The 47,002-nt window shown below is 35.9% G+C and carries 37 protein-coding genes (1 of these 37 running past the window's edge); 23 read left to right on the top strand and 14 right to left on the bottom strand.

The annotated features are described in order from the left end of the window. Window positions 1-850: the 5' portion of an acyl-CoA dehydrogenase family protein gene (locus IP023_RS11020; protein ID WP_241790335.1), read on the bottom strand. Its footprint begins 302 nt before the window's first position; 850 of the gene's 1,152 nt are visible here — the first part of the coding sequence; its start codon is at window positions 848-850; its stop codon lies off the left edge, out of view. Between the two features lie 134 nt (window positions 851-984). Between IP023_RS11020 and IP023_RS11025 the strand changes: the two genes are divergently transcribed. After that, complete coding sequence (locus tag IP023_RS11025; RefSeq protein ID WP_241790336.1) at window positions 985-2,592, top strand: acyl-CoA carboxylase subunit beta; 1,608 nt, start codon at window positions 985-987, stop codon at window positions 2,590-2,592. Here IP023_RS11025 and IP023_RS11030 read toward each other — a convergent pair. The 3 genes from IP023_RS11030 to nadA form a co-directional block, all read right to left on the bottom strand. After that, entirely contained in the window at window positions 2,579-4,489 is a 1,911-nt protein-coding gene (locus IP023_RS11030; protein ID WP_241790337.1) for an acetoacetate--CoA ligase, read from the bottom strand. The genes IP023_RS11025 and IP023_RS11030 overlap by 14 nt on opposite strands. A gap of 103 nt (window positions 4,490-4,592) precedes the next feature. Beyond that, complete coding sequence (gene thiL, locus IP023_RS11035; protein ID WP_241790338.1) at window positions 4,593-5,633, bottom strand: thiamine-phosphate kinase; 1,041 nt, start codon at window positions 5,631-5,633, stop codon at window positions 4,593-4,595. 590 nt (window positions 5,634-6,223) lie between these two features. Beyond that, entirely contained in the window at window positions 6,224-7,222 is a 999-nt protein-coding gene (gene nadA / locus IP023_RS11040) for a quinolinate synthase NadA (RefSeq protein WP_241790339.1), read from the bottom strand. Between the two features lie 496 nt (window positions 7,223-7,718). On the opposite strand from nadA, the gene nadB reads away from it, so the two are divergent. Both nadB and IP023_RS11050 read left to right on the top strand, forming a co-directional pair. After that, window positions 7,719-9,311, top strand: a complete 1,593-nt coding sequence (nadB, locus tag IP023_RS11045) for an L-aspartate oxidase (RefSeq protein ID WP_241790340.1) — start codon at window positions 7,719-7,721, stop codon at window positions 9,309-9,311. A 2-nt stretch (window positions 9,312-9,313) separates the two neighbouring features. Next, window positions 9,314-9,826: a gamma carbonic anhydrase family protein gene (locus tag IP023_RS11050; RefSeq protein WP_241790341.1), complete on the top strand. Its 513-nt coding sequence runs from the start codon at window positions 9,314-9,316 to the stop codon at window positions 9,824-9,826. A 501-nt stretch (window positions 9,827-10,327) separates the two neighbouring features. Here the strand turns inward: IP023_RS11050 and IP023_RS11055 are convergent. The 9 genes from IP023_RS11055 to IP023_RS11095 all read right to left on the bottom strand — a co-directional run bounded on the left by IP023_RS11055 (window position 10,328) and on the right by IP023_RS11095 (window position 21,484). Next, a complete protein-coding gene (locus tag IP023_RS11055) occupies window positions 10,328-12,010 on the bottom strand; it encodes an Ig-like domain-containing domain (RefSeq protein WP_241790342.1) in 1,683 nt (560 codons plus the stop codon). 52 nt (window positions 12,011-12,062) lie between these two features. Further along, entirely contained in the window at window positions 12,063-13,922 is a 1,860-nt protein-coding gene (gene mnmG / locus IP023_RS11060; protein ID WP_241790343.1) for a tRNA uridine-5-carboxymethylaminomethyl(34) synthesis enzyme MnmG, read from the bottom strand. Between the two features lie 60 nt (window positions 13,923-13,982). Beyond that, window positions 13,983-15,851, bottom strand: coding sequence for an ABC-F family ATP-binding cassette domain-containing protein (locus tag IP023_RS11065; protein ID WP_317224546.1), 1,869 nt, complete (start codon window positions 15,849-15,851; stop codon window positions 13,983-13,985). After that, window positions 15,848-16,513: an NAD-dependent epimerase/dehydratase family protein gene (locus IP023_RS11070; protein WP_241790344.1), complete on the bottom strand. Its 666-nt coding sequence runs from the start codon at window positions 16,511-16,513 to the stop codon at window positions 15,848-15,850. Before IP023_RS11070 ends, IP023_RS11065 begins: the two co-directional genes overlap by 4 nt. A gap of 83 nt (window positions 16,514-16,596) precedes the next feature. Further along, entirely contained in the window at window positions 16,597-16,983 is a 387-nt protein-coding gene (apaG, locus tag IP023_RS11075) for a Co2+/Mg2+ efflux protein ApaG (protein WP_241790345.1), read from the bottom strand. A 295-nt stretch (window positions 16,984-17,278) separates the two neighbouring features. Beyond that, window positions 17,279-18,313, bottom strand: coding sequence for an LLM class flavin-dependent oxidoreductase (locus tag IP023_RS11080; RefSeq protein WP_241790346.1), 1,035 nt, complete (start codon window positions 18,311-18,313; stop codon window positions 17,279-17,281). Window positions 18,314-18,431: 118 nt separating this feature from the next. Next, window positions 18,432-19,013, bottom strand: a complete 582-nt coding sequence (miaE, locus tag IP023_RS11085; RefSeq protein WP_241790347.1) for a tRNA-(ms[2]io[6]A)-hydroxylase — start codon at window positions 19,011-19,013, stop codon at window positions 18,432-18,434. Between the two features lie 103 nt (window positions 19,014-19,116). After that, on the bottom strand, window positions 19,117-19,743 hold the full coding sequence (locus IP023_RS11090) for a gluconate 2-dehydrogenase subunit 3 family protein (RefSeq protein WP_241790348.1): 627 nt from the start codon (window positions 19,741-19,743) through the stop codon (window positions 19,117-19,119). 4 nt (window positions 19,744-19,747) lie between these two features. Then, on the bottom strand, window positions 19,748-21,484 hold the full coding sequence (locus IP023_RS11095; RefSeq protein WP_241790349.1) for a GMC oxidoreductase: 1,737 nt from the start codon (window positions 21,482-21,484) through the stop codon (window positions 19,748-19,750). A 77-nt stretch (window positions 21,485-21,561) separates the two neighbouring features. On the opposite strand from IP023_RS11095, the gene IP023_RS11100 reads away from it, so the two are divergent. Together IP023_RS11100 and IP023_RS11105 are read left to right on the top strand one after the other, a co-directional pair. Next, window positions 21,562-22,782 carry a glycosyltransferase family 4 protein gene (locus IP023_RS11100; protein ID WP_241790350.1) on the top strand — a complete coding sequence of 407 codons (1,221 nt, stop codon included), beginning with the start codon at window positions 21,562-21,564 and terminating at the stop codon, window positions 22,780-22,782. 57 nt (window positions 22,783-22,839) lie between these two features. Next, window positions 22,840-23,892: a sugar phosphate isomerase/epimerase family protein gene (locus IP023_RS11105; RefSeq protein ID WP_241790351.1), complete on the top strand. Its 1,053-nt coding sequence runs from the start codon at window positions 22,840-22,842 to the stop codon at window positions 23,890-23,892. A 34-nt stretch (window positions 23,893-23,926) separates the two neighbouring features. On the opposite strand, the gene def is transcribed toward IP023_RS11105, so the two are convergent. After that, complete coding sequence (gene def, locus IP023_RS11110) at window positions 23,927-24,514, bottom strand: peptide deformylase (protein WP_241790352.1); 588 nt, start codon at window positions 24,512-24,514, stop codon at window positions 23,927-23,929. Window positions 24,515-24,591: 77 nt separating this feature from the next. Here def and IP023_RS11115 point away from each other — a divergent pair, with 77 nt between their 5' ends. The 18 genes from IP023_RS11115 to IP023_RS11200 all read left to right on the top strand — a co-directional run bounded on the left by IP023_RS11115 (window position 24,592) and on the right by IP023_RS11200 (window position 46,464). Continuing rightward, the gene (locus IP023_RS11115) at window positions 24,592-25,335 is read left to right on the top strand and encodes a hypothetical protein (protein ID WP_241790353.1); all 744 of its coding nucleotides are present in this window, start codon (window positions 24,592-24,594) and stop codon (window positions 25,333-25,335) included. A 54-nt stretch (window positions 25,336-25,389) separates the two neighbouring features. Next, window positions 25,390-26,562: a Gfo/Idh/MocA family protein gene (locus IP023_RS11120; RefSeq protein ID WP_241790354.1), complete on the top strand. Its 1,173-nt coding sequence runs from the start codon at window positions 25,390-25,392 to the stop codon at window positions 26,560-26,562. A 282-nt stretch (window positions 26,563-26,844) separates the two neighbouring features. Next, entirely contained in the window at window positions 26,845-27,408 is a 564-nt protein-coding gene (locus IP023_RS11125; RefSeq protein ID WP_241790355.1) for an RNA polymerase sigma factor, read from the top strand. 64 nt (window positions 27,409-27,472) lie between these two features. Beyond that, a complete protein-coding gene (locus tag IP023_RS11130) occupies window positions 27,473-28,594 on the top strand; it encodes a FecR family protein (protein WP_241790356.1) in 1,122 nt (373 codons plus the stop codon). Window positions 28,595-28,753: 159 nt separating this feature from the next. Then, entirely contained in the window at window positions 28,754-31,114 is a 2,361-nt protein-coding gene (locus IP023_RS11135) for a SusC/RagA family TonB-linked outer membrane protein (RefSeq protein WP_241790357.1), read from the top strand. A 9-nt stretch (window positions 31,115-31,123) separates the two neighbouring features. Beyond that, complete coding sequence (locus IP023_RS11140) at window positions 31,124-32,227, top strand: SusC/RagA family TonB-linked outer membrane protein (RefSeq protein WP_241790358.1); 1,104 nt, start codon at window positions 31,124-31,126, stop codon at window positions 32,225-32,227. An 11-nt stretch (window positions 32,228-32,238) separates the two neighbouring features. Next, window positions 32,239-33,678, top strand: coding sequence for a RagB/SusD family nutrient uptake outer membrane protein (locus IP023_RS11145; RefSeq protein ID WP_241790359.1), 1,440 nt, complete (start codon window positions 32,239-32,241; stop codon window positions 33,676-33,678). A 12-nt stretch (window positions 33,679-33,690) separates the two neighbouring features. Continuing rightward, entirely contained in the window at window positions 33,691-34,455 is a 765-nt protein-coding gene (locus IP023_RS11150) for a DUF4843 domain-containing protein (protein WP_241790360.1), read from the top strand. A 23-nt stretch (window positions 34,456-34,478) separates the two neighbouring features. Continuing rightward, window positions 34,479-36,005 carry a PKD-like family lipoprotein gene (locus tag IP023_RS11155; protein WP_241790361.1) on the top strand — a complete coding sequence of 509 codons (1,527 nt, stop codon included), beginning with the start codon at window positions 34,479-34,481 and terminating at the stop codon, window positions 36,003-36,005. A gap of 75 nt (window positions 36,006-36,080) precedes the next feature. Further along, window positions 36,081-37,250, top strand: coding sequence for a TlpA family protein disulfide reductase (locus tag IP023_RS11160; protein ID WP_241790362.1), 1,170 nt, complete (start codon window positions 36,081-36,083; stop codon window positions 37,248-37,250). Between the two features lie 68 nt (window positions 37,251-37,318). Further along, on the top strand, window positions 37,319-38,539 hold the full coding sequence (locus IP023_RS11165) for a thioredoxin family protein (protein WP_241790363.1): 1,221 nt from the start codon (window positions 37,319-37,321) through the stop codon (window positions 38,537-38,539). Window positions 38,540-38,550: 11 nt separating this feature from the next. Then, window positions 38,551-39,897, top strand: a complete 1,347-nt coding sequence (locus tag IP023_RS11170) for a TlpA family protein disulfide reductase (protein WP_241790364.1) — start codon at window positions 38,551-38,553, stop codon at window positions 39,895-39,897. Between the two features lie 127 nt (window positions 39,898-40,024). After that, the gene (miaA, locus tag IP023_RS11175; protein ID WP_241790365.1) at window positions 40,025-40,927 is read left to right on the top strand and encodes a tRNA (adenosine(37)-N6)-dimethylallyltransferase MiaA; all 903 of its coding nucleotides are present in this window, start codon (window positions 40,025-40,027) and stop codon (window positions 40,925-40,927) included. Window positions 40,928-40,985: 58 nt separating this feature from the next. Beyond that, a complete protein-coding gene (locus IP023_RS11180) occupies window positions 40,986-41,732 on the top strand; it encodes a dienelactone hydrolase family protein (RefSeq protein WP_241790366.1) in 747 nt (248 codons plus the stop codon). A gap of 268 nt (window positions 41,733-42,000) precedes the next feature. Beyond that, window positions 42,001-42,855 (top strand): GLPGLI family protein, encoded by an 855-nt coding sequence (locus IP023_RS11185; RefSeq protein ID WP_241790367.1) that lies wholly within the window; start codon window positions 42,001-42,003, stop codon window positions 42,853-42,855. Between the two features lie 59 nt (window positions 42,856-42,914). Beyond that, the gene (locus IP023_RS11190) at window positions 42,915-43,805 is read left to right on the top strand and encodes a GLPGLI family protein (RefSeq protein WP_241790368.1); all 891 of its coding nucleotides are present in this window, start codon (window positions 42,915-42,917) and stop codon (window positions 43,803-43,805) included. Between the two features lie 39 nt (window positions 43,806-43,844). Beyond that, window positions 43,845-44,144, top strand: a complete 300-nt coding sequence (locus IP023_RS11195) for a carboxypeptidase-like regulatory domain-containing protein (protein ID WP_241790369.1) — start codon at window positions 43,845-43,847, stop codon at window positions 44,142-44,144. Next, the gene (locus IP023_RS11200; protein WP_241790370.1) at window positions 44,098-46,464 is read left to right on the top strand and encodes a hypothetical protein; all 2,367 of its coding nucleotides are present in this window, start codon (window positions 44,098-44,100) and stop codon (window positions 46,462-46,464) included. Before IP023_RS11195 ends, IP023_RS11200 begins: the two co-directional genes overlap by 47 nt. Window positions 46,465-47,002 lie beyond the last annotated feature (538 nt).

Consider the following 47,002-nt stretch of genomic DNA (forward strand, 5'->3'; position numbering starts at 1 on the left):
AACTTACATCTTGAAAATTATAAATCTTTTGATTGAATTGCTCCCTTTCATTAGCGTATTTCAAAGCACATTTATAAGCGCCACGTGCAATTCCTAAAGATAATGCAGCAATTGAAATCCTTCCACCATCGAGTAATTTTAATGCTTGCACAAAGCCATTTCCTACTTTACCTATTACTTGATCTTTATGCACGCGACAATTGTCAAAAAATAAGGATGCTGTTTCTGAAGCACGCATTCCTAACTTGTCTAATTTTTTGCCGGAAGTAAAACCAGGAGTGCCTTTTTCAATAATAAACGCTGTCATACCATGTTTATCATTTTTATCCCCTGTACGAACCATTACTACAGCCACATCTCCACTAATAGCGTGTGTTATAAATGTTTTAGAACCATTTATAATCCAATAATCCCCATCTTGAATACCAGTGGTCATCATTCCTCCAGCATCAGAACCAGAGCTTGCTTCTGTCAATCCCCAAGCGCCTATCCAATCTGCTGTTGCCAATTTAGGAAGGTATTTGTGCTTTTGTTCTTCATTAGCGAAAGAAAGAATATGATTGGTACATAACGAATTATGAGCCGCTATAGATAATCCAATAGATCCACATACTTGTGATATTTCGTCCAGAATAGTGATATACTCTTGATAGGATAATCCAGCACCACCATATTCTGTAGGCACAACTATGCCCATAAAGCCATAATCTCCTAATTTTTTAAAAAGATCTATAGGAAAAAACTGCGCCTCATCCCATTCCATTATATAGGGTTTTATATAAATCTTTGCAAATTCACGTGCACTATCACGTATCATGACCAGTTGCTCACTTTCTACGGCATTGTACATAAATAAATTTTTACTTAAGTTTATAATTACTTTATAATCGCAATATAAATATCATAATTATAAATTTAATTTCATCTTATTATAAATTAATTCAAAATATTTAACATATTAAAACACCATCAATTATATATTCTATGGAAAAATTATTGAGTTTATTACAGCAAAAAAGAAGTAATCTATACTTAGGTGGAGGAACTTCTAAGATAAAAAAACACAAAATAATGGGAAAGCTTACCGCTTGGGAGCGCATAGATTATATTTTAGATAAAAATAAACCTTATGTAGAAATAGGTTCATTTGCTGGTGATAATATGTACAAAGAGGATGGAGGATGTAACAATGCCGGAGTTGCTATTGTATTGGGATACATAAAAAACAGACTTTGTATAGTTGTTTCCAATGATGCTACTGTAAAGGCAGGCGCTTGGTTTCCTATTTCTGCGAAGAAAAACTTAAGGGCACAAGAAATTGCGATGGAAAACTATATTCCAATTATTTACTTAGTAGATTCAGCGGGAGTTTATCTTCCAATGCAAGAGGATATATTTCCTGATAAAGAACATTTTGGAAGGATATTTCGTAATAATGCAAAGCTATCGTCCATGGGAATACCCCAAATATCGGCTATAATGGGGGCTTGTGTAGCTGGGGGTGCTTACCTACCCATTATGTCAGACTATGCGTTGATAGTAGAGGGAACCGGTTCGGTATTTTTAGCAGGATCATTTTTAGTAAAATCATCTATTGGCGAAACTATTGATAACGAATCTTTAGGAGGGGCATCTACACATTCAGAAATATCCGGCGTAACAGATAATAAATATCCTAATGATGAATCATGCTTAGAAGCAATTAGAAATATAGTAGATAAATTTGGCGATACTACTAAAGCAGGATTTTCGAGAATTGATAGCGTTTTACCGGCATTGGATCCTGCAACCATCTATAAAAACCTGCCTGAAGATCGATTAAAACCTTATGATATGCGTCTTATCTTGAATGCAATCGTGGACAAAGATTCTTTGGAAGAATATAAAAAGGATTATGGAAAAACGATAATATGTGCATTAGCACGAATAGATGGATGGGCAGTAGGAATAGTAGCGAATCAACGTAAAGTCGTAAAAGCGAAAAAACCTGGAAATTCGGAGGAAATGCAGATGGGAGGGGTTATATATTCCGATTCAGCCGATAAAGCAGCACGATTTATGATGAATTGTAATCAACAGAAGATTCCCTTAGTATTTTTTCAAGATGTAACAGGATTTATGGTAGGCTCACGATCCGAACATGGAGGAATTATAAAGGACGGTGCAAAAATGGTTAATGCGATGGCAAATTCTGTCGTTCCAAAATTTACGTTTATAGTAGGTAATAGTTATGGAGCGGGCAATTATGCGATGTGTGGCAAAGCCTATGATCCGCGCCTAATATATGCATGGCCTACGGCCCAAATAGCTGTTATGAGTGGATCATCTGCAGGAAAGACATTGTTACAAATCAAAGAAGCTACATTAAAAGCTAAAGGAATAAGTTTGTCTGATGAAGATAAAAAAACATTATTAGATGAAATTGAAAATCAATACAAAGAACAATTAAATCCTTATTATGCGGCTTCGAGATTGTGGGTTGATGGTGTTATAGATCCTATAGAAACACGACAAATAATCTCCATGGGAATAGAAGCAGCAAATCAGAATCCTAATATCGCACGTTATAATGTAGGTGTTATCCAGACATAATTCTTTGGTATTCTTCTAGACATGCAGGATTGCGCATAATATCTTTGGCAACAGCCTGTTCTAAAGAAATCCCTGAGAAGATCTTTTTTACTGGTAATTCCAACTTCTTACCACTTAATGTATAGGGAATATCCTGTACTTGATAAATAATATCAGGAACATGACGGGGGCTATTTTGAGTACGCAATTTTGATTTTATTAAGCTAGAAAAATTTTCATCTAATATTTGATTATTACGTAATTGGACAAATAAAATCATGACAGCAGAACCATCTTCTTTATCTACCGCAATCACTAAACTATCCGATACATTAGGAATAATATTAACGGTATTATATAGCTCTGCAGTACCCATACGGATACCGCCACGATTCAAAGTAGCATCAGATCTACCGTATATTATTATGCCTTTGTGGGGTATTATCTTTATCCAATCACCATGTGACCATAACTGCTTAAATTTAGTAAAATAGCTTTCTTTGTACTTGATATTATCCTTATCATTCCAAAAATAAATAGGCATAGAAGGCATCGGTTTCCGTATGATCAATTCACCCACCTCATCTTCTACGACTTCCCCATGTTCATTCATAGCAACGATATCCGCTCCTAATGCCACACATTGTAACAATCCAGCATAGACAGGTAACCATTGTGATCCCGTGAGAAAGGCAGAGCATACATCGGTACCACCGCTCAAGGATATAATATGAACGTTTGGAAATTTTATTTGCAACTCTTGAAACGTGGTTGCAGATAAAGGAGATCCCGTTGAACCAATTACATGAGGCACATAATCCGTCGACACTAAATCTGCAATGCTATTAAAATAGACAGCTCCGGCTCCCAAATGATCAACTTCAGCACGTCTAAGGAAATTCCAAAATGTTTGATGATTATCATGATTGATAATACCATCAAATAAGCATAAGGTAGCCCCGCATAATAAGGAGGAGAGCGCATAATTCCACATCATCCATCCAGTTGTCGAATACCACAAAAAATTGTCGCCCACTTTAACATTCTGATGCAGTGCTAACGCTTTATAATGTTCTATTAAATTACCGCCAGTTCGGTGCGTGATGGCTTTAGGATTACCTGTAGTACCAGAAGAGTACAAAATCCATATCGGATGATCAAATTCTACTCGTTCAAAAGAAAGTGGTCTAGGGTCATAATCTTCAAATATTGATGTCCATTCGGAAGCATTTATATCCACTATATCTTGTAAAGATTCAATAGAATCCTTTAAAAAAATTGCTGATTCTTTCTTTGAAAAAATCTTACTGTTATATTGATAAGAGCTTTGATAAAAGAGTATTTTAGGATCTATTTGTAGGAATCTATCGACCATACTTTTATCGCCAAAATCAGGAGAACAGCAGGACCAAATAGCACCTAAACTATTCGCTGCTAGAAAGATAACTATTGTTTCAATAGTATTATTTAATATTCCTACTATTCTATCACCTTTGACGATTCCTTTTTTTATCAAATATTGTTGTACACAACTCACCATCTCTTCCAATTCATGCCAACTTATTTCGGTATACGTATGATTTTCATTGGCGTATTTTAAAGCTGGTCGAAGTTGAGATTTCTGCTTAAATATATGCTCGGAATAGCTTAAATAAATTCCCTCAAACCACTTTGCTGCGGTAAAATCAGGATCCGCATGATCCCATTGCAATACCTGCTTGCAAGTCCCGGAATAAGAAATTTTAAAGTAATTAATTATGCTAGTCCAAAATTTATCTATATGCGCTATTGACCACAGCTGCATTTCATGATAATTATCAAAAGATAAATTATATGATTTTTCAATATACTCTTTATAATTCCAGATGACGGAATTAATCTTAGACTGTTCTGTAGGTACCCACAATAATTCCGACATAACTTATTACAGTTGGTTTCTTTAAAGTTAAGAAAGATTATGGCAATAAAAAAGGCTAATATACTGCTATATTAACCTTTAATTATTTTTATAAAACCTAGTATTAACGCTTAAAAGCATTCCAACCTTGAGCTTTTATCTCATGTACATGACCAGATTTAGAAATCATCTCTTTACCCGCATTTTGTTCGGTTATATAACCTATTACAGAAATATCCAATTGACCTTTTATTTTATCATAATCAGATTGTGGAACGGTAAATAACAATTCATAATCTTCACCACCACTCAACGCACAAACAGTAGGATCCAATCCAAAATCACGCGCTGTTTCATATGTCATAGGGTCAATAGGAATTTTCTCCTCATACAATTTACAACCTACATTAGAAGCATTACACAAGTGTAAAATCTCCGATGCTAAGCCATCAGAAACATCAATCATAGCATTTGGCTTAATACCAAGATGTTCTAATAATTCCACTACATCTTTACGCGCTTCAGGCTTTAATTGACGTTCTACTATATAATCTTTACCTTCTAGATCAGGCTGAATATTAGGATTTTCTAAGAAAATATTTTTTTCTCTTTCTAGCAATTGTAAACCTACATAAGCACCACCCAAATCACCTGAAACGCATAATAAATCACCTTCTTTAGCGCCAGAACGGTAAGCTACCTTATCTTCGTCTGCATAACCGATACTTGTAATAGATAAAACTAATCCCTGGGCAGAAGCAGAAGTATCACCACCAATTAGATCGACACCAAACTTTTTGCAAGCTATCAAAGCGCCTTCATAGATCTCTTCAACAGCTTCTAGTGGAAATTTTGAAGACAAACCTATAGAAAAAGTTATTTGCGAAGCAATACCGTTCATGGCATAGATATCCGATAAATTTACCTGTACTGCTTTGTATCCTAAATGCTTAAGAGGAACATAGCGCAAATCAAAATGTATACCTTCTAGCAGTAAATCAGTAGATATTAAAGTTTTCTTATTCGCAAAATCCAATACTGCGGCATCATCCCCAATTCCTTTAATTGTAGAAGATTGCGTTAACTCTACAGCTTGTGTTAAATGCTGGATTAACCCAAATTCACCTAACTCATTCAAAGATGTTTTATCTGTATTTTCAAACATATTTATAATTTTTATCTATATAAAACTTGCAGATTACAATTTAATTTGCAAATTTAGGTAAAGCAAAATTGAGGCCTTAATAAACTTTGTATTTAAATTGTAATAAACAATGATCAGCAAAATAGTAGATTACCTTCAATTTTGTAATTAAATTTAGAAAAGCATCGAACCTAATTACCATCAAAAAATAATAGTATTTGAACGATTATTAGCTCTTTAATAGCTTTTCAATTTGAATTAATTATAAAAAGTGATTTTATCAATTATCCTTATAGTTAATTCCAAAAAGATATCAGACTAGAATCACATTTTCTTGACCTACCTTAATTTTGCCTAAAAACAAGGTTACAAATTTCATTATTATATTGTTAATTTTACATTGACGAAAATAAAAGTTATATTATCAAAATTGTAAAATTATTATCAATATTGTTAATTTAATAATACCATTAACAATTAGTTAACACCTAAAAAAATCCAACCTAAAACCCTATTTAATTACTAGGTAATAGTATTAAAAAGGATAAATTTTGCACGTATGACATAACGTCATGCGTGCAAATATCGTTTTAACAATTAATTAAAAAATATTATAACCCTAATTTTGCTGAAATATCCAACATTCTTTCAATAGGTTTTTGCGCCCTAGCAATTACATCTTCAGGAAGCGTAATTTCGGGCAAATCATATTTCAAACAATTATATAATTTTTCCAAAGTATTCAATCGCATATGTGGACAATCATTACATGCACAAGAATTATTTGGTGGAGCAGGAATAAATTTTTTCGACGGACTAGCTTTTTGCATTTGGTGTAAAATTCCAGATTCTGTCGCCACAATGAATGTTTCACATGAATCTTCGATCGTAAATTTCAACATCCCTGATGTAGAACCAATATAATCTGCATCTACCAAAATATGTTCCTCGCACTCCGGATGAGCAATAAATTTTGCGCCTGGATTATCCGCTTTCAATTTATCAATTTTTTCACGTGAAAAAATTTCATGAACCATGCATGCACCGTTCCAAAGTACCAAATCACGACCAGTTTTCTTTTTTACGTAATCGCCGAGATTACGATCTGGGCCAAAAATTATTTTTTGTTCCGCAGGAAGAGATTCTACAATCTGTACCGCATTGCTCGAAGTGCACACAATATCAGATAAAGCTTTCAATTCTGCCGTACAATTTACATAAGTTATAACCAAATGGTCCGGATATTGCGCTTTAAATTTTGCAAATAAATGTGCAGGGCACGAATCCGACAATGAACAACCCGCTTTTAAGTCCGGTAGAAGCACTTTTTTGGTAGGCGACAAAATTTTTGCCGTTTCAGCCATAAAATGAACTCCCGCAAAAACAATAACATCTGCATCAGTCTTAGCAGCTTGTTGAGATAGCCCTAAACTATCCCCAATATAATCCGCCAAATCCTGAATTTCTGCTTCCTGGTAGTAATGGGCTAAAATAACAGCATTTTTTTCCTTTTTTAGTTTTTTAATTTCCTCCACCAAATCAATACTTGGATCAATAGGCAAATCGATAAAGCCTTTTGCTTCTAAATCTCTTTCGAAAATTGTATTCATTCTCTGTTTTTGTATTTCGGTTAATTTTGGGAGTAATCAACATATTTCTTGAGTATTCCACATCACAAAAGTAAACAAAGAAATTCAAACGAAATTCACATTCCTTTTTTTCAATAAATAATAATTCTTTTATATAAAATAGTACTTATTGTTTATTAGTGTGTGGAAAATGTGGAGAACATAGGTGCTTTTGATTTTTTTTTTGACTTACTATACAGTTATCCACATGTTATAAACATCAAGACCTATATGATATACTGATTTTCAGTGCGCTAATGTTTCACGTTTTTTTCTTTCCATATTTTTATGTGAATTAATTGTTGTTCATAAAATGTTAATATCACGTGGCAAAGTGGGGTAAATTTTGTAGGAAAATGTTTGTATTTCACGTGGAATGTGGAATAATAAATAGTTTTCCTTTTTAATTCACCATTTGTATACACGTTTTCCACATTATTTGTTAATATTGTTGGTGTAATTAGTGAATTAAGAAAGTATGTTAGAAAAGAAGGTCGATTTTTTAGTTATTGGATCCGGCATTGCAGGGTTAACTTTTGCATTAAAAGCTGCAAATGTTGGTAAAGTGTTAATAGTTACAAAATCTAACGAGGATGAATCTAACACTAAATATGCCCAGGGAGGCGTTGCAGTGGTTACAAATGAAGCAGATAGTTTTCAAAAACATATAGATGACACATTAATTGCGGGTGACGGATTGTGTTCTCCACAAATTGTGGAAAACGTAATAAAGGAAGGACCGGACCGAATTTCCGAATTAATTGCATACGGAACTTCCTTTGATAAGGAGGATTCTGGGGAGTATAATTTAGCAAAAGAGGGTGGACATTCAGCCCATCGTATTTTACATTATAAAGATATAACGGGATATGAAATTGAGCGCGCTTTATTAGCGAAGGTTCACGAGCATCCAAATATTGAAATTTTGACACATTATTTCGCTATAGATTTGATCACCCAACATCATTTAGGTGTTCACGTGGATAAGAAATCTGAAGACATTTCGTGTTATGGTATTTACGCTTTAAATACTGTTTCTAATGTGGTAGAAAAAATTTTGGCAAAGGTGACGCTAATGGCTAGCGGTGGGGCAGGGCATATCTATTCTAGTACTACGAATCCAACGATTGCTACTGGTGATGGTATAGCGATGGTATATAGGGCTAAAGGAAAAGTACGTAATATGGAGTTTATCCAATTCCATCCAACAGCATTATATAACCCTGCAGAATACCCTGCATTTTTAATTTCTGAAGCCGTTCGAGGTTTTGGTGGTATTCTTCGCCGTGCTAATGGCGAATCTTTTATGGAGGAGTATGATTCACGTGGATCATTGGCTCCGCGCGATATTGTGGCGCGAGCAATAGATAATGAAATGAAGAAATCTGGTTTGGATTATGTTTATCTCGATATAACACATCGTTCTAAAGCAGAATTGATTTCTCATTTTCCTAATATTTACGAAAAGTGCCTTTCTATAGGACTGGATATGACAACAGATTTTATTCCTGTTACGCCAGCAGCGCATTACTTATGTGGTGGAATTATGGTGGATGAAAATGGAGCGAGTTCTATTCATAACTTATATGCTTGTGGAGAATGTTCTTCTACCGGGCTACATGGTGCCAATCGTTTAGCTTCAAATTCATTACTAGAAGCAGCAGTATATGGACATAGAATTTTCGTACAGTGTTTAATTAATTTTAAAAATTTATCCTATCAGGATAATATTCCAGATTGGGATGACTCCAATACAAAACTTCTAAATGAGGATATTTTAGTTACACATAATTTAAGAGAATTGCAAAAAGTTATGTCCGATTATGTTGGTATTGTTCGGTCTGATTTTAGATTAGAACGTGCTAAAAGACGATTAGGATTTTTGTATGAAGAAACTGAATTTTTCTATAAAAGAACAAAATTATCGGTTAAATTATGTGAGTTGCGCAATGTAATTCAAGTTGCTTATTTGGTTGTTAAATCTGCTATGCTTCGGAAAGAGAGTAGGGGATTGCATTATACAACTGATTATCCAAATCATTCTGACATTTTAAAAGATACAATTGTATAATTATGGCACTTATCTTACCTGTAAAGGATTCTTTTCCTGTTGTTGGTGAACATACATTTTTGGCTCCTAACTGTACTTTGGTGGGCGATATTAGCATAGGTCATCATTGTTCTGTGTGGTTCAATGCCGTAGTACGTGCTGATGTAAATTACATCAAAATAGGTAACTACTCCAATATACAGGATAATGTTACGATACACGGGACCTATGAAAAAAATGGTACAGACATAGGTAATTATGTTAATATTGGTCACAATGCGTTAATTCATGGCTGTAAGATTGAGGATTATACGCTTATTGGAATGGGGGCTATCATAATGGATCAAGCTTTAATTCAATCAAATGTAATTATTGCAGCTGGCACTGTAGTATTGGAAAATACGGTATGTGAATCTGGTTATTTATATGCTGGGGTTCCCGCAAAAAAAATTAAACCTTTGACGGATGAACAAAAAGCTTTATTACAAAAGTTACCTCATAATTATGTCATGTATTCTTCTTGGTTTATGGATTAGTATTTTTCCATCAATTTATAGGTATTATATAGATTGATATTATATTTTTATTTACAATACCAGGTTTCCCATAATATCTTTTGTTTGTTTTTATATTAATCAATTATTTATATTCTATTTTCAGTATAAGTTCTCTATTTCCATTCGGTAGGTATTATTTTTTCTTTATTTAAATTGAATCTATCTAGTCTATAGATTACCTTTTTTATAGGGTTGTTTTACTGATTACTCAGCATATTTTTCTACTTAATTTTCATAGATAGGATATTTTCTATTCTTATATTGTATGTAATAAATTGCATTTATGCTATTGATGTTAGATTGATTTTTTTGTACAGAGCATTAAATGATTAATAGGCATTATGAAATAGGAGGTACTGAGGGCTATTTTTTAAATTTGATGTAAGATCTGTTTTTAGCCTAAAAAAAAGGCTTTTGCTACAATTAGCAAAAGCCTTTTTTATGAAATTTCTTCTTTAAGAAATACTTTATTACTAGGTATTAATCGTTATCAAATTGTACACTGATATTTTCATTTTGTTCCCAGTTTGATCGTATGGTAAATGGTTTATCCAAATACCATATTGGTTCAGCCTGTATTTTATTATATACATCAGCTCCGTCCCAACGACCATTTTTATTAATATCTTTTATAATACGTAGTCTATATTTTCCTCCCGGAAATTTTATATAGTTTACTTCATTGGTATTATTTAGAATTTTAGAATTTATGACTTTATTATTTTTATCATCTATTAATTCTACTATATATTGTTCGTTAGAATCTAGATTGCTGATGTTGAATTTAATATCTCCATAGTTATCAGCTTCGTTGAATGTAAAGTTATATTTTTCTTCCTTATTGAATTCTTCAAATGGACCTACCAAAGCTTTCTCTTGTAATACTAATTCATAGTTTTTCTTAGGTTTCCAGTTAAAACGTAAGTGGTATAAATTAGCATCTAAGCTATCCTTTTGCAATTGGAAATTACGTCTTTCTACAGAATCCTCTTTTAAGATAAATTTATCTTTATTCGCATTATCAATAGGGTATTTTGAAGTAATTGTAATGTGTTTAATGCGGTCAACTTTATTTGTAAAGTTTGTAATAGGGACTATTACTTTCTCAAATTTTTGATTTTTAGACTTCCGTATTACTGTTGTATCTAATATTCTTAAATTATTTGCTATTTCGAATTTTATAGAGTCAAACTCTAAATTCTTTACGAATATAAAAGCTGAATCCTTTGTCGAAGAGAAGCGTACTCTTTTATCAGCATTGTAGTCACTAGGATCTATGATAGTGATAATAGGAGTGTCTATGGGTTGATTAAATATTAATAAAATCTGTCCATCTTTTTCTATTTTTTTATCGATCGTTCTAAATTTTTGTGGATTGCCTTTAGAGTATTCTAATTTTATATTCGCTATATTTTTATTAAGAACTATACTGTCTGCCAAAAAACCAATTGATTCTTCGGGGCTATTGTATATTCTATCGTTATTTTGTTCTTTTAGTGCATAGATTCTATACGTATCTTCTCTTAAATTTTTAAATGTAAAATTTCCTGAGGTATCTACTGTAGTATATATATTAGCTTTCTTTTTACCAAATATTGAATCTTGACTAGTTGGTATCAATAGTACACGCACATCTTTATCTTCCTTTTCATCAAATATTTTTGTAAAAGCATTTTTCACACTACCACTTATCATTAATGAATCTAATACGGGGCCTGTAGAAAATACGTAACTATAATTAATAAGCGCATTGCCTTCATTATAATCTACTAATCCTTTACCAAAATTTATGGTATAGGTTGTATTTTTTTCTAATGAATCAGGAAGTATAATATGAAGACTTTTCTTTTTTACCTTATATTCTGGTTGTTTGTCTACATCTGGAGATATACTAAATTCTTTATTTGGATTCGTTAATTTGATGTATTCATCAAATTGCAAAACAATCTGTTTTGAGTTGAAGTTTGTGCTAAAGTTAGGTGGTATCTCGCTTAGAATTTTTGGCGGGATTGAATCTTTCGGTCCTCCAGTAGGTCTTTGCATATTAGCACAACGAAAAAGACTTAGTGATATAAGTATCAAAAAGGGTAGGAGCATAAACTTTGGAAGACTGAATTTCCAACCCAATGTGTGATCTAAAGTATTGTTTTTAGTATTCGCCATAAATGTATTTAATTTCTTATATCACTAATATTATCTTTTTTTTTGAGCTTTATTAACTCATATGAACCATCAATACGCTAATATCCGAAGGTGTAACTCCCGAAATACGGGAAGCTTGTCCTAGCGTACGGGGTTTTACTTTAGATAATTTTTCTCTAGCTTCTATAGATAACGAAGTTAATGAAGAATAATCAAAATTTGGATTAATTTCTTTATCCTCCATTTTTTTCATCTTATTAACTATTTCCAATTCTTTTTCGAAATAGCTTTCGTACTTTACTTTTATTTCTGCTTGTTCTATAGTTTCTAAATCAAATTTACCCAGCTCATTTGCAAAGGCAGTATCTGCTTCAGCAATATTTTGTATACTTACTTGAGGTCTTACTAAGACATTAAATAAGCGTGCTTTTTGTGTAAGGACACTGGAATTTTCTCTTTCTAAAATGGGATTCATGTGTTCAGGAGAAACAGAATTGTTTTTCATAAACTCAATTAAGTGATCTGCATTTTTTACTTTGTCCTCTACTTTTTGTAATCTCTCATCCGATACTAGTCCCAGTTTATGGGCGATAGGAGTCAATCGTATATCTGCATTATCTTGACGTAATAGTAACCTGTGTTCGGCACGTGAAGTAAACATTCGGTATGGTTCTTCTGTACCTTTTGTTACTAAGTCGTCTATCAATACACCTATATATGATTCGGATCTTTTTAGAATTAACTCATGAAGATCATTTATTTTTTGATGTGCATTTACACCAGCAATGAATCCTTGTGCAGCTGCTTCTTCGTATCCTGTAGTACCATTTATTTGTCCTGCAAAGAATAGATTTTTAACGCGCAATGTCTCCAATGTAAGGTCTAATTGCATCGGTGGGAAATAGTCATATTCTATCGCATATCCTGGTCTGTACATTTTAGCATTTTCAAATCCTGGAATTAATCGTAGTGCTTTTTGCTGTACATCTTCAGGTAGGGAAGTAGAGAATCCATTGACATAAATTTCTACGGTACGGAAACCTTCAGGTTCAACAAAAATCTGATGACGATCTCTTTCTGCGAAACGGTTTATTTTATCTTCAATAGAAGGGCAGTACCTTGGTCCAAGGCCTTTAATACGTCCCGTAAACATAGGTGATTTTTCAAACCCAGTTTTTAGAATTTCATGTACTTTATCATTCGTATAAGTAATCCAGCAACAGCGTTGCTCTGTTGGCATCTCTACATCAGTATATGAAAATCTTCCTTTTTCCGTATCGCCCCATTGCTCTTCCATCAAGGAATAATTTAGACTTCTTCCATCAATGCGCGGAGGAGTACCTGTTTTCATTCTTCCTGATTCGAAGCCTAATGATACGAGTTGTTCGGTCAGACCGGTAGCTGATTTTTCTCCCGTTCTACCACCGCCAAATTTTTTCTCGCCGATATGAATTATACCGTTCAAAAAAGTACCATTCGTTAAAACGACAGCATCGGATTCTATGCGAATACCAAGAGATGTTATTACACCTTTAGCTATGCCATTTTCTACGATTACTTCTTTAACGGTGTCTTGCCAAATATCTAAGTTAGGTAATGATTCTAGTTGCCATCTCCATTCCTCAGCAAAACGCATTCTGTCATTTTGGGTTCGTGGACTCCACATAGCGGGGCCTTTAGATTTATTAAGCATTCTAAATTGTATGGTAGATTTATCTGCAATGATACCGGTATATCCACCCATCGCATCTATCTCTCTTACAATTTGTCCTTTTGCTACACCACCAATTGCAGGGTTACAGCTCATCTGAGCAATAACTCCCATGTTCATTGTAATTAGTAGGGTAGAAGATCCTAAGTTAGCAGCCGCTGCAGCAGCTTCACAACCCGCATGACCTGCACCTACGACTATTACATTATATTTATTAAACATAGCTTCAAATTAGTTTCACGTGAAACATGTGTTTTTTTTACATGTTTCACGTGAAACAGTTTACATGTATTCTGATAATTCTAACCATCTTGCAGATTTAGCATCCAGTATGGTTTGTAATTTTTTAATTTCGTCCGCCAGCTCAGATAACTTCAAGTGATCACTCTCTGTATTCAATTCAGCTGTTTTATCTTTTATTGCTACTTCAATAGTATCAATTTCCTTTTCCAAGGATTCATGTTCTAGTTGTTCTTTGTATGAAAGCTTTTTCTTTTCTTCTGCTTTTTGTATTGGAACTTCTACAGTTTCTTTTTTGTTTTTACTATTAAGTTTTTCTTCTTTTGATTTTAGTTCTTGCTCATATTTAAAATCAGCGTAGTTACCATTATATATAGTAACATGACCAGTTCCATCAAAGATGAAAAGTTGTTCTGTAAGTTTATCAATTAAATACCTATCGTGTGATACTAATATTAAAACACCAGGGTAGTTTATTAAAAATTCCTCCAGTACATTTAGGGTATCAATATCAAGATCGTTGGAAGGCTCATCGAGAATTAAGAAGTTCGGATTTGCCATTAACACACGCATCAATTGTAATCTTTTCTTTTCGCCTCCACTCAATTTGTTTATTAGGCCAAATTGTTTTTGAGGAGGGAAGAGGAATAATGTTAGCAATTGGGAGGCAGTAAGTGTATCACCATTTGCCATCTGGATATATTCAGCTACATTTTTAACGACATCCAATACTCTTTCGTTGTCGGTAAATTGTAAACCTCCCTGACGGTAGTATCCATATTTTGTGGTTTCACCAATTTCTATAGTTCCACTGTCTGGTTGAAGCTCTCCAGTAATCAAGTTTAAAAATGTACTTTTTCCAGATCCATTTTTTCCAGCTAAACCAATACGATCTCCTTTTTTGAATACATAAGAAAAGTTGTCGATTAATTTTTTAGTCGTAAAGGTTTTTGATACATTCTCTAGTTCCAATATTTTAGAGCCCTGTCTAGATACTTTTACACTTAATTGAACCTTATCTTGGCTACGTGGTCCTTGCGCTTTATCTTCTAATTCATAGAATGCATCAATACGGGCCTTGGATTTTGTACCTCTCGCTTTTGGCATACGACGCATCCATTCTAATTCTTTTGTCAGTAGGTTGCGCGCTTTATCTGCCGATAATACATCATTGTATTCACGATCTGCTTTTTTCTCTAAGAAATAGGCGTAATTTCCTTTATATGTAAATAGGGTGCCTTTGTCTAATTCTCTTATTTCTGTACATATACTGTCTAGGAAATACCTATCGTGAGAAACCAATAGCACTGTCTTTTGACCTGTTGTCAAAAGCTTTTCTAACCATTCGATTGTTTCAATATCTAAATGGTTGGTAGGCTCATCTAGTATATATACATCAGGTTCATCTATTAATAGTTTAGCTAATGAAAGGCGCTTTTTCTGTCCACCAGAAAGGCTATCTATTTTTTGGTCAAAGTTAGATATGGAAAGTCTATTGAGAATAGTTTTGATATTATACTCGTATTCCCAAGCATCTAATTCGGTTAGCTTGTCCGTAATAATAGCTAATTTGTTCTCGTCAATAGGTTCGCTTTCAATAACCTCTTCATACTCTTTTATCAGTTGTTGCTGTTCGTTGTCAGCACTGAAGATAAAATCATTGATGGTTTCAAGGCCTTCAAAGCTTGGTTCCTGCGGCAAGTAGCCAATTCTAATACCTTTTTCTTTTACGACCTTACCTGCTTGAGGAGGGAAGATTTCCGCTAATAGTTTTAACAAGGTTGATTTTCCTGTACCATTGATTCCTACCAATGCCACTCGATCACCTTTAAGTAAACCAAAATGTAAATCTTTAAATAGCCACCTATCATTGAAGGAGTGACCAATTTGTTCTGTGCTTAATATACTCACGCGTTTTCTTTAATTTCTTCTGTTTGGTATATGTGTGTACCTATTTTATTTTTAAGTGTAATATTCAGCATCGCTGAAGCTACTACACTGGCCTTTATACTTTGATAATTCTTTAGTTTTCCTATTAATAATATATTCATTAGAGGGCTCAAGCGTTGCGCTATACTTTCGAATAATCGTTTTTCGCTACGTTTGCCAATTAATAGGGAAGGGCGGAAAATATTTGTTGATTGAAAATGGAGTGCTATTACGCTTTGTTCTACTTTACCTTTAAGTTTTAAATAGAAGTTTGTAGTGTTGCTGTTCGCACCAATACTGGAAACAATGTTAATTGTATTACAGCCATTATTTTTTAAGCAATTAGCTACTATAATAGGGTAGTCGTGATCTATTTTATAGTATTCTTGCTCATTGGCTACTTTATTTTTAGTAGTTCCTATACAACAATAAAAGTGATCTACTTTAACCGTATTTATTTGAGGTAGTATATTGTCGTAGTCTGCTATAATTTGAATAAGCTTATCATCCTCAAAAGGTAGTTTTTTTCTTGATACGGTATATACACAAGCGTATTGATCATTCTCCAATAATAGTTGGAGAAGTGCTGTACCAATTAACCCATTAGCACCTAAAATTAAAGCAGTATATTTTTCCTTAGACATAATTACCCAAGTACAAAAATACGTAAATTATCTTTCTACATTGCTGAAAATGATGAGGAATAATAGTTTTTTACACTATATTGTTAATTTAATTTATACGAGGCTATAAGATTAAATTTTGGTATTTCTACTTCAAATAATTCACCATCAATTTCTCTGCGCATCGTATAATAGCCGTGCATATGCCCAAATTCACTTTTTAGGTTACATCCCGAAACATATTGATGTGATTCGCCGGGGCTTAATACCGGCTGATTACCTACCACGCCAGGGCCGTCGACTTGGCTGTATGCGCCTATAGCATCGTAAATATCCCAATGACGATTAATCAATTGTGTTGTATATGGAGAATTATTTTCGATGGTTATGCGATAGGCAAACATATAATGCATGTTAGAAGGGTTAGAGTATTCTTCTTGATAAATACATTCTACAGAAATTGTAATACCTGATGTTGTTTGCGTCACCATAATACACAAATTTAAGTACTATTCGTTATAAATCATAGTATGAAATAATAGTTAAAAGGAATTATATTTTGAATTTGTGGCTAATAAACTGCTGTTTGATGACTATATACTATCGTTTATTGCGCTAAACGTTAACGACTAGTTTAGAATATTTGATGTGTAGGTTAGCTATTGTAGAGCTTCAAATAATAGTATATTTTACCCAGTAGTATACACTTATTTTTAAAACTTAATATGATTAGTTTACAAGCATATCACATGATAAGTGCCGATAATACTATTATCGGCACTTATTCTATTTTGTGGCTTCTTTTATTTTTGGCGCTATTTTGGTTCCGAAAATTTCGATAGATTTCATCATGTCTTTATGATCAGGGCTACCGACATCCATATGTGCTGAGAACCTAGTCAATCCAAATGTTTCTTGTATTTTCAAGATCTTATCTATCGCTTCATTTGGGTCTCCAATGACTAAATGGCCTAATGGTGATCTGCCAAAATCATACTGTGTCCTTTGATATGGAGGCCACCCTCTTGAAGCGCCAATTCTATTCATCTGTGCCGAATAAGTAGGGTAGTAGCTAGCGGCTATTTGATTGCTGTCTTCCCCAAAGAATGAATGCATATGTACACCCACTTGAAAATTAGACATATCATGGCCGTTATCCTCGTATGCTTGCTTGTACATTTCAAATAAAGGTTTGAACTGTTCCCATGCACCACCTATGATTGCAAACATAACCGGTAAACCCAATTTCCCAGCACGTATTACAGAAGAGGTAGTACCGCCTACGGCAACCCATATTGGAAGACCATTTTCAGTATGTCTAGGATATATGTCTTGATTTATTAATGACTTTCTAAATTTCCCTGTCCAATTTATGGTAGGATTAGTTCTTAATTTTACTAGTAAGTCTAATTTTTCTTCAAACAATTCACTATAGTTATTCAAATCGTAACCAAATACAGGGAAAGACTCAATAAAAGAACCTCTACCAGCCATTATTTCGGCTCTACCACCTGATATTAAATCTACCGTTGCGAAGTCTTTGTATAGTTTTACAGGGTCTGTGGAGCTGATAACAGATACTGCAGAACCTAATTTTATGTTTTTTGTTACAGAAGCTGCTGCTGCTAATATTATTTCGGGAGAAGCTACAGCATAATCTTCTCTATGGTGTTCGCCCATGCCGAAGAAGTCTAAACCAACTTGATCCATTAATTTCACTTCTTCAATTATTTCTTGAAGACGTTGTTGAGCAGATTGAATTTTTCCTGTAGTTGGATCTATCTGAAGATCACCAAACATCCCTATTCCTAATTCTAACATAATAGTTCTCCTTTTTATTTATAACAAAAATAAGAGCAAATCGTTATCTATTTCTTAATATAGATTAATAAATAGATCTACAAGAGAAAGGGAAGTATTTATACCTCCCTTTTGTTATTTATCCGTGAATATATTCTTTTGTTCCGTACGACTGAATCAGCTGGCCTTCGAAATCTAACCATTCTTTCCAGCGCTTATCTACATTAATATCTGTTGCATATTTACGTGCGAAATTTAAGAATGTAGTGTAGTGATTGGCCTCGGAAACCATCAAATCATGATAAAATTTAGCTAAATCTTTGTCTTTGATATTTTGTGATAATACTCTAAATCTTTCACAACTACGTGCTTCAATCATAGCGGCAAATAATAGCCTATCTATAAATGCTTGGTTTTTTGAGCCATCCTTTTTAAGGAACTTCATTAGTTGTCCTACATAATCATCTTTGCGCTCACGGCCCAATGTATATCCTTTTTCATGGATGATATTAATAACCATTTTGAAATGTTCCATTTCTTCAATAGCTATATCCGTAAGTTCGTGCACCAAATCTTCAAATTCGGGATTTTGTGTAATCAAACTAATAGCATTTGAAGCAGCCTTCTGCTCACACCAAGCATGATCTGTCAAGATTTCTTCTAAATTTGATTCCGCTATATTAGCCCATCGAGGATCTGTTAATAATTTTAAACCTAGCATCTTATCTTTGATTTTGATTTACAAAAGTACAAAATACTTTTTAGTAGGTAAAAAAGAAGCCGGATTACATCAAGTAATCCGGCTTATCTGCTATTGATATATTTTAAGAAAGGAATCCATGTTCCTTAAGGATGTCTGGAGGAACACCAGTCCATACACCTGGTCGGTTACCGACATATCCTAAATCTGCAATTCCCTCTTTACTCGTGTAAAATCCTGAAGCAGTTAAATCGCGCATTCTATTGAAGAAATTGACACCCTGTGCCATTTCTGGTTTTGCTTTTGAAGGGTAAGCTATTTCATCCACGATTGCAATTTGTTCCTCGGGTTTCAAATTGATAAACACGTTTTTGAAGTTATTCAACGAATATACATCTAACCATTTCAGCCCGCCGCGCATAGGTAATTTGTGATCGGGAATATCTTTAACAATAAATTCGATAAACTCTGGAACACCTACTTCAGATGCTGCTGGTGATTTGTCATCTTTAGGAATGATAATATCTGCTAAAACCGTAATCGTAGCCATCTCATGTTCATTAAAGTAAGTCTCTTCATACAGCTGTTTTGTACGCTCATATTCAAACTCCTGTATGCCAGGCATCTTATCTGCAGCATCAGTTAGAGCTGGAGTTTTGTTTCCTTTGCTATCGCACGAATTGTTTGCTAATACGGCTGCAGATCCTGCAGCTAACAAACCTAATGCTTTTAAGGTATCTCTTCTGTTCATACTATTAGCTGTTTAATTTGTTTTTCTGTTCTAATATATGTTCTGCAGATCGCATAGAAAGGGCCAAAATTGTCCATGTTAAGTTTTTATCTCCTTGCTGAACAAATGGTCCTGCATCTACGACATACAAATTTTTACAATCATGTGCTTGGCCCCATTTATTCAAAACTGATGTTTTGGGATCATTTCCCATACGGGTAGTTCCCCCTTCGTGAATAATTTTCCCTGGTGTTGCTAGGCCATATAGTGTGTCTGCTCCAGGAATACCCGATGTAATTACAGCGCCCATATTATGCATGATTTCTTGAAAAGTATCAATCATATGTTTGGCTTGATTAATCTCCTCATTAGACCACTTATAATTGAATTTTAATATAGGAATACCAAATTTATCTACTTTAGTGGGATCAATTTCACAATAATTCTCTTTGCGTGCAATGGCCGTTCCTCTACCATCCATACCTACACTAGCACCATAAAATCTTCTATAATCTTGTTTTAAGGCTGCACCATATCCACCACTTTCTTGTGGCATCCCATCTGTACGAGGTACTTTGTTATTATAATTTTGAATACCATGATGTGAACCATAGGACGGCATATGCATACCACCCCAATATTCAATGTGGTAACCACGCGCAAAATCTAATTTTTTATTCCCTTGTATCCATGGAGAATATACGTGTACTGATCCAACACCATCTTCATTGTAACGCTTTCTATCCAACAACTGTGGTAGAAAACCTCCAAGACCTGCACCTGTTGAATCATGCAGATATTTTCCCACCAATCCCGTACTATTTCCTACGCCACCAGGGTGTGCTTTAGATTTAGAATTCAGCATTAAGCGAGCGCTCTCACAAGCACTAGCACCTAGGATAATCGTTTTAGCTTTTACAGAATATTCTTTTAGGTCTTTTGTATTCACGTAAGATACCCCTGTTGCTAGGCCTTCGTCGTTCGTTAATACTTCGCGCACCATAGCATTATCAATAACGGTTAAATTACCGGTTTTCATGGCAGGAATTACTAAACACGAAGAAGAAGAAAAGTCACCATATACTTTACAGGAACGGCCACATTGACCACAGTAGAAACAAGTACCACGATCTTTATTTCCAGGTAGAGCTTCTGTTAAGACAGCACCACGACCTGGGATCACTTTTACGCCAGATTTCTCTGCACCGCGCATGATATAATGTTCATTGAGTCGAGGGGCAGGAGGTTTGAGAAATATTCCGTCCGGCTCATTAGGAAGATTTTCTACTGTACCATATATACCTACTAATCGATCTACACGGTCATAAAAAGGCTTAACCTCTTCATACGAAAAAGGCCATTCATCTGTTAATCCATCTTTAGGTTTAAAATCATCAGGCCCCATTCGTAAAGAAATACGTCCCCAATGGTTTGTTCTGCCACCTAGCATACGAGCTCTGAACCAATCAAATTCTGTTCCGGTCTCTGTTGTATAAGGTTCGCCTTCTAATTGCCAACCTCCAAAAGCAGCATCAAATTCGCCAAATGGTCTTGTTGTACTAGCACCCCTTCGTGGTGATTCATAAGGCCATCTTAGTTGTAAAGCATCTTTCGCGGGGTCAAAGAAAGGTCCAGCCTCTAGCATCAACACTTTAAGGCCTGCATTTGCTAATATATAGCCTGCCATTCCACCTCCAGCTCCAGAACCTACCACTATGGCATCATAGACGGTACTATCCTCAATAATTTGTAAAGAAGTCATTATCTGGTTTAATTAATTGTTTCTTAGATTTGTAAATCTAAATATAGTTAAAAATATTATTCCCCATATATTTATACATGTTAAAAATCTTGTTTATTGGTTTAGTGTGGCCTGAGCCAACGTCCTCAGCGGCCGGGTGGCGTATTTTGCAATTGGTAAAACTTTTGTTGCAAGAGTATGAGGTGCATTTTGCATCGGCCGCATCAAAGTCCCCTTATTCTTATGATTTGAATGCTTTAGGTGTAATAGAACATGATATTAAGCTCAATGATTCTTCTTTTGATCGATTTATTACATCTTTAGATCCTTATGCCGTTATTTTTGATCGTTTTATGGTAGAAGAGCAGTATGGTTGGCGTGTTGTTGAAAATGCACCCAACGCCTTACGCATCTTAGATACCGAAGATTTACATTTTTTACGATTAGCAAGGCAAGAAGCATTTAAAAAGAATTTGCCCGTAAATATATATCATGAAACGACCAAGCGTGAGATTGCTTCTATTCTGCGCTCCGATCTGTCCTTGATTATTTCTAATCATGAGATGAATCTGTTGGCAGAGCAGTTTAAGGTGGATGCGGAGCGTCTTTTTTATTTACCATTTCAGGAAGATAGATTGGAGTATCCTATTCATAGAAAAGAAGTCGGAGAAAGAGCACATTTTGTGTTTATTGGGAACTTTATTCATGAGCCTAATTGGCGAACTGTGGAGCTCTTAAAGCGCCATATTTGGCCTAAGCTACGAAAGAGCTTACCGCAGGCAGAACTTCATATATATGGCGCCTATGCTACGGAGAAGGTCAATCAATTGCACAATCCCAAAGAGCGATTCTTCATAAAAGGAAGGGCTGAAGACGCGAGAGAAACATTAGAGCAATACCGTGTTTTATTAGCACCCATTCCATTTGGTGCTGGCGCTAAAGGAAAATTTGTCGATGCGATGTATGCCGGTACGCCATCTGTCACCACTTCCATAGGAGCCGAAAATATGATGCTCGATGATAGCTGGGGTGGGATTATTGCTGATGAAGATTCGATATTCATTAATGCAGCAATAGAATTGTATTTGAATGATGAAAAATGGAATACGCTACAACAACTAGGCTTCAGTATATATAATTCAACTATAGCAAATACGGCGCATTCGGCAGTTTTATTAAATTGGTTACGTAAAAGTAAAGAACAAATAGAGACGCTTCGAAGACAAAACTTTATCGGTCAGATTTTGCAACAACAGCAGGTAAATGCGACAAAATATATGTCCTTATGGATTGAGCAAAAGAATAATAAAGGGAATTAATTTTTTGATTGAATTAGATAGAATAATCTTATATCTTTATGAAAAGCTTAGATTATAATGAAAACAATCAAAGGACCTGGAATTTTTTTAGCACAATTTATAGCAGAGGAGGAGCCATTCAACTCTATTGAAAATATTGGTAAATGGGCACAATCATTAGGATTTAAAGGGTTACAAATCCCTACTGGCGATCCTAAATATTTTGATTTGCAACAAGCAGCGGAGAGTAAAACCTATGCTGATGAGTATAAAGGCAAATTACAAGAGATAGGATTAGAGATAACGGAGCTCTCTACACATTTGCAGGGACAATTGGTAGCATCACATCCCGTTTATGACAAGATGTTTGATGCTTTTGCACCTGTACAATACCGTAATAATCCTAAAGCACGAACAGAATGGGCTGTACAGCAATTAAAATATGCAGCTAAAGCGTCACAAAATTTAGGATTGAAAGCGCATGCTACGTTTAGTGGCTCTTTATTGTGGCAATATTTCCACCCTTGGCCACAACGCCCTGAAGGATTGGTGGATGAAGCATTTACGGAACTAGCACGTCGTTGGACACCTATTTTGAATGCTTTCGATGAAGCGGGTGTCGATGTCTGTTACGAGATACATCCTGGCGAAGACTTATTTGATGGGGTAACTTATGAGATGTTCTTAGAGAAGGTCAATAATCACCCTAGGGCTTGTTTGTTGTACGATCCATCACATTTTGTACTTCAACAATTGGATTATATACAGTATATAGATTTTTACCATGAGCGTATTAAAGCGTTCCATGTAAAGGATTCTGAATTTAATCCTACAGGAAAGCAAGGGACATTTGGGGGCTATCAATCGTGGTTGAATCGTGCCGGAAGGTACCGTTCTCCGGGGGATGGTCAAGTAGATTTTAAAAAGATTTTTAGTAAGCTGACGCAATATGGTTATGATGGTTGGGCAGTGATGGAATGGGAGTGTTGCATCAAAAATCAAATCGATGGTGCTACTGAAGGATCCAAATTTATTCAAGATCATATTATCCGCGTCACGGATAAAGCATTTGATGATTTTGCTTCTACCGGGGCAGATGCTGCTTTTAATAGAGAAATATTAGGTTTATAATAAATAAGGCGGCCATTTAGCCGCCTTATTTATGTTATCTTCCTTTTTTCTCAAAAGGGAATTTCATTTTATAGGCCACACGGACTATTCCTTTGGAAATAGCATCTAATTTGCTTTTTAGCATGGTCTTTTTCAAAGGACCTAATTTATCTACAAATAATTTTCCTTCGATATGATCGTATTCGTGCTGAACAATACGAGCAGCTAAACCTGTAAGTTCAATCTCCTGCTCTTCAAAGTTTTCATCCAAATAGTTGATCAACACATTAGCATGTCTTAATACATCTTCAGTGATATCTGGGATAGAAAGACATCCTTCATTGAATGCCCATTTATCACCATATTCTTTGACGATAATAGGGTTTATAAATACCTTTTTAAAGTCTTTAACGGTTGGGTCACCAGGGCTATCTTCTTCATCCTCGCCAAACGGAGAGCCGTCAACAACAAATAAACGAATAGGTAAGCCTACTTGAGGAGCTGCCAACCCTACACCACGCGCATTGTACATGGTTTCGAACATGTCGTCGATTAACTGTTTCAAGTTTGGGTAATCTTCGTCTATTTCTTCGGCTTTTTTCCTCAATACAGGATCGCCATATGCTACTATAGGTAATTTCATTTCTTGTAATTCTCCGACAAAGTTACCAATATAATTTGCGACAAGCAACTCCTGTATTAATTCGTAGATTTGTATAGATGGATACGTATTTAGGGAGTATAAAGAGTTTTGTGGCCGAATTGGCAAAATCTATTGAGATCGTAGAAGCTGTTCAAATGGATAATGTGCATTTGCTGATTACGCACAAATATTTTATTTATATCTATTTGCCAGGGTCTGTACGACAAGAAAATAGCGAATATCTAGCTTCTATTCATATTGACATCGATCAAGTAAGTAATGATAGCTCAAAAATAATAAAGCGTATCCGTGGGCTTCATGGTTTGGGAGAGCGTGTGTATGCACGTCAAACAGTGGTTGCACGCGTGGACAAAAGGAACGCTTTACATTTTTTAGAAGAGCATCATTTGAATATGGCTTTTCCAGGCAAATATCGGTATGGTTTATATTTAAAAGGGGAGTTGGTATCTGTTGCGGTTTTTAGTGGAGGTCGCCATATGCGTGATTTAGGTGACGCATACCGTTCTTTTGAGTTGATACGTTTTTGTCATAAAGGTGATTTATTGGTGGTCGGAGGATTGTCTAAATTGATTAAAGCTTTTGTGAAAGACTTTAATCCTCAGGATATAATGACCTATGCAGATCTGGATTGGACACAAGAATCATCCCTTGCGGCTATTGGATTTGTAGCAATAGATAAGACCATTCCGCAGCAATTTTATGTGGTCAATGGGATACGTAAATCTAATTTATTAGAAACAGATCAGAACTATTATACCATAGAAAATAGAGGGAGTTTGAAATTAAAACTCATTCTTTAAATTGAATTTATTATTTTTAGTAATTAAATCAATATTAAACACAGTTCTTACATTATGAAAAGAAAACTTCGAATGGGAATGGTAGGTGGTGGAAACGATGCTTTCATTGGAGCAGTTCACCGCATAGCAGCCTTTATGGATGGTAAAATAGAGTTAGTATGTGGTGCTTTTAGTATCAATCCTGAAATATCAAAAGAGTCTGGTCAGCAGTTATTTGTAGCAGAAGATAGAGTATATGTTGATTATCAGACAATGATTGAAAAGGAATCTCTATTACCTGAAGGGGAGAGAATGGATTTTTTAACAATTGTAACACCCAATTTCTTGCATTTTGCGCCAGCCAAAATGGCGTTGGAAGCAGGATTCGATGTCGTTGTAGAAAAACCAATGACTGTCTCTCTTGAAGAAGCGCTAGAGCTACAAGCGATTGTTGAGCGCACAGGAAGAACCCTTTGTTTGACACATACTTATTCTGGTTACCCTATGGTAAAACAGGCTAAAGCGATGATTAAAGAAGGTCATTTTGGAAAAATACGTAAGATTATTGTTGAATATCCACAAGGCTGGTTGAGCCGCTTGTCGGAGCGCGAAGGTAATGCTGGTGCTGCTTGGCGTGCTGACCCTAAGCGATCGGGCAAATCTTTAGTAATGGGCGATATCGGTACACACGTAGCACATTTAGCCGAATATATCTCTGGATTACGGATCACAGAATTATGTGCTGACTTGACAACATTTGTGGAAGGACGTGTGTTAGATGACGATGGTGCTGTATTATTACGCTTTGAAGAAGGTGCTAAAGGAGTTTTAATGGCTTCACAAGTAGCTGCCGGCGAAGAAAATGCCGTTAGAGTTCGTATTTATGGCGAAAAAGGAGGCTTAGAATGGGCTAACGAAGATCCTAACAATTTGGTTATTAAAATGTTGGATCAGCCACGTCAGATTTACCGTACAGGTAATGCATATGCAGCGCCATTTACGTTAAGTTCTTTTGCTACGCACAATACACGTATTCCGGCAGGACATCCTGAAGGTCTATTGGAATCATTCGCTAATATCTACCGCAATTTTGCGTTGACTGTTTCAGCTAAAAATGAAGGTCGTACACCAAAACCAGAGGAGTTAGATTTCCCTTCAGTATATGATGGCGTTCGTGGTATGGCATTTATTGATACTGTCGTAAAGAGTAATGAAAGCAACGAGAAATGGACTAAATTTGTTGTGTAATAAATAATGTATTTAAAGTCAATAGTTCCATCAGCGCATGGAGCTATTGACTTTATCATTCTTAAGAGAATAGGAGACTACATTTCTATAAAACATTTTTATGCTAACTATTACTTTATCAGATTAATAGCATTTATAAGTGTTTGTTGAATGATATTATTCTTTCATCTAAGATGTTGTAAATCTAATAGTTAGTATGTCTAATTCCTTCGGACAGCTATATTTGACACTTCGTTTGCGTTTATATATGTGAAATAATTGTTATTTTTAGAGAAGATAGCTATGAATAATAATGAGTTTCCGGATTTTCGTAGAATTTTAGAGCGCATTGCTAATGGCGATGAACGAGCTTTTGCTATCCTTTATGATTTTTTTGCCGAAGATTTAATAAGACATATTCTATCTAAAGTGGCCAATAAACAGGTCGCAGAGGATATATTACATGATTTGTTTCTTACCCTGTGGCGCAATCGATTACGCTTGACAGATATTGAGTCCTTGCCAGCTTATCTATATTCTTCTTGTCGTTATCTTATTTTAGCCTATTACCGTAAACAGCTCAAAGAGGGCAATTCCATTGATCTACATGAATTGGATATATTGGATGATAGTGTATCGTTGGAAGATCGTATACATTATCGTTATGTAATTGATATTGTATCCAATGAAATTGAAAATTTGCCCGTTAAGTGCAGAGAGATTTTTAAACTGAGCCGTTCAGAATACCTCAGCAATCGTGAAATAGCAGAGCGTATGAACATTTCTGTTTCTACTGTAGAGAAGCATATCAATAAGGCTATCAGTAGGTTGCGTAATGCAACGAAAAGAAATTTATTTTTTTTCTAAATATAAGTAGAAGGTCCTCTTCATTTTATACACTTAATAGAAAAGCACTTAGCTTTTACTATTTATGAAAGGTATAAAAAATTTATATCAGCATCTAACTAATTTTTTGAATGGAAAGAAGGAAGACAGGCGTGATGCTTTATTGTGGTATGATCAACTATCAGATGAAAATGTTGCTGATAGAGAAGCAATTCATGCTATCCAAGCTCGTACAAGAGATCGTATACTAAATTCTATTCAGCAGGAACGTAAGCAACCTATATTTCGTAATATTTACCGTTATGCTGCTGGCGCAGCAGCAATACTCGTATGTGGTTATTTTGTGTGGCATTATTATGATAAGACAGAGGTGATCCCTATGGCTCAACTAGCTCAGGTGGAGCCTGCTCAAGACCGTGCCATTATCGTGTTGGAAGATGGCAAAGAGCTTGATCTAAGCCAATTGGCTATAAATCAAAAATTGGTAGTCGGCAATACTGTTATTATAAAGGATGCCCAAGGTAAAGTTAGTTACCTAAGTACTATAGAAAAGGGAAAATCATCGCAGCCAAATATATTGCGTATTCCTAGAGCAGCGACCTACCAATTGACGCTAATAGATGGCACAAGAGTTACCTTAAATTCAGATTCTAAACTGACCTATCCATCTTCTTTTGGTGATGGTGATCGTATTGTTGAATTGGAAGGGGAGGCATATTTTGAAGTGGCACATACGCATCATAATCACAAGTTTGTCGTTAAGTCCAAAAATCAACTCATCACGGTATTGGGGACCAAGTTTAATGTAAATGCATACCCTGAGTATTCCGATATAAAGACAACCTTGGTACAAGGCGCTGTCCATGTACGTGCTGCAGGAAAAAGTATTGTGTTAGCCCCAAATCAGCAAGCAATTTTTAATGGTAATACCTTAGCTGTAGATGAAGTCGATAGTGATGATATATTGAGCTGGACAAAAGGCCAATTTTGCTTCGATGGTTCCAATACAAGTGCTGTATTGCAGGAGATAGCACGCTGGTATGATGTTGATGTGGAGTACGTAGAACAGCATAAAATAGAAAAATATATAGGTAAAATACCTAGAAACCTACCTTTAGATCGATTGATCGACTTATTAAATTATGCCGAACTGCGAACTAAAGCTGTCAGCGGAAATAACAAACGTATTAAACTAATAATTCAATAAACTAAACCTAAAAACTAAACCATGAAATATAACAATTCAGAATAGAAAGACATATATAGAACAAAATCGGACCCTGTTGGCGCAGGACCCGATTGATAAGTTCTAGGCTGTAGTAATCAAGTGCAAATATTTTTAATCGTTACAACCCATACTAAATTAATGAAAATTTCTGTAAATCCATTCTTGCAGAAGGAGGCAGATATATTGTCTGTGCCTGAGCTGAGCCATGCTCCGCTATATAAATCCAAGAATGGTGGTTTTCTAACAAAACCTCTAACACGATCATTGATGAGAATCAATTTAATTACCTTTTTATTAGCAATAGGGTTTTCCCAAGTGGATGCAAATACGTATGCGCAACAAATAACATTGAAGCGTAATAAGGCTGATTTAGAAACAATCTTAAAGGATTTTGAAAAACAAAGTGGCTATACTTTTTTTTATAAAAAAGAAGATATCAAGGCTATTGGTAGATTAGATGTCGATGTCAAGAATAAACCGCTCAATCAAGCCCTTAAATCCGTATTAAATGAAAATTCATTTACATATGAATATTTTGATAAGACAATAGTGATTAAAAGATCACCTTTGCCTGCAGCAGTTGTTCCTGTAGCTTTAAGTCTAGATAAATCTTTAAACGCTGCTGCTGTGCAGCAGATGGTACGTGGTAAAGTATTAGATGAAAGCGGTAACCCGTTGAAAGGCGCTACTGTTCGCGAGAGATCTAATGCCAAAAGAACGATCATGACTCAAGAAGATGGCTCTTTTATTTTGCCTATTACTTCGTTGAATGAGCTGCTCATTGTGTCGTATATGGGCTATGAAAGTAAAGAGGTAAAAGCGAGCTTGAATCCGAATCAAATGGAGATTAAGTTAAAGAAAAAAGAGCAGGAGGTAGATGAGATTGTCGTAACAGGAACAGGCATAAATAGAAATAAAGATAGCTTTACAGGTACTACGAGTAGATTTACGGGGGATGAATTGAAAGCAATAAGTAATAATAATATTATTCAAAGTTTGCGTTCTTTAGATCCTGCTTTTTTACAGTTAGAGAATAATCTTTCTGGATCTAATCCAAATGCCATGCCTGTGATTGAGGTGCGTGGCAAAAGTAGTATTCCAAGTTCTACGTTGAGGGATGAATTTGGCTCTGATCCGAATCAACCATTATTCGTATTGGATGGATTTCCTACTTCGCTACAAACGATCATGGATCTAGATATGAATAGAGTAGCTTCTGTGACGATATTAAAAGATGCTGCTTCGACAGCATTATATGGCTCACAAGCCTCTAATGGCGTCGTTGTCGTAGAAACTATAAAGCCTAAGCCTGGAGAGTTACGATTTTCGTATACGCAAGATTTCAGATTTGAAACGCCAGATTTGACGGCTTATAATATGATGAATGCAGCAGAGAAATTGGAATTTGAAGTGCTCGCGGGGCGCTATGTTCCTGCTGCTTCTGGCGATCCTTCCTTAGAGAATTTTCTCGATGATCTATACCATAAACACTTGGGTAATGTACAAAAAGGAATAGATACCTATTGGTTAGATAAGCCCGTACAATACGGTTATTCTACCAATAATTCGATCAATGCTTCAGGTGGTGATCAAGCATTCACCTACAATGTAGGGATGAACTATAGAATGGGTGAGGGAGTGATGAAAGGCTCGGGTAGAGATAGCTATAGCGGTAGTGTGAATTTGACGTATAGAAAAAATAAAATCAACTTCAATAACATAACCTATATCAGAGGCAATAAAACCAATGAATCTCCTTATGGTTCATTTTCAAACTTTGTGAATGCTAATCCCTATTATGAGGCTAGCTATGACTCTCCTTATTTAGAAGTATCTCGTGTCGCTGGCAGAGCTGGAGCATATATTAATGTGGTAAATCCATTGTATGATGCCATGCAAGCACAGTATAATAAATCGAATACCTTGGAGGTTCAGAATAATTTGAATGCCAATTACGATATCAGTTCTATGTTTCGTCTAAATGGAGGTTTGCAAATTAGCAAGGGTTCGTCGATAGCAAAGATTTACCAATCCCCAGAGATGAGTGCATTTATGGATATGCCAATTCTGAGAAAAGGTAGATATACGGATCGTCGTTCGGATAATTTCTCTTATCAAGCGAATGCCATGTTGACATTTTATAAAACCTTTGGCAATAAGCATAATGTAAATGCAAACTGGAGAAATACAATTTCTGAAAATAAAAATAGCTCTTACAGCACTGTTGCAGAGGGTTTTCCAGAGGGAAATCTAGGGAATCCCAAGTTTGCATATAGCTATCTACTAGATGGTGCACCGGGAGCCTCTAGTGCTGTGTATCGTTCTGTAAATACTACTTTAAGCACAAACTACGCCTATGACAACACGTATTTGTTTGATTTTGTATACCGTTTGGATGGCTCCACAGCTTATGGTAGCAACAAACAATTCTCTCCTTATTATGCGGTTGGTATAGGATGGAATTTGCATAGAGAAAACTTTATTAAGTCAGTTTCTTAGGTTAACTCCTTGCGTCTGACGGGTAATATTGGTATTACCGGAAATCAGAATTTTGCCAATATTAGCTCCGTATCCATATATAACTACAACTCCAATGTCAATTACAATCAATTTGGACAAGGTGTAAGTTTAAATATGCTTGGCAACCCAGATTTGGAGCCTCAAAAAACACAACAGATAAGTACATCTTTGGACTTCAATTTATTTAATAACCGTCTTACAGGATATTTCAATCTATATAAAAAGGAAACTAATCCCTTGATCGTTCCGGTAGATTTACCATCATCCACAGGAGTGTTTTCTTATCCTTATAATGTGGGTAGCTTGACCTATAAAGGCGCCGAGTCAAAGATTACTTTCTTCCCTATTTATGATTTGGCGAAAGGGTTAACTTGGAGTTTGGGCCTTACAGCATCATCTTATAAAAGTGAATATAATGGCTTTGGGGATTTGTTGGCTAGCTTAAATAAAAAACAAGAAAACGATAAGAACTTAGTACGTTATATCGATGGTAATAGTGCCGAAGCTATTTGGGCTATCAAATCATTGGGTATTGATCCTGCCACAGGTAGAGAAATGTTCTTGACTAAAGAAGGGCAATATACATTTGATTATTCTGCTGCTAATATTGCAAATGTAGGTAATACTGTAGCCAATATGGAGGGTGTTATATCTACAAATTTGCGTTATAAGCAGTTTACATTTGGATTAGGTCTTCGATATAGAATAGGAGGAGATATTTATAACTCGGCATTGTTTAATAAGGTAGAGAATATATCATACACCAATATCACGAACAATCAGGATAAAAGAGCGCTTTATGAGCGTTGGAAACAGCCGGGCGATATATCCCAATTTAAAGGGATTTCTCAAACATCGACGACACCTATTTCATCACGTTTTGTACAATCAAACAATACATTGAGTAGTGAAAGTCTTAATATAGGTTTCCTATTTAATAATGAGCCTTGGTTAAAATCGCTAGGCTTGGAGTCCCTATCAACTAATTTTATGGCAAATGACTTTTTGTATTTTTCTACGGTACGTAGAGAAAGAGGGATTGATTATCCTTATGCAAGAACTTTCGCCTTCTCTTTAAAAGCATCTTTTTAATCGTTGAAATTATGAAAACAATAATAAAATCATCGCTTTATTTATTCGCTTTAGCGACAACGATATTTAGTTCGTGTTCTGATTATTTGAATGTACAGCCTGAGGATAAAATCATGGAAACACAGCTATTTTCTACACCTCAAGGGATCAGATCCGTATTGAATGGGATGTATATTTCCTTGTCAGGAAATGCATTGTATGGGGACAATATGACATTGTCGACAATGGACATATTAGCACAACGCTATAATGTGCCTTCGACACACAATCTTAATAAGATTAGTACTTATGCATATGGTGATAGTCCTGCTTCGAGTAGGTTAGAAACGATATGGAGCAACAGTTATTCTTTAATATTAAATGTAAACTCATTTTTAGAAAATATAGACAAATATAAAGGGGTGTTGGATGCAAAGACAGAAGCTATTTATAAAGGAGAAGCTTTGGCAATTCGTGCATTTATGCATTTTGATCTCTTGCGTTTGTATGGGCCACGCTATTCTACTGTCGATTCTACCAAACAGGCTTTACCATATTATGTGAATACACAAAATACTATTAACCCTTTATTGCCGGCAAATTCTTTTCTAGATAAAGTATTGGAGGATTTGGAGCATGCCGAGCAACTGCTTGCCGCAGATGCTATTATTACAAATGGGGTTACCTCAGTAGGTGCTACTACGGCGGAGAATTTTGTTACTGCCGATAGAAACTATAGATTGAATTATTATGCTGTCTTAGGCTTGAAAGCTAGAGCCTATCTGTATAGAGGGGATAAAGTAAATGCACTAAAATATGCCAATCTTGTAATTGATGTTGCCGATAAATTTAAATGGACGACATCGGCAAATGCACTTTCAGAGAAGCAAAATCCTGATCGTGTATTCTCTACAGAAATGATTTTTGGCGTTTTAAATACGCAGTTATATAGTCGTTATAATTCATTATTCGACCCTTCGATCACAGATAAAAATATATTGGCTCCAATAGAATCAAGGTTGAATACCCTGTATGAGAATAATGAAAATGATTATCGCTTCAACCTCAACTGGGCAAAACCATCAACTGGTGCTAAGACGTATAAAGTGTTTCTTAAGTACGCTGATATTGTCGATAAAGAAAGGACTTATCGCTTTACTATTCCAGTATTAAAGATTAGCGAGATGTATTATATCGCTGCTGAGAGTGAGCCAGCTGCGGCAACAGGCATTGCTAAATTGAATATTGTACGCGCCAATAGAGGATTGCTTCCTTTGGCTGCTACGGCAAATCTAACGACAGAGTTGCAAAAGGAATATCAAAAGGAATTCTTTGGTGAAGGGCAACTTTTCTATTACTATAAACGTAGAAATGTGACTTCTGTAGCGAATGGGTCTGCAGCAAGTGGTAATGTCACAGTAAATTATAATATTCCATTGCCTCTGTCAGAGTCTCAATATAGAAACAATTAATACCATACGATTATGAAAAGCAGAATATTAAACTTTATTTATATAATACCTCTTATTATGTTTCTTTCTTGTGAGAAAGATCTTCATAGTTATGATGGGAAGTCTGTTATTTATTTTAATGAAGCAGGCAGATTACCAACTTATAGTGGCGAGGTGATTAAAGATTCTACAATTATGTCTTTTAGTCTATCCACAGTACAAGATTCAATTGTCAATATGGTCGTGAAGATTGCTGGTGCCCCACAGGATATCGATAGACCTTATATTTTGGCTGTAAACAGTAATTCTGATGCGGTGCAAGGGCTTCATTATGATATCTTGAATACCGAGTATAGTATCAAGCGCAATCAGATGGCCGATACGGTAAGGGTAAAATTTTATCGCAAGGCGGATATGCAGGAGAAATCATTCTTGTTGAGTTTTGATCTTTTGGATAATGCATACTTTTCAACGGATATGAAAAACAAAATCACCAATGTAACGACAAATGCATCCCATTCGTTTATTAATTATCGTTGGTATGTAAATGATATCATCAAAAAACCTAGTCGTTGGATTGATAGTTATTTTGGAATATTCTCGCGCAAAAAATTATTCTTATTGGTCGAAATATTAGGGGTTGATCCAGCATATATGGACACCTCTATGGCTATAGCTGAAGGGGCAGCATATGCAAAATTTATGCAGCGTTACCTTAATGACCAAAAAGCAGCTGGCAATATTATTTACGAAGAAGATGGTGTGACAGCGATGGTCATGGGCTCTGCTGCACAATAGCGCTATTATTTAAAACGAAAAAAATGAAAAACACATATTTATTAATGCTTCGTTGTATCTGTCTATTGATTGTTGTGTCCATGCTAGGATCTTGTATGAAAGACATCGGCAATTATGATTACAAAGAGCTCAACGAATTGGTGGAGGTGAGCAACCTTCCTGAGGAAATGCAAGCGCAATACGGCAAAAAATTGGAGTTTGTGCCTATTATAAAGTTTAGTAAAGACCCCGATTTTGATGCGTCAAAATATGAGTATGAGTGGACTTATATCGGTCCTAATGGAGTGGGAGGTACTGGACTTTATGTTTTGAGTGACACTAAGGATTTGGACATGCTACTTACTAAAGTTGTCGCAGGCACCTATACGGCCTATTTTGCTGTTACCGACAAAGCCTCTGGCGTAAAATACAAAAAGAGTTTTAAGCTGAAAGTAGTCAATGAGTACAACGAGGGTTGGATTATGATGAATGAGGCTAATGGAAAAGCGCGTGTTGATATGTTGTATTTAGATGCAGAGCGTAATTTCAAGCTTGTAAATGATGTTCTTGGTAGCACGGGTGCGGGATTGTCATTAGAAGGCAAGCCAGTGCTTGCCTATACGTATAGTACAGGCTTGCTTATAGGGCCAGATAAAATTAGTTACGGTGTGTATTTGGGGACCGATAAGTATACGACCAAGGTAGATCCTAATACCTTCAAATGGACGCCTACTATGGGCTTGGCTTATGAGATGTATGGTGATGTGCCTGCAGGATTTTATGCTGAGCGAATCCAAGTACGTGGTAGTGGATCGTCAGCCTATATGATTGGTGCTGGTGATGCTTATTATTATGATCGTACCATGCAGATTTACTTCTCGGCACCGATTAGTTATAATAATGAGGATCAAAAATCCTTTAAGGTAGCACCTTTTGTGGCAGCAAGCTCTAGTTATGGTATTTTCTACGACAGCACAAATCGTCGTTTTGTGAAGCATTCAGGTACATCTTCTACGATGACAGTAATCCCTGATCCAGCTATTGGCGAACGCCTATTTAGCTTTACAACAGGCATGGACTTAGTGTATATGCGTAATGTTCCATATAATGGTGGTGAGGTATTTTCAATCCTTAAAGAAGTAAATGGTAGTAAAAAATATTTAGCACGATTTAATCCTGCTAATAACGTACAATCATATTATGCCGAAATTAAAGGTACTGATATAGATAAAGCGGAGTTTTATGCTATAAATCCAGAGTTTGGTTACGTATTCTATTCGGTAGGAAGTAAAGTATATCAATATGATATGACCTATAAGACATCCAAATTGATGGCTGACTATGGATCTCATAAGATTTCATATTTAGATTTTTATGAATTTAAAGCGACAGCAAAAATTAATGCTGAAGGGAAAAGATTAATGGTTGGAACCTATGATGCGACAATAAATAATGGTACAGAAGGATCTTTACATATCTATACTGTTCCAAGCTTAAATGGGGATTTAATTGAAATTAGCACTTACTCAGGTTTTGGGAGAATCAAGAGTTTAACGTATCGTGAGCGTTAATACATGTAAGTGTTTGCGTTAGCAGCATATTATGCTGCTAACTTTTTTATCTATTATATCAATAATCAACCCCTTATGGATACCCAATTTATAGTAAAGGCTTTTTTAATTGTCGCTTTCTTTATGCCCCTGAAAGTATGGTCTCAAACAGATAGCGTGACCGTTGGCGGTAGATTGAAAAATGCTACTGCAGAGCGCATAAAAAGTATCTCCATACAGGTGATACTGGAGGATGGTAAATCTAAATATTATGGTTCTCCATTGTTGTCGGATTCTTTTGCTATCCGTATACCAAGTCAGACCAATGTTACGGAGGCGATGATACGTGTCATTCCTGAGGATCACAACAAAGTGGTCATGTATCGTCCATTGAGCTTATTTGTACAACAAGATGATATTTTCGTTGACGGTGATGGTTATCAATTGGAATCGGCACATGTGTCAGGAGGAATAGATAATGCTCTTTATAATGTTCTTCGTCAACAGACAGCTCCGTATACAAAGGAGGTACAAAAGGCATATGATTTGTTGTATTCAAAGGATATAATCCTAGATAAGCAGGCAAAAGATAGTATCATGTTACGTATTAAAGCATGGAGCCTCGAAGAGCGAAATTTGCAAAAAGTATTTATTAGCAATCATCCCACATCATATGCTAGCCTCTCTTTGTTGTCAAGGATGAAAAATGCATATAGTTCAGATGATTTTAAACTAGCCTTTGAAGGTTTGGGCGATAAATATAAGGATACACGTGTAGCAGCAGATTTGCGCGCGTTTATTCTAAAAAACTCCGTTACAACGAAGGGTACTATGGCAAAAATATTTGATCGTACTACCGTTAAAGGAGTTCCCTTTAAGCTCGATGAATTGAAAGGACGCGTTGTTTTATTGGACTTTTGGGGTAGCTGGTGTGGTCCCTGCCGTGCTAGTATGCCACATCTTATAGAGCTATATGAGCGATACAAGCAACAAGGTTTTGAAATAGTAGGCATAGCGCAGGAGAGAGGAAAGACACTAGCAGACTCTAAAAACTCTTGGGTCAAGGCAATCGATGAGCTTGGTATCCATTGGGTCCAAGTATTGAATAATGAAGGTAAGGAGCACTTTGATATAGTCAAGGAATATGCTGTAGGTTCATTTCCTACGCAAATATTATTGGATCAGGAGGGCAAAATATTAATAAGATTAACCTCTTCAGCAGCAGATGATATAGCTGTTGCGCTGAAGAAAATATACGGTTTTTAGTGTATTGGATGAATAATGGTGTAATTCTCTTACATAGCATTATTACTCTATAAAATATATATATATATATGACAAGAATAGGAATAGTCATTTACCTGATATTACTTTTGATGGTAAAGATTGGTGTAGCACAGGAGAGCTATACTTTTAGGGGTTCTTTTGAGGACTGTAAGAAGAAAGCATTACATGAAAATAAATTAATACTTGTAGATCTATATTTTGAAGGCTGTGTACCTTGTAAGATGATGGATGAGAAAGTTTTCCCCTCAACGGAGGTAGATGCAGAGCTGAAGGCAAATTTTGTGCTGTATAAAACTGATGTTTTTAAGGAAGAAGATGGCATGAAGCTATCGCGCAAATATGGCGTCAGTGGTTTTCCGACGTATTTGATAATGAACCCTTCGGGTAAGGTGATATATATAGAATCGGGGTATTTTGCTGTCGACCGTTTTATGGATTTACTGCATGAAGGGAAAAAAAGGTCTGCTGAAAATAAGCTTTTAGCTTTTGATACGGACTTAGAAAAGCATTATCCTTCTTATTTTACCTATAGATATTTTCGTAAGGGAGATAAAGGAGAGCCTTTAGATCTTAAGAATTATATTAAAGATAAGAATCTAAAAGAGGAGACCGCTTTTGTTGTTAGTAGTTTGGTAAATAATAATGATGTTGACAGCTGGACATACAACAATCTCCCTTGGCTACTGGATAATTATGGAAGTAGCTTGCTCAGAAAGAAGGTGATAAAACGAATGGACAGCAAAATGATTGCATATGGAAAAGCACAGCAATTAGATAGCCTTAATACTACATTAGCCTATATTAGGCCGGTTTTTAATGCGCAATTGTGGAAGACTTTTTTACCCCAATTTATCACAGATTATTATAAGGGTAGTCAAGATGCCGATTTATATTTATCCTATATGGATAGCTACCAGTTGTATCCTAGCTGGCCGCTACGAAGCAATGCATTGGCACAAGTAATTATCGATCAAAAAGATAACAAATCAGTATTGAAGAAGATACGCCAGCAGTATTTGGACCAAGAGAAGCAGGGGGATTTGGATATTACTGATCGCTATAAGTTGACCTTATTACACTTTTACTTAGTTGATTATGTTAATGCTGCTAAAGGTGTAGAAATACTAAAACTGTTAACAAACAATACTAAAGAACGCACTATAACACCTTCAGAACTGAATCTATTGTCTGCTGCTATTACACAAAAAAAACCCAACATTTACCTACCTCAACTCGCAGTACGCACAATAGGTTCTAGTTTTGAATAATACTATAAACGATGAAAAGATATTTTTTAATTATACTAGCTTTCTTAAGCTTTTTTAATCTTCTAGCACAAGAAGCTAGTACTATCAATGGCGTATTTCAATCGACTCCATACAAGAAGGTTACTCTTTTTAAAGTGCTTAATGGCCGATTGGTAGAGATCGCAAGCGCTGTTCCTAATGATAAGGGACAATTTGGATTCCGTTTCTACCCAGAGTATGAAGGGCTATATTCTGTAGGCATAGGAAACGCAATGTCACAAAATGGATTAAACCGCTTTTACTTTAAAGGTAAAGATGAATTGAACATCCAGTTGACAAAAGAAGGTCACTATCAACTTGTAGGAGCCAATTCTAAAGAGAATAAAGCTTTATTCGCTTGGGATAGCTCTACTAAGTCTATACGTGATAAGGCATTGACTCCTGGCGGAAACAGTACCTATATCGACTTTTTCCCGCAACTAGAGGCATTTAAGGATTCCGTTGCGCTATTTGCTAAATCCGAAAAATCTGGAAACAAGAAATTCAATAGTTTTTACAAGGAATTGCTGGATGTAGAGTTGGCTTATTATGCTATTTCTTATTTATATATGCCGCGTACAAAACACCCTAAAAAGGAAGATTTAACATCATACTATAATGATTTTAATTATGACCGTTTTTTGAATAAAACGTTATTAGAGCTTCCTTATGGAGATCGTTTTTTAAATAGTCTTGTATTTCGAAAAGTAGATCTTGGTAGTAAGCCTACATTTGATCAACAAGTAGCGGCTATTCCTGTGCTAGCATTAAAAGGTCAGTTTGTCCTGAATCGTTTAGAGAAGGTTCAATCTTATGCTGATTTTATGGATATAAAAAATCAGTATGCTGATTGTTTTGTCCTTGCGGAACAGAAAGATCGTCTTACAGCTGTAGAAATAAAACTTACAGAGACTAAAACCGGCGTTGCTGCTTTTCAATTTAGTTTTCCTGATTTGTCGGGCAAAGTAGTGAAGCTTGCTGATCTCAAAGGTAAAGTAGTAGTCCTAGATATGTGGGCGACATGGTGTGGTCCTTGTCGTGCTGAAGAGCCACATTGGGAGATCTTGAATGATGCTTTTAAAGGGAAGCCCGTAGCATTTGTGGGGATATCGACCGATCAAGATAAGGCCAAATGGGAAGCATATATCAAAGAGAAAAGTCCTAAGGGAATTCAATTGCATGCCGGTGTAGGGAATCCACTTTCTAAAGCTTATAGTGTCAATACTATTCCACGTTATATCGTCATTGATAAAGCCGGAAATCTGATATCAGCTGACAGCCCTAGGCCTTCGGATCCTAAGCTTAAAGCACTGATTGAAGAATGGATGAATAAGAAATAATTATAGTTGTGTACTATTTGAAAGGCAGCCCTAAAGCTGCCTTTTTTAGGTATAGGCGGTAGCATCTACCGTTTTATTTGTATGTGTTCTTCTGATAATAATAGGAATATGCAGTACCTTTGTAAGGATGATAAATGATCAACAACTTATAGCCAACTTAGCGGAAGAGCTAGATAATCTATCGGTAGATTTAATACTTATATTGGGACCTACCGCCAGTGGCAAGACCAAACTTGCTGTCGAACTAGCTGCTATGATCAATGCTGAAATCATCAGTGTCGACTCCAGGCAGGTATATAGAGGGATGGATATCGGAACAGGGAAGGACCTAGCCGAATACAAAGACATACCCTATCATCTTATCGATATCATCAACCCCGGTGAAAAATACAATATTAGTCGTTTTCTTGAAGATTTTGACCTTGCTTATAAGGAGATCAAAGCTAAGGGAAAGAAAGTTATCGCTTGTGGAGGAACGGGATTCTACTTGCAAGCATTGATTGATGCCAAGCCGTATGCGCAAATCCCTATTGACGATGCATTTAGAAATAGCCTTCTCCCATTGGCCAAGGACGAATTGTTGACACAGCTAGATGCATATGCGTTGCCAGCAAATTTTGTGGTTGACAGATCTTCCAAGAAACGTATAATACGAGCTTTAGAGATTGTCCGCTTTTTGGAAGAAAATCCTACACATCATATAAAAGAACAAGCTACTTACAGCGCCATAGTTTATGGTATAAATCCAGCGCTAGCAGTCCGTCGTCAGCGCATTACGGATCGCCTTATGCAGCGATTAGCTAGTGGTATGATCGCAGAAGTAGAAAATCTATTGTCGGCGGGTGTCTCCAATGAAGAGTTGGAATATTACGGATTAGAGTATAAATATATTTCTTATTACCTGAAAGGGGAATTGTCCTATGCTGATTTCTTGAAAAAATTGGAAACGGAAATTCACCGCTATGCAAAGCGGCAGATGACTTATTTTAGGAAGATGGAAAAGGATGGTATTGTTATCAAGTGGTTTTAATATCTTATTAATAATGATTAACTTAGGGTGACATTCAATTGTTTTAATTTAATTATTAATGAAAAATATCGTAATATTATTATCCTTAGTACTTTGCAGTACAATCGGGTCGGGTCAACAGCTGAAACCTGTTCAATATACGGACGGTTCTCAAAAATTGAAAGGCCTGATAACCTCCAATGCAGCACAGAAAAACTTGCCCGCAGTATTGATCCTCCCTGCTTGGAAAGGCATAGATAATGAAGCACGTACTACAGCGATTAATCTTGCCAAATTGGGCTATGTCGCCTTTATTGCGGATATATATGGGGAAGGAAATATACCTGTAGACAATGCTGCCGCAAGCAAGCTAGCAGGAACTTACAAAAGCGATTATAAGGCATATCAGCACCGTATTCAATTAGCCCTCCAAGAGCTTCTTAAAGCCGGCGTAGACAAGGATAAGATTGCTGTTATAGGATATTGCTTCGGTGGAACTGGTGCTTTGGAAGTAGCTCGTGCAGGTTTTGAGGTGCAGGCTGCGGTCAGTATCCATGGGGGTTTGGCAAAAGCGGCAGACCGTCCAAACAAAGAAATAAAAACTAAAGTATTGGTACAACATCCGGCAGATGATAAGTCCGTGTCGGCAGCAGATCTTGATAACTTAGAGAAAGAATTGAAAGAAGGCAATGCAGACTTTCAGATTATTACCTATGCCAAATCAGGACATACTTTTACTAACCCCGAATCCTCCGATTTCAACCCTTTAATGGCAGAACGAGCATGGAAGCATTTGGTTCTTTTCTTGGATGAAGTATTGAAATAGTCTTTCTTATACACAGGTATAAAAAATGTATATAGGCAATCCCAATTGGGATTGCTTTTTTATTAGGCGCTAATTGTACAATTGCACATTGTTAGCGTATCCATCGTACCGTTATTTGTGGCTAGTACTCCAAATGTTGCCAATAAATTATGTAATCACATCATTTTGAGCATCCTCGTGCTAAAAAGTGTATCTTTTGAGCTTATATAAACTGGCGACTGTTTTTTTTGCGGTTATGAATTGTTATTTTTAAGTAAATCTTACCATTATGAGAATCTTTTATACCTTGATTGCCCTTTTGCTGACACCCACCATTATCCTAGCTCAAGAAAAGGCTATCGCTAAAGTGCATTATAATTTTTTGCATATCAATGATACCACAAAACGGGATCAACCCCAAAGGGATGAAGTCGTTTTGTACTTAGGGCATACATCTTCCTTTTATAAAAGCTATTCCGATGAGCGTACCAAACAAAGTATAGATGCTCAAAAATTGCTGCCTGATTATTCAGGTCATATGGTTCTTAATTTGTATACAACACCTATTAAGAACTTTTATTTGCGCTATCCAAATGAGAATAGATTAGTCGATATACAATGTATTTCGTCCAGCTTTGATGCATATTATACAGAAGGATCTGACCTAAGTCAAGTGTGGGAATTAAAAAATGAAACCAAAGAAATAGGAGGGTATAGCTGTCAGCAAGCTACCACATCTTTCAATGGACGAAATTATATAGCTTGGTTCACGACGGAGCTTCCTTTTCAAGCAGGGCCATGGAAGTTAAATGGTTTACCAGGACTTATATTGTCTGCGTATGATGAAGCACGTGAGGTGGTATTTGAATATGCTGGATTTGATGCTGTCGATTCGCAAGAGCCATTTTTTATTGAAGTACCCTTTTATGTAACTAAAGGTACAAAGGCCGAAATAGCAAAGATGTATGATCTTTTTCAAGATGACGAAGCTAAATATTTTAAAGCTTTAAATAGTTCTGGTAAATTGGCAATTGCCAATTCTTACTATGGCATAGATTACAGTAAACATAACTTTGATTTCCATTTTGATGAAGATTATAAACCTTCATTTGTCACGAATAATCCTATTGAAAAAGTTAAATAGTGTAATATAATTTTGCAACTCTACTAAAATTTCGTAGAATTACAGAAAAACCGTAGATCATGAAAAGTATTAATATTACCATCTTAGCGACCCTGTTCGCTTTTTCTGTAACTGCGCAAGAGCAATCCATTGCAAAGGTTCATTATTTATTTACACATATTAATGATACGACGCAGCGAGAGAGTTACCTACGTGATGAGGTGGTGACCTATCTAGGGCCGTCGTCGTCCTATTTTACCAGTTATTCGTCGGCACGCATATCTCAACAGCTGGACCAACAAATGTCAAGCCCTACATTTGATGGCAATGTCGTGATCAAAGGTACAGGTGCAGGTATTAAGGAGTCTTATTTAATAGATTTTGCGATTCCAGCAATAGATATAATCAAAAAAGTAGGTACAGCAGATTTTCATGTCGTAGGAGATTTCTCTACACCAGTATGGCAGATAAAAGAAGATACCAAACTAATAGGTGGATATACCTGCCAATTGGCGACGACGACTTTCAAAGGACGAAATTATCAAGCTTGGTTTAGCCCTGATATTCCTTTGTCCTATGGTCCATGGAAATTGAATGGCCTTCCTGGCTTGATCTTATCCGCACAAGATGATAAAGGTGAGGTGGTATTTGAATATGCGGGTTTTGATAAATTGGAAGGTGATGATCGTCTTTTGATCGCCTTATCGCCAGATGTGACTACAACAACCGAAGTGGAGATTGTGAAATTAGAAAACGCTTTTAAGGCAAATCCTTCCACATTTGTACAGTCTCAGCAGGCAGGGCGTACCCAAAAGGTAGGACCACTATCATCAGGGCCAGCGACCGTTTATAAAGCTCCAGGTGGGATGGATAGTGTAGATGCTAACAAAATAAAATCGGTGTCTATTCAGAAAGATAATTCCTTCAAAACATCTGCTGTTACCAATAATCCCATTGAGCTTACGCAGTAGAACATGTCTAAATTTGTTTGTTTTCTCACGGTATTTTTATTGTCTATTCAACCCCTGATGGCACAAGAGGTTACGCTGGAAGGGCAAGTTATCGATGCTGTAACGCAGAAACCTTTACGTGCTATAACGGTCGTGTTGAAGGACCAGGAAAATCGAATAATCGCCTTTAAGGCGACAGATGCGCAGGGATATTTTAAGCTGACAACAGTAAAAGATATTGCTAATGGGTATATAGAAATCAATCATCTTAGCTACAAAAAACAAAGAATTAGGAAGCAAACTGACGATAGCGATGGAAGTATCTACTATTTTACTCGAAGAGGTGCAGCTGAAAAGTAGACCTCGAATTCGACAGATTGGAGACACACTTTCTTATGATGTTGCTTCTTTTGCCAAGGAAGAGGACCGTTCCATAGGTGATGTGCTAAAAAGGATGCCGGGCGTAGAGGTTTCAGAATCTGGGCAGATAAAATACCAGGGGAAATCTATTTCTAATTTTTATATCGATGGCGATGATTTATTAGGCGATAAGTATAAGATCGGTACCAATACCATAAAGTATAATATGGTGAAGGATGTGCAGGTATTGAAGAATCATGAGCACATGAAAGTATTGAAGAATAAGCGCTATACCGATGAAGTAGCTTTGAATCTTGTCATCAAAGAAGAGGCACAATTGGCCTTATCGGGGCAAGCTAAAATAGGGCTAGGTTTACCGAAACAATATGATGGCGAATTAAATACCGTTCTTTTTAATAAGAAATATAAAGGCTTAAATGTGATTAATGCCAATAATATAGGTAATGAGTTGGCATCTAATATGATAGGTTATAATGCGGCAAGCATGTTGACAAAATTAGGGTCTACTCCGGTTAATAATCTATTGTCCCTTGGGACCGTCGGTAATCCACCGATTGCTAAGCAACATTATTTTTTTAATAACTCTGGCGCTATCAATGCTAACAACCTTTTTCATCTCCAGAATAAATGGCAGGTGGTATCTAATCTTCAAGCTGTTTTTGAAAAAAGTAACCAAGATTTTGAAGGGCAAAGTGAATATTTTACAGAAAAAGATACGTATAGCTTTACGGAGAAACAAGCAAGTGATACCAAAGACTGGTTGGCTTCAATCGCTCTAAAAGCAACACAAAATGTAGACCATAAATACCTAGAAAATGCCTTATCTTTTGATTATCAGAATCAAGCTGCCAACGCTAGTATTTACACCTCAAACGACGACTTTAACCTCAATCGAAATTATATAATCAAAGGCTTTCAGAACAAATTGGATTATGTGCCGGCACTACGTAATGGTAATATTGTACAGGTTGGATGGCTGGTAAACTACGGCAGTAAACCACAGGAACTATCCCTAAAACCGGGGGTATTCATGGGCTTGCTGAATGACGGTATCGCGTACGATGCAACAGTCCAACAGGTGGAAGTACCCACATATTTTAGCCAGCTCAATATGGGCTATAGAATCCCCAAAGGTATCATCAGCCAATATTATGCGGTCAGTGGATCTATAGATGGCCAACAACTGAAATCGACTATTCTGAAGGTCGAGAATGGGGATCGTGTAGCGTTGGATATAGATAGTGCAGCGAATGATATGCATTGGCTCAGGTCTTCATTTGCGCTTCAGGCAAATTATGAATATCGGGGCAAGCGTTTTTTTTCCAGCTTGACCCTCCCTCTTAGTTACCAAAGCACCCGTTATAGGGATGCTATCTATAGGCTTGATGCAGTACAGGGAAGGGTACTATTGAACCCTAAGTTTGGGGCTAAGTATTTCGTGAATGTGGAGAGTGAGCTTTCTTTTTCTTATGATAGAGCCAATTTTTTTGGCAATATAGAGGATGTGTATAGGGGATTGATTATCCGCAATTATAGGTCTATATCTAACAATAGTGCTGGTATCAATGAATCTTCATCCAATGCTTTTGAGCTCAACTATAAGACAGGGAAGACCCTTCGATTGTTGTTTTACAACGTCGGTTTTTCATACAAGCGCACTAAATCTTCAACTTTACTTTCGAATCGGATCGGTAATGATATCTCTCAGACAGCACTTATAGCGATGGACAATTATGTACAATCCTATAGTATCAATGGTGGATTTGATAAGTATATATTTAGCTTAGCCTCTGCGTTGAAGGTCAAAGCCTCCGTCAGTTGGACGGAGTACAATCAGCTCTTTAATGATGCTCTATTGCCTTTTCTGAATACTGCATACATGGTGAACCCTTCATTGGATTTTAAAGTATGGAAGAAATTGAACCTTTCGTATAATGGGCGTATTCATTTATCAATGAACAAGGAGCGAGGAGGCCTAGGCAACTTGGATCGAAATACCTTGAATATAGTCCAAAATGTAGGTTTCCCCTTTACTGTAGCTCCTGGTTTGCATATCAATTTTAGCGGACGCCACCTATATAGCTATCAATTGGGGCTTCAAGATATCAATTACCTCTTTATAGATGCTTTTATTAAGTATAGACACCGAAAATGGAAAACAGATATCGATTTAAATGTAACCAACTTAGGGAATATCAAACGATTTGAAACGTATACCATCTCCGCGAATATGGAAAACCAAAATAGCTATTCCCTACGTGGAAGGATGGCCGTGTTGAAAACAACGATATATTTTTGATATAGAATATAATAGCGGATTATTATGGGTATGAAAAATCAAAATACCTTTCTTGGGGTTATTTTTTGTCTCCCATAAGGGCGGCGAGGCTCTATTTCTAGAATAACAATCTCATGTTTTAATAGCTGGGCTAAAAGCTTTCTATGTGTTGTCTCGATTATTTTTTACGTAAAATATTTTTTCATGAATATATTAATCAAAATTCCCTAAACGGTACCTATAGGATATTCGCTTCAGCGATAGTGTGGTTAATTTTTTTGTTTATAAGTTATATGAATTTAGCAGTGTTGCTTGTGACGTAAAAAGTAAGACATATTACCGCTATGTATTTTGCTGTGGTAGCTTTTTTTATTAGGCTTGATTACTATGGCATTAAGGGATTAATTTTATATTATTTTTAGGTAAAGTTTTTATCCTATTTATACTTTTTGTTGACATTAATTATATCGATTGTGGAATTAATCTCTTCAATTAATATATTTTATCTTTTTGAAACAAAAGTTTGGTTATTTTATTTTTAGGTAAATTATTTATTTTT

The sequence above is a fragment of the Sphingobacterium rhinopitheci genome, from assembly GCF_022627575.1.
GTDB lineage: Bacteria > Bacteroidota > Bacteroidia > Sphingobacteriales > Sphingobacteriaceae > Sphingobacterium > Sphingobacterium rhinopitheci.

Excerpts from the sequence above, each read along its gene's own strand:
- IP023_RS11025 (WP_241790336.1), top strand. The coding sequence starts at position 985 with ATGGAAAAATTATTGAGTTTATTACAGCAAAAAAGAAGTAATCTATAC.
- IP023_RS11030 (WP_241790337.1), bottom strand. The coding sequence starts at position 4,489 with ATGTCGGAATTATTGTGGGTACCTACAGAACAGTCTAAGATTAATTCC.
- thiL (WP_241790338.1), bottom strand. The coding sequence starts at position 5,633 with ATGTTTGAAAATACAGATAAAACATCTTTGAATGAGTTAGGTGAATTT.
- nadA (WP_241790339.1), bottom strand. The coding sequence starts at position 7,222 with ATGAATACAATTTTCGAAAGAGATTTAGAAGCAAAAGGCTTTATCGAT.
- nadB (WP_241790340.1), top strand. The coding sequence starts at position 7,719 with ATGTTAGAAAAGAAGGTCGATTTTTTAGTTATTGGATCCGGCATTGCA.
- IP023_RS11050 (WP_241790341.1), top strand. The coding sequence starts at position 9,314 with ATGGCACTTATCTTACCTGTAAAGGATTCTTTTCCTGTTGTTGGTGAA.
- IP023_RS11055 (WP_241790342.1), bottom strand. The coding sequence starts at position 12,010 with ATGGCGAATACTAAAAACAATACTTTAGATCACACATTGGGTTGGAAA.
- mnmG (WP_241790343.1), bottom strand. The coding sequence starts at position 13,922 with ATGTTTAATAAATATAATGTAATAGTCGTAGGTGCAGGTCATGCGGGT.
- IP023_RS11070 (WP_241790344.1), bottom strand. The coding sequence starts at position 16,513 with ATGTCTAAGGAAAAATATACTGCTTTAATTTTAGGTGCTAATGGGTTA.
- apaG (WP_241790345.1), bottom strand. The coding sequence starts at position 16,983 with ATGGTGACGCAAACAACATCAGGTATTACAATTTCTGTAGAATGTATT.
- IP023_RS11080 (WP_241790346.1), bottom strand. The coding sequence starts at position 18,313 with ATGTTAGAATTAGGAATAGGGATGTTTGGTGATCTTCAGATAGATCCA.
- miaE (WP_241790347.1), bottom strand. The coding sequence starts at position 19,013 with ATGCTAGGTTTAAAATTATTAACAGATCCTCGATGGGCTAATATAGCG.
- IP023_RS11090 (WP_241790348.1), bottom strand. The coding sequence starts at position 19,743 with ATGAACAGAAGAGATACCTTAAAAGCATTAGGTTTGTTAGCTGCAGGA.
- IP023_RS11095 (WP_241790349.1), bottom strand. The coding sequence starts at position 21,484 with ATGACTTCTTTACAAATTATTGAGGATAGTACCGTCTATGATGCCATA.
- IP023_RS11100 (WP_241790350.1), top strand. The coding sequence starts at position 21,562 with ATGTTAAAAATCTTGTTTATTGGTTTAGTGTGGCCTGAGCCAACGTCC.
- IP023_RS11105 (WP_241790351.1), top strand. The coding sequence starts at position 22,840 with ATGAAAACAATCAAAGGACCTGGAATTTTTTTAGCACAATTTATAGCA.
- def (WP_241790352.1), bottom strand. The coding sequence starts at position 24,514 with ATGAAATTACCTATAGTAGCATATGGCGATCCTGTATTGAGGAAAAAA.
- IP023_RS11115 (WP_241790353.1), top strand. The coding sequence starts at position 24,592 with ATGGATACGTATTTAGGGAGTATAAAGAGTTTTGTGGCCGAATTGGCA.
- IP023_RS11120 (WP_241790354.1), top strand. The coding sequence starts at position 25,390 with ATGAAAAGAAAACTTCGAATGGGAATGGTAGGTGGTGGAAACGATGCT.
- IP023_RS11125 (WP_241790355.1), top strand. The coding sequence starts at position 26,845 with ATGAATAATAATGAGTTTCCGGATTTTCGTAGAATTTTAGAGCGCATT.
- IP023_RS11130 (WP_241790356.1), top strand. The coding sequence starts at position 27,473 with ATGAAAGGTATAAAAAATTTATATCAGCATCTAACTAATTTTTTGAAT.
- IP023_RS11135 (WP_241790357.1), top strand. The coding sequence starts at position 28,754 with ATGAAAATTTCTGTAAATCCATTCTTGCAGAAGGAGGCAGATATATTG.
- IP023_RS11145 (WP_241790359.1), top strand. The coding sequence starts at position 32,239 with ATGAAAACAATAATAAAATCATCGCTTTATTTATTCGCTTTAGCGACA.
- IP023_RS11150 (WP_241790360.1), top strand. The coding sequence starts at position 33,691 with ATGAAAAGCAGAATATTAAACTTTATTTATATAATACCTCTTATTATG.
- IP023_RS11155 (WP_241790361.1), top strand. The coding sequence starts at position 34,479 with ATGAAAAACACATATTTATTAATGCTTCGTTGTATCTGTCTATTGATT.
- IP023_RS11160 (WP_241790362.1), top strand. The coding sequence starts at position 36,081 with ATGGATACCCAATTTATAGTAAAGGCTTTTTTAATTGTCGCTTTCTTT.
- IP023_RS11165 (WP_241790363.1), top strand. The coding sequence starts at position 37,319 with ATGACAAGAATAGGAATAGTCATTTACCTGATATTACTTTTGATGGTA.
- IP023_RS11170 (WP_241790364.1), top strand. The coding sequence starts at position 38,551 with ATGAAAAGATATTTTTTAATTATACTAGCTTTCTTAAGCTTTTTTAAT.
- miaA (WP_241790365.1), top strand. The coding sequence starts at position 40,025 with ATGATAAATGATCAACAACTTATAGCCAACTTAGCGGAAGAGCTAGAT.
- IP023_RS11180 (WP_241790366.1), top strand. The coding sequence starts at position 40,986 with ATGAAAAATATCGTAATATTATTATCCTTAGTACTTTGCAGTACAATC.
- IP023_RS11185 (WP_241790367.1), top strand. The coding sequence starts at position 42,001 with ATGAGAATCTTTTATACCTTGATTGCCCTTTTGCTGACACCCACCATT.
- IP023_RS11190 (WP_241790368.1), top strand. The coding sequence starts at position 42,915 with ATGAAAAGTATTAATATTACCATCTTAGCGACCCTGTTCGCTTTTTCT.
- IP023_RS11200 (WP_241790370.1), top strand. The coding sequence starts at position 44,098 with ATGGAAGTATCTACTATTTTACTCGAAGAGGTGCAGCTGAAAAGTAGA.